Below are 55,859 nucleotides of genomic sequence, written 5' to 3' on the forward strand. Positions count from 1 at the left end.
CGATGGTGCCGATGTTGACGTGCGGCTTATTACGTTCAAACTTTTCCTTAGCCATTCTGTTAGGCGCCCTTTTGAAATAGAGGGTCGACAGCCGACCCAAGTTACCTCTGCGCGCGCGGCGTACTTGGTTTAAAGGTAAAAATCAAGCCGTTCCTGCTTGGCCAGAGTGGTTTTGGCCAAACTAGGCCTGCGACCTGCTGTTCCGTCGCGGCACAGCAGGTCAGGTTTCCCCAATTGCTCCGGCGCAATCAGCTTTCTTCAGGGGCTGCAGACGATTGCGCAGTGGCAGGATCCTTCGGGGCAAACCAGCCATGTTCTGCGTGCTGTTCAGCCATATATTCTTCGAGCGCATCAATGATGCGCAGCGACAGCCCGTCGATTTGCTCTTCCTTGGTGCGACTGTAGCCGGACCCGATGATGGCGCTTTCGCCGGTGGTGTCTTCAAAGATCTTCATCTGGTGCTCTTTGGCGAGATAGGTCTTTGTCTTCACATCATAGACAAAGACATTCACCACAGCGGCGCTTTTGGGATTGACCAGAACCGGGATGCCGCCGGTCGCCAGAAGGAACCCTTCGAGGGTGACGGCGACGTCATATTTGCCGGTACCATTGTAGCGGCCCAGGCGTGCCTCCATGGCCCGCTCAATCGGCGCGTTCCATTCCGAAGGCTCGGCGGCGCGCGACAGCGGCCATTGCAGCGCCTTGTCCGTGTAAACAAAGGAGACCCGCATATTGAAATCGCCAAGATCCTCCGGCGCTTCGTTCAGGGTCGTCTCGCCACAGGCGGTCAGCAGGACCAGCATCGCGGCCAGGAAAGCAAAAATTCGGAACATCAGGGCCTCATGCAGGTCGAAGGAATGGATCTGCCTTTGGGATAGACCAGAGCACACTCTCTGGCAAACCAGAGAGTGTCGCTGCCCGCACCAAGGTGGCGCGAGAGTCACAGATCACTTGCGGCTTTCTGCTCAAATCACTTGAACTTGTAGTTCCGCGGGAAGCCATAAGGTGGACGTTTGCCCACGCCGGCACGTTTGCCCAGCCACTGGCTGAGATCAGTTTCATGGCGGGTCTTGCCGCCACCCATTTCCCAGGAGATGCCATCATCCCAGTTGAAGGTGGTGACATCACTGAGCCCACCATCCAGCTCCAGCGAGCCCTGCTTGCCGCGCGCCATATTGTATTTCTGTAGTCGCACGCCCTTGCCACGGGTCAGCTCCGGCATTTCTTCGACCGAGAAAACCAGGAACTTGCCGTTTTCCGAGACAATCGCCACGTGATCGCCGGTAACCGGAATACAGATCTGTGCGCGGTCGTCATCCTTGACGTTCAACACCTGTTTGCCACTGCGGGTCTGCGCCACGATTTCCTTTTCGGCGCAGATAAAGCCATTCCCCGCCGAGGATGCCACCAGCAGACGGCCCTCAGGATTGTAAATGAGGATATCGACGATTTCGACCTCATTGGGCAGATCCACCATCAGGCGTAGGGGTTCGCCCATGCCACGGCCACCGGGCAGATTCGCGGCGCTGACGGTGTAGAACCGGCCATTGCTGCCAAAGACCAACAACCGGTCGGTGGTTTCAGCGTGAAAGATGAAGCGTGGCCCGTCGCCATCCTTGAACTTTAACTCACGCGCCAGATCGATATGGCCAGTCATTGCCCGGATCCAGCCCATCTGCGAGCAGACAACCGTGATCGGCTCGCGGTCGATCATCGCCTCCAGCGGCACCTCTTCGACTTCGCCAGCCTCAGCAAAGAGCGTGCGGCGCGCGCCGCCCTCGTAATCCTTGCCGAACTGCTTTTTGGTGTCGCGCAACTGATCGGTGATTTTGTTCCATTGCAGATCGTCCGACCCCAGCAGCTCCACCAGTCCCGCGCGCTCATCGCGTAGCGCATCACGTTCGCGGGTCAGCTCCATTTCCTCAAGGCGGCGCAACGATCGCAGCCGCATGTTGAGAATCGCTTCGGCCTGCACCTCGCTCAGCTCACCCGGACCCTTGGCCGGGCTGGTATAGTCCGCATCGCTAAGGGCACGCGGATGATCGAGATCCCAGTTTTCCCGCATCAGAGCGGCTTTGGGATCGTCATCGTAGCGGATGATATCGATCACCCGGTCCAGATTTAGGAAGGCGATGATGAAACCATCCAGCACCTCAAGCCGGTGGTCGATCTTAGCCATGCGGTGGCGCGAGCGGCGCTGCAACACGTCACGGCGGTGATCGAGGAAGGCGCGCAGCACTTCCTTCATCGAGCAGACCTTGGGCGTGACCCCATCGATCAGCACATTCATGTTGAGGCTGAAACGCACTTCCAGATCGGAATTGCGGAACATCATGTTCATCAGCACATCCGGGTCGACGTTCTTCGACTTCGGCTCCAGCACGATGCGGACATCTTCGGCCGATTCGTCACGGATATCCGCAAGGATCGGCACCTTCTTGGTCTGGATCAGCTCAGCGATCTTCTCGATGAGCTTGGATTTTTGCACCTGATAAGGGATCTCGGTGACCACGATCTGCCACTGGCCACGACCCAGGTCTTCGACTTCATGGGTGCTGCGCAGACGGAAAGATCCGCGCCCGGTGCGATAGGCCTTGGCGATGTTTTCGCGTGGCTCGACAATGATGCCCCCCGTCGGAAAATCCGGTCCCGGCACATATTTCAGCAGGGTGTCATCATCCGCACCCGGCGCTTTGATCAAGTGGATACAGGCATCGATCAGTTCAGCTATGTTATGCGGCGGAATATTGGTCGCCATACCAACCGCAATCCCCGTCGAGCCATTGGCAAGAATATTGGGAAAAGTCGCAGGCAGAACCGCAGGTTCCGTCAAACGGCCGTCATAGTTATCCCTGAAATCAACGGCGTCCTCAGATAGGCCGTCCAGCATCGCCTCGGCGATGAAGGTCATGCGCGCTTCTGTATAGCGCGAGGCCGCCGGGTTATCGCCGTCGATATTGCCAAAGTTGCCCTGACCATCGACCAGCGGGTAGCGCACGTTGAAATCCTGCGCCAGACGCGCCATCGCGTCATAGATCGCCGCATCACCATGGGGGTGGAAGTCACCCATGGTGTCGCCGGAAATCTTGGCAGATTTCAAAAACCCACCCGAAGAGCTGAGCCGCAGGCGACTCATGGCGTAGAGAATGCGCCGGTGCACCGGTTTCAGACCGTCGCGCGCATCGGGCAGCGCCCGGTGCATGATCGTGCTCAGCGCATAGGTCAGGTACCGCTCACCAATGGCGCGGCGCAGGGGTTCCATGATCTCGCCGTTTTGCGGCAGCGGGGCGTCGGGGTCATCTACCAAGTCGTTCATGCTTTGGTGATACTTCCCCCGCCTGCCGCGGTAAAGCGATGGTTCCGATTTATCCACCGCCATCCCTGAATTCTCCAGTATTCGGAGAAGATCGCTGCCAGACGAACGCAGCCGGAAACAGTCTGTTGCGCCCCAAAGGGGGAGAAGGCGCAGGACTCTCCCCTGTGCTTCGTGCTAATTTGAAATGTATTAACGTAACTTATCTACTATGGCGGCTCGAATTCTGCCGCAGTGGTTCAGGCCGGTGTTCCAACCTTTTAGGGTCTGCCACCACTCATTGCCGCTATTGATTTTGTTGTGGGGGGATGCGCTATGTCGCGTTTTGTAATGGTGTCCTTTGCCTTTTTGGGCTGGGGCTTTTTTGAGCTGAGTGGCGGTCTCGATTTCACACCGCTTAACCGTCCAACAGATGAGCCCCGCCAGATTGCGCAGCAAACCGCAGCTGTGCCGACAGCAGGAGCTACAAAATTCCGTCAGTCCGCGAAACAGCGTGCCGCTGCCCTGGTCGGATCCAAGGTCTTGCAAGAAGCCCCCACACCCGCTGTCATTTCGCAGCGCCCTGCCGCTGACCCCAACCACCGCCAGACCATTGCACTGGCAAAAATCGTCTCGGCGGGTGCCACATTGCAGGACAGCCGAAACGCCTTTGCCACTGGGGATGCAGTCGGCACGACAGCGCGCCCCTTGCAGCTGGACGTCATTCAAGGCGGGCTCGTCGCCCTGACCGCCAACTATGATCGTGAAACAAATACCAGCACGCAAAACACGGGGGCACAAACCGCGAGCCTCGCCGGGCTCGACACGACCGGAAACACCAATACCGGTAGCGAAGACTACCTAGATCTGCGCCAAATTCGGGCCTCCCGGGTCAATATGCGCCAGGGACCAGGCACCATCTACCCTGTGCTCGCCCGCCTGCTGGCCGGAGACGAGGTTCTGGTAATCGAGGACAGCGGCACCGGCTGGCTGCAGCTGCGCACCAAGAAAGGCAACAAGGTAGGCTGGGTTGCCGCTTCCCTCGTGGGCAAGAAACGCTCATAAACACCTGACGTGGATCCCCTATCGATCCAGTCAGGTAAGAGACATTGATGCAAAAATCCATTCTGATCACTGGCTGCTCCTCCGGGATCGGCCTGGACGCTGCACGCAGTATGCGCAATCGCGGCTGGCGGGTCTTTGCCTCCTGCCGCCAACAGCGCGATTGCGACCGGATGCGCACCGAAGGCTTTGACGCCCCGCGCATCGACTATTGCGACGCCGATAGCATCACCACGGGCCTTGCTGAAGTGCTCGCCGCGACCGGCGGCACGCTGGACGCACTTTTTAACAATGGCGCGCATGGCTTGCCTGGTGCGATTGAAGATCTTGCCACAGACGGGCTGCGCGAAATCTTTGAAACCAATGTCTTTGGCTGGCATGAACTCACCAGGCAGGTGCTGCCGGTGATGCGCGCGCAGGGACATGGCCGCATTGTGCAGAACTCGTCCATATTGGGCCTTGTCTCCTTTCCTTGGCGTGGCGCCTATGTAGCGACAAAATATGCCCTCGAAGGGCTATCGGACACACTGCGAGTCGAGTTGAGCGATACCGACATCAAGGTGGTGTTGATCGAGCCTGGGCCTGTGACCTCGAAATTTCGCGAAAATGCGATTCCCCACTTTGAACGCCATATTGACTGGGAGAATTCTGCCCTGCGCCAACGCTATGAAAACAGCCTGCTGAAGCGGCTCTATGAAAGCGCCGGGCCAGACCGGTTTGAGCTTCCCGCATCGGCGGTAACTACCAAGCTGATCCATGCCTGCGAATCGCGCCACCCCCGGCCGCGTTACTATGTGACGACCCCCACATATATCGCCGGTTTTCTGCGCCGCATCCTCACAACCCGGGCAATTGACCGCATCCTTGCACGGCTGAAATAACCAATTCCCTGTCGCCAATCAGGTCGCCAAAGGCTAGACCTGCAGCAGCAAAACGCAAAGGAAATGCGCAATGGGTGATCCGCTTTATATTCTTGCCGTTATGGCCATGGCGGCTGTCGTGGTGGTTCTGGTGCTCGGCCTTGGCGGCTTTGGCAAAGGCGGTGCCTTCAACCACAAATACGCCAACAAACTGATGCGGCTGCGGCTGCTGCTCCAGTTTCTCGCGGTGGTTCTGCTGGTCGCCTATGTCTATTTCCGCGGTCAGGGAGGTCAGTAATCCATGGTGGTCCTGAACAAGATTTACACCCGCACCGGTGACAAAGGCGATACAGCGCTTGGCAATGGCACACGGGTTGCCAAACATGATGCCCGCGTCAACGCCTATGGCCCCTCGGATGAGCTCAACGCCTTTATCGGGGTCGCCCGCTTGCAGGCCGCGGATAAAAGGGACGCCGCCCTGTCGCGCATCCAGAACGATCTTTTTGATCTGGGCGCCGACCTGTGCCGCCCCGACATGGCGCAGGACGCTGAGGCCGAATCCCCGCCACTGCGCGTGGTGCAGGCCCAGGTAGACCGGCTCGAAGCTGAAATCGATGCGATGAACAAGGACCTGTCAGCGCTGCGCAGTTTTGTCCTGCCCGGCGGCAGTGCACTGGCGGCGCATCTGCATGTCTGTCGCACTGTGGCACGGCGCGGTGAACGCCTTGCGACCGAACTAGCCAGTGTCGAAGCCATCAACCCTATTGCGGTGACCTACCTCAACCGGCTGTCCGACTGGTTCTTCGTGGCCTCGAGGGCGGCTAATGACAACGGCGCCAAAGACGTGCTCTGGGTGCCAGGCGCCAATCGCTGATAGCGCGACACGCAAGCGGGCGGCTCGCAGGCCGCTTATTGGCCGCGCACAGGCTGCAGTCACGTCACATGCTGCGTCGCAGCGTCACCCGCAGGCAAACCCCATCGACAGAGGGCCGATTCGCCCCTACCACTAACCTGCGCAGGTTTGGTCACAGCCCGCGCAGGCAGCCAGCATGGTTTCGGGTCTTTTGCAAAGGGACACCAAAGGAAATGCGAGCAGCCCTCACGAAACATTCTTGCAAGATTGTCGTGGCAAACAGCCAAACGCGACGTCTGCGAACTACAACGTGACGATTTTTCCCTGTTGTGACCCGGGCTGAGCCGGTATCAACAGCGCGAGAGCATAGAGGGCAGCCGTTCCGGCGGTGTGCCGTTTGTTAAGGAGAGAACGTAAAATGAAGGTACTTGTGCCTGTCAAACGCGTGATTGACTATAACGTGAAGGTCCGCGTCAAAGCGGACGGAAGCGGTGTCGATCTCGCCAACGTCAAAATGTCGATGAACCCCTTCGACGAAATCGCCGTGGAAGAGGCCATCCGCCTCAAGGAAGCGGGCAAGGCTGACGAAGTCGTTGCCGTTTCAATCGGCGTAAAGCAGGCCCAGGAAACGCTGCGCACCGCGCTGGCCATGGGCGCTGACCGCGCCATCCTGGTGGTTGCTGCTGATGACGTTCACACCGACATCGAACCGCTTGCCGTTGCCAAGATCCTCAAAGGCATCGTCGATGAAGAGCAGCCTGGCATCGTTCTGGCTGGCAAACAGGCGATCGACAACGACATGAACGCAACTGGTCAGATGCTGTCCGCCCTTCTGGGCTGGTCGCAGGGTACCTTTGCCTCTGAGCTGGACATCGATGGCGACACCGCCAAAGTGACCCGCGAAGTTGACGGCGGTCTGCAGACTATCAGCGTGAAGATGCCTGCCATCGTCACCGTTGATCTGCGCCTGAACGAGCCACGCTATGCGTCGCTGCCGAACATCATGAAAGCCAAGAAAAAGCCGCTGGCCGAAAAGACCGCTGCTGACTACGGCGTCGATGTCACCCCGCGTCTCGAAGTGGTGTCCACCACCGAGCCTGCGGCCCGTGCCGCCGGCATCATGGTTGGCTCTGTTGATGAGCTGGTCGAGAAACTCAAAGAAGCGGGGGCTGTGTAATGGCTGTTCTTCTCCTTGCTGAAGTCACCGACGGCGCCCTGGCGCTGGACGCAACTGCAAAGGCCGTGACCGCTGCTGGCGCTCTGGGTGACGTGACTGTTCTGGCCGCTGGTGCCTCTGCTGCTGCAGCCGGTGCCGAAGCCGCCAAGATCGCTGGCGTTGCCAAGGTCCTGGTTGCCGAAGATGCATCGCTTGGCCACCGCCTGGCGGAACCCACAGCGGCGCTGATCGCCTCGCTGGCGGGTGACTACGAGCACATCGTCGCCCCTGCGACCACCGACGCCAAGAACGTGCTGCCCCGCGTGGCCGCTCTGCTTGATGTCATGGTGATCTCGGATGTAACCGGCGTGATCGACGGCTCTACCTTTGAGCGTCCAATCTATGCGGGTAACGCAATCCAGACCGTCAAATCCTCGGACGCAAAGAAAGTCATTTCTTTCCGCACCGCGACATTTGACGCCGCTGGCGACGGTGGCTCTGCCTCAGTTGACACCATTGGTGCCGCTGAAAACCCGGGTCTGTCGGAATGGGTCGAAGACAAGGTTGCCGCATCGGATCGTCCCGAGCTGACCTCGGCTGGTGTCGTGGTTTCCGGTGGTCGTGGCGTTGGCTCCGAAGAAGACTTCAAACTGATCGAAGGCCTCGCCGACAAGCTGGGTGCCGCTGTTGGCGCCTCGCGCGCAGCGGTCGATTCGGGCTATGCCCCGAACGATTGGCAGGTTGGTCAGACCGGCAAGGTCGTGGCACCGGATCTTTATGTTGCCATCGGCATCTCGGGCGCCATTCAGCACCTGGCTGGCATGAAAGACTCCAAAGTGATCGTCGCGATCAACAAAGACGAAGAAGCACCGATCTTCCAGGTTGCTGACTTTGGTCTGGTTGCCGATCTCTTTGCCGCCGTACCTGAACTGACCGAAAAACTCGGCTAAGCAGACGGAACATCAGGGTGCAGGTCTGACCTGCGGCCTGATAAATCAAAAGTAGAAAACGGGGCGCGCTGTTTCAGCGGGCCCCGTTTTTCTTACATGGATCGCTTTCTTGGTTTGACAGCTTTCTTGATTTGGCAGCGCGCCTTGGTGGCAACAGATCGCCCAGTCTAAAAGCCGACTCCTTGGCGATACAGTCAGCTGCGTTTGGCAAACCGATGCAACGTTTCTGCCAACAGACAGCCAATGCGCTCATGCTCCCGCGGGCCCAGCATGTGCTGCGCCGCCGGGAAATCCAGCTCTCCCATGGCCATGCCTTCGAAGTCATCGACCTGCCCTGCCGTGGCGACATCGACTTCAAGCAGGCCCATGGTCTGCGATTCGAGCGATTTGACCATAGCGCGATCCACCAGAACCGGCTCATGCCCAAAGACGGCGTTCCCGACCAGATCATAGGTAATCCAGAGCATGACCACATGGCCCTGCAGGGCCTCTATCACCTGCTGCATGCGCGACAGCCAGGTTTCTTGCAGATGGTCCTGTAGGATCGCGAAACGCTCCTCTGACAGCGCCTGCAACGTAGTCAGAAGGTGCTTGTTGAAATGGAATTCGGTATAGTCCACCTCAGGGTAGAGCTGCATGAGCGCCGGATGCGCCTGCAGGAAACGGTCATTGCGCCGCGGATGTACCCGGTAATAGCGGTTGGAAATATTCTGCGCCCCCAGAAGCTGAACCACCGCCACCTCTGCCTCGCCCGCAACCTTCAGCAAGGCCTCGTCGGTCATAAAGGCATCAAGGCCCGCATTGACCCCCGCCAGGTTGACACAGGGAAACTGCAGCAAGGATTCGGTCACATCCGAAAAGGGCGTTTTGACAAAACGGCCAAACACCTCGGTACCACCAAGGAACGCGATATATGGAGTCGTTAAGTCTCGTCTGGGGCCTCGTACTGGCAGCCGTGATCCGGCATAACAGCACGTACCCCCCGAAAGCGCGCCCGCGCTTTTGAGTTCGTAGCTCATAGCTCCCACCAATTTATTCACCCAAGGATCACTTTGCGCGCCAAAGATTGCAAATTTCCTAAAGTTAAATTTCACCTAAAATTCCAAAGGCACAGCCTTGTGCCCGCCCCGAAGCAGTCGCTAAGGTCACGGCGCAGGCAAACCAGGAGCCATCGGCATGGATATCAAGAAAATTGGCGTAATTGGCGCAGGTCAGATGGGCAATGGTATCGCCCACGTCATGGCCCTTGCAGGCTATGAGGTTGTTTTAAATGACGTAAATCAGCAGGCACTTGATGCCGCCGTCAGCGCCGTTCACAAAAATCTAGCCCGTCAGGCCAGCCGCGGCAAGATCAGCGAAATCGAAGTGACAGAGGCGGTTGCCCGCATCACGCCAACGCTATCGCTGGCTGATATTGGCGCTACTGATCTGGTGATCGAGGCCGCGACTGAGCGTGAAACCGTCAAGCAGGCGATCTTTGAAGACCTGCAACCGCATCTGCAGCCACATACGATTCTCACCTCGAACACCTCTTCGATCTCGATCACCCGTCTGGCCAGCCGCACGGATCGCCCTGAACGCTTCATGGGATTTCACTTCATGAACCCGGTGCCGGTGATGCAGCTGGTCGAGTTGATCCGCGGCATTGCCACCGATGAAGAGACATTCGCCAGCTGCCGCACCGTGGTGGAACGCCTGGGCAAGACCGCCGCCAGCGCCGAAGATTTTCCTGCCTTCATCGTCAACCGGATCCTGATGCCGATGATCAACGAGGCGGTTTATACCCTGTATGAAGGGGTCGGATCGGTCAAATCCATCGACGAATCGATGAAGCTGGGCGCCAATCATCCCATGGGCCCGTTGGAACTGGCAGATTTCATCGGCCTCGACACCTGCCTTGCGATTATGAACGTGCTGCATGACGGGTTGGCTGACACCAAATACCGCCCCTGCCCGCTGCTGACCAAATATGTCGAGGCTGGCTGGCTGGGTCGCAAGACACAGCGCGGCTTCTATGACTACCGCGGTGAAGAGCCTGTACCGACCCGGTAGGCCATTCGCCACCTTGTGCCGGATCACAAATGCAAAAAGCGCCCTCTGACAGGGCGCTTTTTTTTTGCAAACCCTGGTAACTTACAGCGACTGCTCAGCTCAGTCTTTGTTCCCCAGCTTCAACGTATGTTCCCGCAACCAGGCCATGAAACCGCGTGGATCGCTGTGCAGCTGCTCCATCTGGGCCTCGCTCAGCGGCTCTCCGACCACTGGCGCCTGAGGTTTATTGCAGGACCGCACGATTTCATGCAGCAAAAGCCCCTGACGCAGGATCGGGGAGATCTTGTTGGCGATCTGATAGCTGCGAGAGTTGTTGCCGGGAAAGAAGATCGGCACCACCCGCGCGCCGGAGCGGCGGATCAGCTGGGCCGTAAAAACATTCCACTCCTGCTCGATGGCGGGGCCAAACCAGGTCTCGGATGACATCACCACGCCCGAGGGAAACAATGCCACAACGCCTCCCGCCTTCAGGTGGGTCATGGTCTTGGCGCGCATTTCAACCATCTTCTTTTGCGCATCCGGGTCATGCGGAAACGGCACCGGAATCATGAAAGAGGTCGCGGCCTCATCCAGGCCAGTCAGGACCGAGCGGGTCAGGATCCGGTAGTCCTGCCGCACCCGGCCGATCAGATCGGCAAAGATCATCCCATCCACCATCCCGTGCGGATGGTTGGCGACAATCACCACCGGGCCGTCACCAGGAATGCGTTTGATCTGCTCTTCGGGGGTCATCAGATTGATGCCCATGATATTCAGCGCCCCACGCCAGAATTTTTGGCCGCGGTATTCTGCGTTTTGGCTTTCGAATTTCTTGACCATGCGCAGGATGGTCAGCTTGCCTGTCATCCATTCGATGGCCTTGATGGTCAGCGAGGTCCAGCGATCATCAAAGGAATTGGCATAGGTCAACGTGCGTCGGTCATAGACCTCGCCATTTGCGTCCTCAGCCTCCGGCGTCAGGCCGGTATTTTGCTCATGTGCGGTATCCGCCACTGTGCCATTCCCGTCATTTCGAGGGGCCATGCGATTTAGAAACCTTCGCCGAATTTATCTGCCACCAGGGCTTCCACTGCATCAGCAAGGGCACCAGCATCCGGCCCCGAAGTCTCGACGTCAATAGTCGTTCCTTTCGAGGCTGCCAACATTAAAAGACCCATAATACTATCGCCAGAAGCCGACATCCCGTCCTTTGAGACCTCTGCCGTGGCGTCGAACCCTTCGACGACCTCCACCAATTTAGCCGAGGCTCGAGCATGAAGCCCTTTTTCATTCACGATTTTCAGTGTCTTCAAAGTCATTTAGCGCGCCTGTTCCCCTTCGGGATTAACATTTTGAGAGTTGATATACTTGCGCCCAGCTTCCATCGCCTGACGGACCGCCTCGCCAACGGCAAGATGACGGGATTTGGCCAGCTTGATCAAAAGGGGCAAATTCGCTCCGTATAAAATGCGTCGATTGACCGGAGCGCAGGCTCTGAGGCTCAGGTTCGAGGGGGAACCACCAAACAGATCCGTGACAACCACAACACCATCCCCGCTGTCGACGATGTCGGCGGCAGCGCAGATTTCGCCTTGCTTGTCTTCGCGGTCATCCTCTGGCCCGATGGCAATCGCCATCAGATTGGGCTGCGGACCCACAACATGCTCAACAGCCGCCAGATACTCTCTGGCCAGCCCGCCATGCGCCACGATCACAATACCGATCAACCCTGCCTACTCCGTGTTTTTGCTAGCTTTGCAGCTCGCGATGTCTAATTGACACCTGCTGCCCCTCTTCCGCAAGGGCTTTCGCCAGAGTTTCTGCCAGGGTGACGGATCGATGCTGCCCGCCGGTACAGCCAAAGGCGATGGAGAGATGCGATTTGCCTTCTTCGCGGTAGGCTGGCAGCAAGAACCGTGTGAGATCCAGCACCCGGTCAAAAAAGCCCTGATAACGAGGGTCGGCCTGAACATGGGTCTGCACCGCCTCGTCCCGTCCATTCAGGGGGCGCAGGGCCTCTTTCCAGTAGGGATTGGATAAAAACCGACAGTCAAACACCATATCAATACTGCGCGGCACCCCGCGCTTGTAAGAGAAGCTCTGCACGGAAAGCGCCAGCTTGCGGCCCTGTGGCGCAAACAGGTGTTCGATCTCGGCCTTCAGCTGATGCACATTCATGTCTGATGTGTCGAGCAGCAAACTAGCCCGCTCACGGATTGGGGCCATCAGGTTGAGTTCACGCTGCACCCCGACCTCGGGCGTCTCTGCCGGCGCTAGCGGATGACGACGGCGCGTTTCGGAATAGCGCCGCAACAACACATCGGGGCGCGATTCAAGATAGAGCACCGACAGGTCCGTGTTTGCTTGTGCCTCCAGCATATCAATGACATCCAGCAGTGCCGCCGGTGAAAAATCCCGGTTGCGACTGTCCAGTCCCAGCGCCATGGGGCGCGACGCACCTGCGGCCTCCACAAGCCCCGGCAAAAGTCGCAAGGGCAGGTTATCAATGGCTTCAAAACCAAGATCTTCGAGCACATTGATCGCCGTAGTGCGCCCGGCACCGGAAGGGCCGGTAACCAGAACAGTTGGTGTTATCTTCAGGTCAGGTTCAGACATCGGCGTCCAGAGCTCCGGCTTTGAGATATTGCATCAGGGCAGCTGCGAAATGAGGACTGTCCACACGGTGAAACAGCGCAAATTCATGGTCCAGAACGGTTGTGTGCATTTGAACCGGAAGCCGTTCGGTTTCAACCCTGTCCATATCCGCAACAGCACAGAGCGGCACAGGCGGCTGCAAATCAGCCCGGAGCAGACCAACATGACGCGCCTCGATCAGCGCTGGTAGCCCATCCGGTGCCCCGGCCATCACCTGCGCCTCTCGGCGCGCGTGATCCGCCTGCACCCATAGTTCCACCCGGTCATCCGCGACCAACCCGGCGCCATAGCCCATCAACTGCAAGGCAAGTCCAGATTTCCCGCTGCCAGACCGTCCGCAGATCAGCAGCCCACGCCCCGCGACCACCACACAAGAGGCATGCAGAATAACACGGGGCAAGGAATGTGTCATAAGCTCAGACGGGCAGACCCACGACAAAACGCGCACCCAGCGGTTCAGAGGTCACATCGGCCTCGGTGGGGCGAATGTTTTCGGCCCAGACCACCCCGCCATGGGCCTCTACGATCTGCTTCGAGATCGCCAGACCAAGGCCTGAGTTGTTGCCGAAGTGTTCAACCGGACGCTGGGAATAGAACCGCTTAAAGATCTTGGCCAGGGCCTGTTCGGGAATGCCGGGGCCGGTGTCTTCGACCACGATCAAGACCCGATTGTCACGTCTGCGCGCCCAGACCCGGATGGCATCGCCTTCATCGCAGAACGAAATCGCATTGGTGATCAGGTTGACAAAAACCTGCGCCAGACGGGCCTCAAGCCCTTGAATCATCACAGGTCGTTGCGGCAGGTCTGTGATGTAGTCGATATGCTTGGCGCGGGCGTCCTCACCAAGGTATTGATTGAGATTGCCCAGCATATTGAGGAGGTCGAATTCCTCTTCTTCCTCTTTGACCAATTCCGCATCCAGCCGCGAGGCATTGGAAATATCACTGACGAGCCGATCAAGACGGCGCACGTCGTGCTCGATCACCTCCATGAGTTTTTCGCGCTGATCATCGCGTTTGACCATGCGCAGGGTGCCGACGGCAGATTGCAGACTGGCCAAAGGATTTTTGATTTCATGCGCCACATCGGCGGCAAATTGTTCGTTGCTGTCAATCCGGCTATAGAGCGCCTTGACCATGCCACGCAGGGCTCGGCTCAACCGGCCGATTTCATCCGGGCGCGCCGACAGGTCCGGAATGCGAATGCGCCCGGATTGCGCCTTACGCGCATCCCTGTCACGCCCCAGTTCAGCCGCTTCGGCAAGGTCCGCCAGAGGATTAGCAATCGTCGAGGCCAGCACCAGGCTCAATCCAACAGAGACCAGAAGTGCCACGATGAACATCTGCAGCACCCGCTCGCGTTCGCTGCGGACTAAAGCATCAATTTCACCAATCGGGGAGGCTAGAGCAACGACACCAATAGCCGTTCCATTGCTCAGAATCGGTGCCACCGCCGAAAACACGGTGCCACCGCTGGTATCCGCCACCACTTCGATCTGGGCAGCATCAGTCAGGGATTTCTGCGCCAAGGCGCGCAGCTGTTCTTCAAGGGGCAGAATCTGAGCGCTGCCCGAATCCGCTGATTTGAACACCCCGCCAACCGTGGACCACAGGCTCGACAGAGCATCCGTGATCAGAGTTCGGCTTTTGGTGCCTTCATTCAACGCATTCAGCAGGTCAGAACGACCCACGCCGGTCACCTTTGCGACCAGGACACCAGAGGTATCAAAAACAAAGGCCTCTACCCCGCCGCGCAGGGTCAGCTGCGACAGTGTTTCCTCAACATCAATGCCATCCCCAGTGGTGAGACTGACCGCCCCAGCCGAGGGCAGCACCGCCTCAAAAACATCCGCAATCAGCGCAACCTCGGAAACCAGGGCACCGGCGCGCTGTTTGGTCAGGCTCTGACGGGAGGAATTGAGATAGAGAATCCCGGCAACCATGATGATCAGAGCGATCAGGTTGAAAGTGATGATTTTGCGGGTGAGGGGCGAGCCTTTCAACGAGAAGAAGCCGCGCCGCGCCCGTTTCACCTGCATTTCAGCCGCAACAGTGCGGTCTGGCGCGACCCAATCGTCACCCAGAACCACATCTCCATCACGCTGGTTTTGTCCTAGACCAGTGTCACGCATCTTTTGCAGCCCCCCTGGACCCGAATGCAGACCTTATTCCTCATTGTAGCGATAGCCGATCCCGTAAAGGGTCTCGATCGCAGCAAAATCCCCATCCGCCGAGCGCATCTTTTTGCGCAGGCGTTTGATGTGGCTGTCGATGGTCCGGTCATCCACATAGACCTGATCATCATAGGCCACATCCATCAGCTGATCGCGGCTTTTGACAAACCCGGGACGCTGCGCCAGTGCCTGCAACAGCAGGAATTCTGTCACCGTGAGCGAGACATCATTGCCCTTCCAGCTGACCGCATGACGCAGCGGATCCATGCGCAGATTGCCCCGGTCCATGACCTTGGTCTCTGGGCTGGGGGTGCCCGCCTCGTCACTGCTGATGGCTTCCTGGCGCCGCAACAACGAGCGAATCCGTTCGACCAAAAGGCGCTGTGAAAATGGCTTTTTGACATAGTCATCCGCGCCCATGCGCAGGCCCAGAACCTCGTCGATCTCATCATCCTTGGAGGTGAGAAAGATCACCGGCATCTGGGTTTTCTGACGCAGTCGCTGCAACAGATCCATCCCGTCCATGCGCGGCATTTTAATGTCGAGCACAGCCATGTCTGGCAGTTTCTTGTTAAAGGCATCCAGCGCGGCCTGCCCATCGTTGTAGGTTTCCACCTCAAACCCTTCGGCCTCGAGCGTCATTGCCACGGAGGTCAAAATGTTGCGGTCATCATCCACCAAAGCAATCTTCGACATTGGATTTGCCCCTAAATCTGCTCGGTTATAGCCTGTATTTTTTTTACCTTAATCGCTGTTTTCAACCATCGAATCAATCCCCATTGGCGAATCACGGCATTCTTTGGGCCCAATTAGGGCAAAAATGTCTTATCATTGGTTGAAGAACCGCTACCGCTGCACGGTTCCAAACAATGGTTGCGCTAAACTCCGCCTTGATGGCGCTAACTGCGCCAAACCGTCCTGTTCAGTCATGGAAACGTCATGTTAAGACCCGCCTAACCGGTGTCGCTACCGGCACTTCTGCCCCGATTTGCCTTGGGGCGCAGCTTTTAATGTATGCGGCGCGCATCGCCGCCACAGGAGAGAGAACACATGGCATCTGGACGGGTTAACCCGAATTTCCGCCTCGAGGATCAAGGTATCGAGGGTCTGGGCAATGTCCATTACAACCTCATGGAGCCTGCTCTTGTTGAGGCAGCTCTGAAGCGCGACGAAGGCACCCTGGGCAATGGCGGCGCTTTCCTCGTCACCACCGGCAAGTTCACCGGCCGCTCCCCCAAAGATAAACACGTGGTCAAATCCGACAGCGTGAAAGACACCATCTGGTGGGAAAACAACGCCGAGATGTCGCCCGAGGGTTTCGACAATCTTTATGTCGATATGCTGGAGCACATGAAGGGTGGCGACTACCACGTACAGGATCTGGTTGGTGGCGCTGACCCCAAGCATTCGATCAACGTACGCATGGTCACCGAACTTGCTTGGCACGGGCTGTTCATCCGCACCATGTTGCGTCGCCCCGAACGCGAAGATCTGAATGATTTTGTGGCTGACTTCACTGTCATCAACTGCCCCAGCTTCCAGGCCGATCCCAAGCGTCATGATTGCCGGTCGGAAACCGTCATCGCGATGAACTTTGATCGCAAGATGATCCTGATCGGTGGCACCGAATATGCTGGTGAGAACAAGAAATCGGTCTTTACCCTGCTGAACTACTTGCTGCCCGAAAAAGGCATCATGCCGATGCACTGCTCGGCCAACCACGCCAAGGGCAATCCCGTCGACACCGCCGTGTTCTTTGGCCTCTCTGGCACCGGTAAAACCACCCTGTCGGCTGATCCCGACCGTGTGCTGATCGGCGACGATGAACACGGCTGGGCCGACAACGGCACCTTCAACTTTGAAGGCGGCTGCTACGCCAAGACCATCAGCCTCAACCCCGAGGCAGAGCCTGAAATCTACGCAACCACCTCGAAATTCGGCACCGTGATCGAAAACATGGTCTTTGACGAAGAGACCAAAGAGCTGGATTTCGAGGACGACAGCCTGACGGCCAACATGCGTTGCGCCTATCCGCTGCACTATATCTCCAACGCCTCTGACACCGCGATTGGTGGCCACCCCAAGAACATCATCATGCTGACATGTGATGCCTTTGGTGTGCTGCCTCCCATCGCCCGTCTGACCCCGGCGCAGGCGATGTACCACTTCCTGTCTGGTTTCACCTCCAAGGTGGCCGGCACAGAGCGTGGCGTGACCGAGCCCGAGCCGACATTTTCGACCTGCTTTGGCGCGCCTTTCATGCCACGTCGCCCCGAAGTCTACGGCAACCTGCTGCGCGACAAGATCGCCCAGCATGGCGCAACCTGCTGGTTGGTCAACACCGGCTGGACCGGTGGGGCCTACGGCGTTGGCTCGCGCATGCCGATCCGCGCCACCCGCGCCCTGCTGACGGCAGCGCTCGAAGGCTCGCTGGCTGAGGCAGAGTTCCGCAAGGACAGCAACTTTGGCTTTGATGTGCCCGTCTCGGTTCCTGGCGTTGCCGAAGTGCTGCTGGACCCGCGCCGCACCTGGGACGACCAAGCCGCCTATGACAAGCAGGCCGCCAAACTGGTCGAGATGTTCTCCAACAACTTCCAGCAGTATCTGCCCTACATCGACGAAGACGTAAAAGCCGCCGCAATCGGCTAAGGCTTCCACTTTGTCAGAAACAGAAAACCCGGCCACTGGCCGGGTTTTTTATTGGGCAGCGGTCGGTGATTTGTGCCTTCAGATCCGTCCAGCCACCATATCACGCACCTTGACGGCATAACGGTCTGTCATACCTGAAACAAAATCCGCAAGGCTGTGCATTGCAGTGTATTCATCGGTAATGCCGCGCAGATCCAGATCCACCGCCCGCACCAGTTTAGCCCAATAGCCATGCTGCTCCAGGAAGGTTTCGACCTCCCAGTCACAGGCCCGCAGATCCCGATACAGCCCGTGAAAATGGTCCAGCACCGCAAAGATCACCTGACGCCCGGCGATCTCCAGTTCTGTCTTGCGCTGCGCCGTGAAAATCCGCGCGTTGGAGATCTCCTTCATCTGGTCAAAGGCAGCAGCCTTCGAGGACACCTCCATTAACCCGTCGTTAAAATCACCTGCCATGATCGCATCATAATTTTCCATGAAGGCCCCGACTGCGGCCTCAATCGCCTGATGAATGGCACCAGCGCGACGCATCGACACGATTTCACGGACCGTCATCATGGGATCATCGGCTCGGTTGGGCTTGCCTGCGATCTCTTCCAGGCAGTCGATCACCTGCTGGCTGCTGAGATCGCCCACCGTGGCGGCATCCTCCAGATCCAGGATCCGGTAGCAAATGTCATCCGCAGCCTCGACCAGAAAGGCTAGCGGGTGGCGGCGCCAGCATTTTGCTGCACCCGCCCCGACAGCCCGCAGCCCCAGCGCCTCGGCTACTTCGGCAAACAGGGTCGCCTCAGAGCCGAACACGCCGAATTTCTTCAGCCCCACATAGCCCGGCTCAGCCAGCTGACGCGCCTCGGCGGTACAGGGGTATTTCATAAAGGCTCCCAGCGTGGCGTAGGACAGCCGCATGCCGCCTTCGCGTCGCGCCATCTCCAGTCGGGCAGCAATGCGAAAGCCTTGGGCGTTACCTTCGAATTCTTCAAACTCGGCCTGTTGCGCCTTGGGGATCGCGCCAGCCACACCGGTACTGCTTTGAAACTGCGCGGCAAACCACTGGCCGATGCTGTCTTCGCCGGAATGGCCAAAGGGTGGGTTGCCGATATCATGCACAAGGCACGCGGCCTGAATGGTGCCGGCCACCACATCTCGTTGCGCCTGCGTGATATATCCGGCATCCAGCATCGCCTGCCCTGCCAATACCCCCAATGACCGCCCCGCGCTGGCGGTTTCAAGGCTGTGGATCATCCGGTGATGCACATGGTCGTGTTCATAAAGCGGATGCACCTGGGTTTTCTGCGCCAGACGGCGGAAGGGTTCAGAAAACAGAATCCGGTCATAGTCCTGCAGATAGGCGGGCCGCCCTGGAGCCTCAGGAAAGTCTGGCCGACACAGCCGCCCCGGGTTCAACAACCTGTCCCATTGCATCACCATCATCTGTGCTCCTGTGCCTGTGCTTTGTGGTTCGACCTGTCGAATTCAGCTGCGCTTTAACGGGAGCCAGCGACGAAATGCAAATACTTCGCCACGCGTCTCACCGATGCGTCACCAATACGTCAGCCCGGCGCAATCCCCGAAGGTTCCAACTTGTGCTCAGGTTCCACATGGATATTCACCTGCGCCTCTGGCAGCTCTGCCTGGATCGCGTCTTCGATATGGTCGCAGATCGCATGCGAAGCCTGCACCGTCATCGTCCCCTCCACCACCATGTGGAATTCGACAAACAGCGCCACCCCGGCACGACGGGTCTTGAGCCCATGCACCTGCAGTGCCCCTTCGGCCGCTCGGTGCAAAATCTCTTCAATCTTGGCGCGCTCTTCCGGCGGAGCAGCGGAATCCATCAGCCCATTCACCGATGAAACCACAACAGCGTAGCCTTCGCGCAGGATATTCAGGGCCACCAGCAGCGCCAAAAGCGGGTCCAGGATAACCCACCCGGTTATCAGCGCCAGGATCAGCCCACCCAGCACCCCGACCGAAGTCCAGACATCGCTCATCAAATGACGCCCACCCGCAGTCAAAGCCGGAGAATTGAGCGCACCACCGCGCTTGATCAACACCCGCGCCCACAACAGGTTCAACGCCAAAGCAAGGGCATTCACCCAGAGCCCCGCCTGCCCCCAATCGGCGGTCGAGCGGAGGTTCGCAAGCGCATGAATGGATTGTTCGACGATCAACAGCGCGGCGATGATGATCATGATACCTTCGACCACCGCCGAGAAATACTCCGCCTTGTGGTGCCCGAAGGGGTGTCCCGCATCCGCTGGTCGTTTGGCATAGTGCACGGCCATCCAGGCCATCACCGCGCCACCCACATTGACCAGGGATTCCAGCGCATCCGACAGCAAGGCGACCGAACTTGTCAGCCACCAGGCCGCCAGTTTCAGCCCCAGCACCACCAGCGCAATCAGGATCGATCCGAGGGCAAGTCGCTCTGCATTCATTCCGCTTGTCTCCCCACACCAATGGCCCATCCCAATATCCTGATCCAGGCCTCACCTGTACTCAATTCGCGCGCTTTGCCCCGGATTAGAGCCCGCTTAGTGCCAGGCTACCCCCCAAAACTGACCTATAGCATCAAGCCGCGGCGCAGCAGATTCACTCCGGCCAGCAAAAGCACAATAAGCGTTGCGCGCTTAAAAACCGATTGATCAATTCGGTCGTGCAATTTGCCGCCAATCCACATCCCAATCACCGCAGGCAGAACCAGAGCGATCGAAAACGGCAGTGTCTCTGCTCGCACCACACCTGATCCCACATGTGCCACCAGCAAAGCGACCGCTCCCATGCCGTAGATTACGCCTTGCACTCGGATCTGTTCGCTCTTTTCCGTGCCGAGCGCGGTCAGATAGGCCACCGTTGGCGGCCCCCACACACCTGACACTCCACCAATCAGCCCGGCAAAAGCCCCGACCAGTATCTCTGTGCGGGGGGTCGGTTTGGCAAGCGTCAGTGCCACTCCGAATAGCTGCAACAGCACGAACACCGTCACCGGAATTCCGATCACCAGGAACATCACCTGCTGCGGCAGCACCCGGACCATCTGGGCACTGGCCAACAAAAACACCAATCCAGCCAGCAGAAAGATCCTGAACCGTTTCAACGAGGCAAAGGCGGCCCCCGCCCCTTGCCGCAGGGCCTGCATCCAATTGGTTACCAGCGTGGGCAGAATCAGTCCCGCCAGCGCCAGTTCGGGTGAAATGAACAGGCTCAACCCTGACACAAGGATCATCGGCAGCGCAAAACCGACCATGCCCTTGACCGTGCCGGCAAGCAGCGCAACCGCAAAGGCAATGGATAGATCAGTGGGGGAGATCAGGCTGAAAAACTGGCTCATACCCCTGCTCTATCACTGCAGTCAGGCAGATTGAACCGACCGCATCAGAAGAATTCCGTCACGCAACATTTTATCACATTGCCGCAGTGCGGCGTATTTTTGTTGCGCTGCACCTGCAAAGTGATTTACCACCAAGCGACGGAATAAGGACGTGATTCATGGCTCATGACGGACAGGACCTGCAAATGAAACCGATTGTGCTCCCCGAACTGCTGACGCTGACTGCCGCAGCACTTGCCCCGCTGGACGCCACGCTGGAGGCCGCCCGTGATGCGGTACGCACGCTGGTTAGCCAAGAGGGCCGGGTGTCGGGTCAGCTGATCGAAGCAAACCAGACGGCGGCCCATGGGCTGTCCTGGCTGGCAACCTATGTCTACAGCCTGCGCCAGATGCAGCAATGGGCCGATAAACTGAGCAGTGACGGCGGCTTCAACGAGATGGAGCAATTGATTCACCAGATCGCCTTTGGCGAATATCTGGCTCAGGTGCAGGGCGGCATTCAGATGAACCAAGGTGAAATCCTGCGCCTGCAGGATCTTGGCCTTGGACAGGACACTGTCGATGCGCTGCGCACCCCGGCCGTGACCACTCTGATGGCCGAGGGCAACACACAGGCCGCGCGCAGCCGACTGGCCGAGCTGATGCAGGAACAGGCAGGCGCCACCATGTTCGGTGCCTCCGGTCTAGAGGATGAGCTGGAAATGATTCGCGACCAGTTCCGCCGCTACGCGGTTGAGAAGGTCGAACCCCACGCCCATGACTGGCACCTGAAGGATGAGCTGATCCCGATGGAGGTCATCGAGGAGCTGGCAGAGTTGGGCGTCTTTGGCCTGACCATTCCAGAAGAGTTCGGCGGCTTTGGCCTGTCCAAAGCCTCGATGGTTGTGGTCTCCGAAGAACTGTCACGCGGCTATATCGGTGTTGGCTCGCTGGCTACACGGTCCGAGATCGCCGCCGAGCTGATCCTTTGCGGAGGCACCGACGACCAGAAGGCGCAGTGGTTGCCCAAAATTTCCAGCGCCGAAATCCTGCCAACGGCCGTCTTTACCGAGCCGAATACCGGATCTGACCTGGGATCCCTGCGCACTCGTGCAGTCAAAGACGACAATGGCGACTACGCGGTGACCGGCAATAAGACCTGGATCACCCACGCGGCGCGCACCCATGTCATGACCCTGCTGGCACGAACCGACCCCGAAACCAGCGACCATCGTGGTCTGTCGATGTTCCTGGCGGAAAAGACCCCCGGCACCGATGCCGAGCCTTTCCCGACGCCCGGCATGACCGGCGGCGAGATCGAAGTTCTGGGCTATCGCGGCATGAAGGAATACGAGCTGGGTTTTGACGGCTTTGCCGTGAAGAAAGAAAACCTGCTGGGCGGCGAAGAAGGCAAGGGCTTTAAACAGCTGATGGAGACCTTCGAGAGCGCGCGTATCCAAACTGCAGCGCGTGCCATTGGTGTGGCGCAATCGGCCCTGGATATTGCCATGCAATACGCTCAGGACCGCAAGCAGTTCGGCAAAAGCCTGATCAATTTCCCCCGTGTGTCGGGCAAGCTGGCAATGATGGCGGTTGAGATCATGGTGGCGCGTCAGCTCACCTATTTCTCGGCCTGGGAAAAGGACCACGGACACCGTTGCGATCTTGAAGCCGGTATGGCCAAGCTGCTGGGCGCACGCGTTGCCTGGGCCGCTGCCGACAACGGCTTGCAGATCCACGGTGGCAACGGCTTTGCGCTGGAATACAAGATCAGCCGTGTGCTTTGCGATGCGCGAATCCTCAATATCTTTGAAGGTGCCGCCGAGATCCAGGCGCAGGTGATCGCCCGTCGTCTGCTGGCCTGATGTCAATCTGATCCGAAAGGTCCGATTGTAAAAAACCGAAAAAACTCGAACAGCCCGGCCTTCTGGTCGGGCTTTTGCTTTTAGGGCCGACTAAGGTTTGACGGCCGCGGCGCCTTGGTCGCCAAATAGCCACTTGATCGCCATCTTCTCTCCGCCTGTCTTGTTAAAATTCGAAGGGTTCCAGATCCGGTATTTCTTCCGCCCTCTAGCCCCGATAGATTTGTCCCATGTTTCAGCTTATTTCCAGAACTCTGCTCACCTGTATCGCCCTGCTATCGCTGGCCGGATGCGGTGAAACCGTCACCCGCGGCAGCAGCTCGCCGGTGCTGGTGATGGGTGATTCCCTGATGGCCTGGAATGGTGGCTCCAACCGGGCCATTTCCGACGTGATGGAGCGCGAGCTGAAGCAGGAGGTGGTGGACCGTTCGGTCTCTTCGGCCCGCATCGTTTACAACCTGCCCCTGACCGGCGCGGCAGGGTTGAGCATTCCCAAACAATACCGCGCAGGCGACTGGGACTGGGTTGTCGTCAATGGCGGCGGCAACGACCTTTGGCTCGGTTGCGGCTGCTTTGCCTGCAAACGCAAGATGAACCGTTTGGTCGCGCAGGATGGCAGCTACGGGGCAATCCCCGATCTAGTGGCAAAGCTGCGTTCCACTGGTGCCCGTGTGATCTATACCGGCTATCTGCGCAGCCCCGGCACAGGATCACCAATTGAATACTGCAAAGACGAAGGTCAGGAGCTGGACCGCCGCATCGCCCGCATGGCGAAGCAGGACGATGGCGTCTTTTTCCTGTCTCTGGCGGATCTGGTGCCCAATGGTGACCGGTCCTACCATGCGCTGGATATGATCCACCCCTCGGTCAAGGGCAGTGCTGCCATCGCCAGCCGCATCACCGGTCTGATGCGCCAGAACAGCGCCAAGCCGCACGCGACGAATTAGCCTCGCATGCGTCTTTTGCTGCCTCTTTTCCTTGCTGTTCCTCTGATGTCGGGCTGCAGCGGTGATGAAAGCCTTAGCGCCTATGGCGGCGCCGGAGAAAGCTGGACCTTGAAAGAGCTGAACCAGACAGCCTTTGAGACACCGGCAACACTGAACCTGACCACCCCCGGAGAGATCAGCGGTCAGGCCCCGTGCAACAGTTACCGCGCTCAGCAAACTGCGCCTTATCCCTGGTTCGAGGTCAAAGCCCTCGTCACCACCCGCAAGGCCTGCCCGGTGCTGGAGCAGGAAAGGGCCTATCTCAGCGCGCTTCAGTCCATGTCAGAGGCCGAGATCGCCGGGGATGTACTGATCCTGCGTAATGACAGCGGTCAGGAAATGATCTTTACCAGATAGCCCCGTCTATGCGCTGGGATTGTCATTTCCGCCGGGATCAAAGCCTGCGCGCAAAGGCATCCAAGAACCGACCACGCGCTTCGGGCAATGGGCGGTTGCCAAGGCTTGGTGCCAATCTCGCCTCCAGAAAATGCCCGGTAGTCCGCAGCCCCGCAGCAACCTCATGATCAGGTGCGTCGCCCTGCCCCAGCATAACTGGTGGCAAGGGCAACAAGCGTGCGACCCATTGCCCGGCCTCTTGCCTAGATACCGCCCGTCCGGTCTTTGGCGAGACATAGGCAAGTTCCTCGTTGCGACCCGACACGGCACAGGCGCTGAGGTCGAGGCCAAAGCCCAGCTCCTCTAGCAGTGCCATTTCCCAGCGCAGATAGGCCAACGGCCAGACTTCCTCTTCTGCAAGCAGATCCAGCAATTGTTCGGAGCGTTTATAAAGCGCGGGGTGAGGCTCGCGCTCTGGCAGGCAAAACCCCAAAAGGGCTGTCACCGCATTCAGCCCTGCCAGCGCCAGACGCCCTGAGAGCGCTGCGGCGGCACGACTGCGCAACGGCTCTGCCTTATAGCTGCCCAAATGATCTTCGAGCCGGGCACGCCACAGCAAATCCAACTGGGCTCCGGGTTGCAGCACCGGGGCTTTCTTGCGACTGGCACCACCATGCACGATGCCCGCGTGGCGCCCGTGGCCTTCGGTGAAGACATCAATAATCGCAGCGCCTTCGCCATGGCGCCGCCGTGTCAGCAGGATGCCGTGATCACGCCACTCCAAAGCTTCGCTCTCCTGATCGCATGGGTTCCCGTTGCAAATACCAGACCTCAAGCGGGTCAAAACAGCAAGCGCGCGGTTCGCGCAGGACGGACCCAAGCGCGCGGGCTTGTCAGACTATTCCAGGCCCGGTTCATCCAGCAAGTGACGGCCTTCACGGTCCTCGACCTCAATCACCCAGAGATCGGGGTCAAACTCCTGTTGGCGTCGGATAGCCGCATCAACATCGGCCTCAACACCGCTGGCATGCTCAACCCATTTGCGCGCGCCACTCATCAGATCATACGAACGGTGAAAGCTCTGCGCCTGTCCGTTCAGAGTGTTGAGCTTGACCAGAACCGCACCGGCCGTGTCATCGCCATGGGCAGTGACAAAGGCCGGGATGTCCTGAAAGCGCAGACGGGCAAGATAGGCATCAACCCAGAACCGGGCGGTAAGTCGGGTCATTCAGGCCTCTGTCGTGATCTGGTCCGTAGGTTACGGATTTGTGGGATACCGAAGGAGCCTCCGGCAGCAATATTTCTGGAAAGATGAAACGGCGTTACGTGCCTGCTGGAAAGGCCGGAGAACCAGGCAAGCATCAGTTTCCGTCTTTGAAGTCCAAGCCCATTTCGGAGTAGCGCTCGGACTCTTCGAGCCAGTTGGGGCGGACTTTGACCTGCAAAAACAGATGCACCTTACGACCCAAAAATTCGCTAAGCTCTTCGCGTGCTGCCTGCGAAACGGCTTTGATAGTTTCGCCCCGTTTGCCCAGAACAATGCCCTTGTGACCGTCCCGCACCACATAGATGACCTGGTCGATCTTAGCTGAACCGTCCTTGCGCTCTTCCCAGTTTTCGGTTTCCACCGTCATCTGGTAGGGCAGTTCCTGATGCAGCCGCAGGGTCAGCTTTTCGCGGGTCATTTCAGCCGCGATCATCCGCATTGGCAGATCAGAGATCTGGTCTTCGGGGTAGAACCACGGACCTTCGGGCAGCTCGGTCGCCAGCCAGAGGCGCAGCGCATCCACCCCATGCCCCCGTTCAGCCGAGATCAGGAAGGTCTCAGCAAAATCATAGCGGTCATTCAGGTCTTTGGTCAGACCAAGCAAGGTCTCGGATTGGACCCGGTCGATCTTATTGATCACCAGCGCCACTTTACGCCCCTTGCCGAGCTCAGCGAGCCCTTCAAGGATACGTTCAACACCTTCAGTGACGCCACGGGTGGCCTCGATCAGCAGCATCACCACATCCGCATCGGCTGCACCACCCCAGGCGGCCGCGACCATGGCGCGATCCAGCCTGCGACGAGGTTGAAACAGGCCTGGCGTGTCGACAAAAACGATCTGGCTCTCGCCCTCCATCACGATCCCGCGCACACGGGTGCGCGTGGTCTGAACCTTGTGGGTGACGATCGAGACCTTGGCCCCAACCATACGGTTCAACAGAGTGGATTTACCCGCGTTGGGCTCTCCGATCAGGGCGACGAAGCCGGCGCGTGTTGTCATGTTTCTTGCTCCAAACGTGCCAAGAGCGCCTTGGCTGCGGCCTGTTCTGCGAGGCGTTTTGAGCCTGCAGCGGCGCGTTCTTCAGTGCCGTCTTCCAGCCGTACGGCAATGGTAAAGACGGGTTGATGGTCAGGGCCCTCGCGGGCGACCTGTACATAATCAGGCGGGGTCTGGCGGCGGGCTTGTACGTATTCCTGCAGGGCCGTTTTGGGATCGCGGGCGTCGTCTTCGACCTGAAAGATCCGTTGCCCCCAAAGTCGCAGGATCATCGCCTGAGCAACCTCAAAGCCCGCATCTTTATAGACCGCAGCAATCACCGCTTCCATTCCATCGCCCAGCAGGGCCAACTTGCGCCGCCCGCCTGACATCATTTCGGAACGGCCCAGTTTGAGTACCCCCCCAAGATCAATCTCGCGGGCGACGTCGGCGCAGGCCTCTTTGCGCACCAGCGCATTGAAGCGCGGCGCCAGCTGGCCTTCGCTCGCGATCTTGTCATGTTCCAGCAGGGCAGTTGCCATGACCAATCCTAGCACACGATCGCCCAGAAACTCCAAACGCTGGTTGTCTTTGCGATTGGGGGACGAGACCGATGGGTGGGTCAAAGCGCGCACCAATAGTTCAGGCCGGGTAAATCTATGCCCGATCCGCTCTTCAAAAATGCGCATTTCCTTAGAGAGTTTCACTCGATCCCCTTGAAGTAACGATCAGAACGCCAGGTCCAGAAGAACAGCATCGACCGGCCCGCAGAGGAGAACATGATGCGGTCAGCCCGACCGATCAGGTTCTCCAGCGGCACAAAGCCAACCCCACCGGCAGATTGCGGCAGGCGGCTGTCGCTGGAGTTGTCACGGTTGTCACCCATGAAAAAGAAATGACCCGCAGGGACCTGGTAGACACCCGTGTGATCCATGCTTTGGTTAGCGATATTGAGGATCACGTGCTCATTGCCACCGGGAAGCGTTTCGATCTGGCGGGATTTCAGGCAAGAGCCGCCCTGGCCGACTGGCGCGTTTTCGCAGCGCGGGTAAGACCCCTGTGGCCCTTGACGGTCCATCAGCTCTTCGAAATTACCTGCATCTTTCAGGCCAACAGCCGCGCCATTGATGAACAACACACCATTTTTCACCTGGATTTTGTCACCCGGCAGACCGATCAGCCGCTTGATGAAATCGGTGCCCGTGACAGGATGTCGAAAAACCACGACATCACCGCGCTCCGGGTCAGATCCCAGCAGCCGTGTGTTGTCGCCATCAAGGAAGCCGCAGATGTCTTTTGAATCGATATCAACCCCCACGGATGCGATGCGCACGCTGGGACAGGAGGCATAGGAATAGCCATAGGCCATCTTGTTCACAAAGAGGAAATCACCAATCAATAGTGTTTCCTTCATGGACCCAGACGGGATCCAGAAGGGTTGAAAAAACAGGGTCCGGAAGACCCCTGCGATCAGCAAGGCATAAACAATGGTTTTTACCGTTTCGAGGATCGATTGTCCGGCGGTGGCTTTTGCCGTCATCAGGCTCTCCGGGTTTTAAAAATAAAGGGACCGGCGCTACATGAGGGCGCAAGGGGCGCGAGTCAAGCTATCCTGCCGGTTTCCCCCTCTTCAGGCGAAATTGGGCGTGCTTCGATCATGACAAAAGCCTGCGCCCAGGGGTGATCATCCGTCAAAGTTACGTGAATGATGGCTTCATGGCCCGGCGGCGTCATCTTGGCCAGCCGGTCCGCCGCCCAGCCAGTGACATGCATCACGGGTTGGCCCGTTCGCAGATTGCTGACGGCCATGTCTTTCCAGGCGATACCCATGCGCAGGCCTGTTCCCAGGGCTTTGGAGCAGGCTTCCTTGGCGGCCCAGCGTTTGGCATAGGTCCCCGCCACATCGCGACGCCGCTCCGCCTTGCGCTGTTCGGTTTTGGTGAAAACACGGTTGCGGAAGCGATCTCCGAACCGGTCCAGGGTGCCCTGGATGCGCTCGATATTGGCGAGATCGGTTCCGATGCCAAGGATCATTTACCAGCAGCCGCTTTGGCGCGTGCTTTGAGTTGACTGTTGAGGCCAAGACGGAGAAAGGCCGCATTGCAGACATAGGTCACCAGCGCGATCAGGGAGAGAACCAAGGCCCAACCAGATAAGCCAATTGTGGTGATAATTCGTATCTCTGTCTCACCGCCGAAAACGACTACGAACAGAACACTTGCCGCAAAGGCCACAGCGACACCACAAACAGTCATCGGAATGGCCGCCTTCCAGGCAGCCCCCCAGCCCAACGGTTGCTGTTGAGTACCTGCTTGCCGCTGTCCCTCGACCATTGCAGCCATCATTGCCGGTAGCAGCGTTGAGAGGCTGGCAGGTATGGTAATCCCCGCAAGAGCCAGTAGCGTCGTGACCAGCATCAACACAACAACCGTCGTCACATAGATCAAGGCATAGCGTTTTAGATTGATAGTCATGGGCGCGCGGCGTCCATCAGGCGGCGCATTTCCTGGATCGCAGGTGTCAGGCCGCTAAAGATCGCTTCTCCAATCAGGAAATGCCCGATGTTCAACTCCTTGACCTCGGGCAGACCCGCGATGGGCTGGACACAATCAAAAGTCAGACCATGGCCTGCGTGCACCTCCAGCCCCAGGGAATGGGCAAACGTTGCCATCTCCCGCAGGGCTTCGAATTCGCGGTCGCGCTCTTCAAAACGGCCCTCGGCATGGAAATCGCAATAGGCACCGGTATGCAGCTCGATCACCTCGGCGCCGATCCGGTTCGCCGCCTCGATCTGGCGCTGGTCGGCGGCGATAAAAATCGACACCCGGCAGCCCGCATCGCGCAATGGTGCAATGTAATGCGCCAGCTTGTTTTCTTCGCGCGCCACTTCCAGCCCGCCCTCAGTCGTGCGCTCTTCCCGCTTTTCCGGCACGATGCAAACCGCATGCGGCTTGTGACGCAGGGCGATTTTCTGCATCTCTTCGGTGGCGGCCATTTCAAAATTCAGCGGCACAGTCAAAGCATTCATCAGCCCTTCGATATCGGCGTCGACGATGTGACGGCGATCTTCGCGCAGATGCGCGGTGATGCCATCGGCGCCGGCCTCTTGCGCCAGAACGGCAGCGCGCACCGGATCCGGGTAGGCGCCCCCACGGGCATTGCGCACGGTGGCAACGTGATCGATATTTACACCCAACCGCAAAGCGTTCTGAGCCATGTCATCTGTCCTGGTATCTGAAACTGTTGGGCTGAGACTAGACAGCGCCACGCCAAGGGCAACCCCCTGCGGGGCTCTGCCGTGCTATTTTACCTTGCGCACCCGCGGCAGCGAGAGCTTCGGCTTAGCTTTCAGCTCAGGCGTGATCACCTGCACACCTGCAGCTTCCATCTCCGCACGTTTCCTGATCGCTTCAAACTTGGCCTTGATCCGGCTACGACGGTGCTGCTGATAGGCACGGATCACCGGGAGGCTGATCATATAGCAAATTGTCGCCGTGATGACGCCCGGCACGACACCACCAACCAGATAGGGAAAGAAAACCTCATCATAGAACAGGTGGAGCCCATCCCAATCGGCTGGCTGGTCGCGGAACAAAGCAAAAAGATTGTCTTTGAGGTCTTTGCCGGCATCGATGAACTTGCCGATCAATGACGTATCCACGTCTTCGTCAAATTCGGTGCCCAGCATCCAGTGACCCGTCTGCAGCGCCGCAACGCCAATCGGCACATAGGTCAGCGGATTGCCAAAGAATGTCCCGCTGAGGGCGGCCAGAATATTGCCGTTGATCAGCCGCGCGATCAGGGCGGCAACGACAAAATGCATGGCATAAAACGGCGTGAAGGTGGTGAAGACCCCCGCCCAAACCCCGCGCGCGATACGTTCAGGCGAATCAGGCAGGCGACGTACGCGGTGTTTTACGTAATGAAATGCGCGCGCCCAGCCCCCACGGGGCCAGACGAAATCCGCAACCGCTCTGTGGAGCGGGCGTCTATCCCGGCGCCTGAATACCAAAGCCCTGCGTCCTTCCTATTTCCAACCGAGCTATCCCGAAATCGAGCGTGTCTCCGGCTTCTCCCGGAACCGCGCAACCTCTGCCACATCACTCTCGGCTTCCAATGTCAGCATCAGCGAATGCAGCTGTTCCACATCCCTCAGCTCTACATTGACCATAAGCCGGTAAAAGTCTGGTTTCCGATCGACAAATTCCAGGTCCGAGATATTGGCCTTTTTCTCGCCAATCAATGTGCAAATACGTCCCAGTACACCTGCGTCATTGCCAATGGTCAGCCCCAGCGTCACGCCATAGGCCGCCTGATGCATGCCGCTGTGCCAATGCACATCCACCCAGCGCTCTGGCTGGCTTTCAAATTCGCTGAGGCGGTCGCAATCGGCGGCATGCACCACAACTCCGCGGCCACGGTAGGTGATACCAATGATGCGTTCTCCAGGCAGCGGCTGGCAGCAGGGCGCACGCTCAAAACTTTGCCCGGCCTCAAGGCCGATCACCGCGCGACGCGGAGAAATGACATCGCCTTCTTGCGAGGTGAGTTCAGGATAAACCGCCTGCACAACATCATGCGCAGTAATTTCAGCAGCGCCAAGACGCGCCAGAAGTTCATTCACAGTACCTACCCGCAGGGCGCGGGCAGCGGTTTCCAGAACCTTGTCGGTCGCCTTGCGGTCGACATGCTCAAAGGCGGAGCGCGCAAGTTCATGCCCCAGTTTGACAAAACGTTCGCGATCAACCGCCCGCAGCGCACGCCGAATAGCGGTGCGCGCCTTGCCGGTAGTGGCGATATCGAGCCAGCTCACCTGTGGCGTCTGACCCTCGGCGGTGATGACTTCGACCGACTGACCATTGCGGATCCGTGTCCACAGCGGCACCCGGATGCCGTCAATCTTGGCACCGACGCAAGCGTGACCGATTCGGGTGTGAATGGCATAGGCAAAATCAATTGGCGTCGCGCCCTTGGGCAGCTTGGTGACATCGCCCTTTGGTGTGAAGCAAAAGACCTGGTCAGAATACATCTCCAGTTTGACCGCCTCGAGGAATTCATCGTGGTCCTCCTCGGCGTCAAACTGTTCCGTCAGCGAGGCGATCCATTTCGCCGGATCCACCGCAAAGGGGTTTTCGCTGCGTACACCATCGCGGTAGGACCAATGCGCCGCAACGCCGGTTTCGGCAACATCGTGCATTTGACGGGTACGGATCTGCACCTCGACCCTCTTGCCATCGCGTCCCGACACCGTGGTGTGGATCGACCGGTAGCCGTTGGATTTTGGCTGGCTGATGTAGTCCTTGAACCGCCCCGGAACCGCGCGCCAGCGCTGATGGATGGCGCCGAGTGCGCGGTAGCTATCTTCTTCGCACTGGGTAATGACGCGAAAGCCGTAGATGTCTGAGAGCCGCGAAAACCCCTGATCCTTGGCCTGCATTTTGCGCCAGATCGAATAGGGCTTTTTTGCCCGACCAAAGACCTCGGCCTCGATACCGGCTTTTTCCAGCTCAATGCGCATATCACCAGTGATGCGATGGATCACATCGCCGGTCTCGCGTTGCAGGGTGACAAAGCGGCGGATGATCGACTGGCGGCCTTCGGGGTTCAGCACCTTGAAGGCTAGGTCTTCCAGCTCTTCGCGCATCCATTGCATCCCCATGCGCCCGGCAAGTGGCGCATAGATATCCATGGTTTCGCGGGCTTTTTGCGCCTGTTTATCCGGGCGCATCGCCTTGATCGTGCGCATATTGTGCAGCCGGTCAGCGAGTTTGACCAGAATGACCCGCAGGTCCTTGGACATCGCCATGAACAGCTTGCGGAAATTCTCGGCCTGTTTGGTCTCACGGCTCGACAGCTGAAGATTGGTCAGCTTGGTGACGCCATCGACCAGCTCGGCCACTTCGACACCAAACCGCGTCGCAACCTCCTCGTAAGAGGCTTTGGTGTCTTCGATTGTGTCGTGCAAAAGGGCAGTGATGATGGTTGCATCATCCAACCGTTGCTCTGTCAGGATCGCGGCGACGGCAACGGGGTGGGTAAAATAGGGCTCGCCCGAGTGACGAAACTGCCCCTCGTGCATCGCTTCGCCATAGGCAAAGGCGTCGGCGATTTTATCGGCGTTGGTCTTTGGGTTGTAGTTGCGGACCAGAGCAATCAGGTCTTCTGGTGAAATCATATCCGGTCCGCAGCCTCAGAACGGGTAGTGCCGGTGTCAGCCCTGCCCCTGGGCCTCCATCAGTGCGCGCAGCAGTTTTTCTTCCGACATGTCGTCGTCTGCGGGCTTGTCGTTTTCGGCGCCCATCAGCAGAGCCATCGAATCTTCTTCGGGCTCATCGACTTCGATCTGGCTCTGATTGTTTTCGATCAGACGCTCACGCAGATCATCAGCGCTTTGGGTTTCTTCGGCGATCTCGCGCAGCGACACGACAGGGTTCTTGTCGTTGTCACGCTCAACGGTCAGCTCAGCTCCAGCGGCGATTTCGCGGGCGCGATGGGCGGCCAGCATCACCAGCTCAAAGCGGTTCGGAACTTTGTCTACGCAGTCTTCAACCGTCACGCGGGCCATAGGCGACTCTCCAAAATCAATGTGGGTCCGGAAGGGCGACTTTTACGCCCAAATCTTTTTATTGACAAGCGCAGAAAGCACCCCGTGGCAGTCATTCGACCGGCAATACCGCTTCCAGCTCGCTTTTTGGCAATGCATCGCGCAATTCCAAGATGGTTTTCCCCAAAACCGGGTGCCGCCAATCGGGGCAGATGTCACAAAGCGGAACCAGAACAAAAGCGCGGTCCTGCAGGCGCGGGTGCGGAAGAATCAGCTCTTTCGGCGCCTCCTTCATCTGCTGCTCCACTGCCAGGTCGTACCAATACATGTAGCCTGCGTTATCAGGCAGAACCTGATCACCGACAGCAATCAGGTCGAGATCAAGGGTCCGCATCCCCCAACGCTGCTCGCGCAGACGTGAAAACTGCTGCTCAATGCCATGCAGATGCTGCAATAAATCGGATGGAGAAAGCGTGGTTTCAACCGTCATGGCCGCATTCACATAGTCGGGCCCGGCTCCCACCGGAAAACAAGGGGTTTGAAAAAGTCGCGAAACTTGGCATAGTTCACCCAATAGGAGAGTGAGTTCTTTGATTGCAGCCAGAAGGATGTCGCGCGGCAACATTTCGCCCAGCGGCAGGTTAGCGCCCAGCGCTATAATCGCTTTTGTTCGTAAAATGGTCACTTTTGACCTCATTTAGGAAAACCCGTACACTTGAAGCAGGTGCCAAAGTACTTACAATATGTCCACCCGTTTCGCCGCACCACATTCACTCACGGATCATTTGGCGAATTCGGATTTACCGGAAGGACACTTTAGATGTTTTACAAAGACGAACGGCTTGCGCTGTTCATTGACGGTTCAAATCTCTATGCCGCTGCCAAGGCGCTGGGGTTTGATATCGACTACAAGCTTTTGCGGCAGGAATTTATGCGCCGCGGTAAGCTGCTGCGTGCCTTTTATTATACGGCCCTGCTGGAAAACGACGAATACTCCCCCATCCGCCCCCTGGTGGATTGGCTGAACTACAATGGTTTCACCATGGTAACCAAGCCCGCCAAGGAATACACCGACAGCATGGGCCGCCGTAAAGTCAAAGGCAATATGGATATCGAACTCGCAGTCGATGCTATGGAACTGGCCCCACGCGTGGATCATATTGTGCTGTTTTCAGGGGATGGCGATTTCCGCCCACTGATTGCCAGCCTGCAGCGTCAGGGTGTTCGGGTCTCTGTCGTCTCGACCATTAGCAGTCAACCGCCAATGATCTCAGATGAGTTGCGCCGTCAGGCCGATAACTTCATCGAACTGGAAGAGCTGAAGGATGTGATCGGACGTCCACCACGCGAACATCCCGTCGACACCCGCCCTGTCACGGCCGTTCAAGGCTGAGAACTCGGCAACTGCTAGACCATCAGGTTTTCGGTGCACACAGACTGAGCCTGCAACGTCAGCAGGTAAAGTCAGAACGAACCTGAAAAGGCTGTCAGTGATTTCTTGTGCGAGATTTTCTGTCAGGCTCTCGAGCGCCCACTCATACGCCCGAGGTCACCTGGCAGAGCTTGCCCGGCTGCGTTCACCGGCCCAAGTTCACTGGCCTAAGTTCACTGGCCCCGACCTTAGGGTCAACTTTTCCTGTACCTCTGATTCAGGCGCCTCTCACTCGGGGCGCCTGCTCTTCACTTAGTAGGTACGCCCCGGCTCACCTCCGAGACAACGCCTAACTAGCCTGCAGCCGAGGCCCCACGTTTTTGGACAAGATCCGGGATGTGCTGTCGCAACGCTTGCTCCAGGGCCGCGATGGTCACCGGCTTTGAGACATAGCCATCCATACCTTCGGCATGGCAGCGATCCGCTTCCCCCTCCAACGTTTTTTTTTTTCAAGCAGAAGACGGCATACGAGATAGTCCTTGGTCGGCTTCAGCCTGGCGAATGGCCCGGGTCAGTTCGAACCCATCCATGACCGGCATTTGGCAGTCCGTCAGGATCACTTCATAGTTGCCGCTCCGCCAGGCCTCGAGGCATTCGGCCCCATCGCGTACAATCGTCACTTCACAGCCCAATAGAGCCAGCTGACGCTCGATCACCGCGCGATTGATCTCGTTGTCTTCGGCCACCAAAACGCGTTTTGACACCTGATCAATCGCAGCGACCTCTTTCACGGCTTCTTGCCCAGACCCGATTTTCGCACCCCGCCCTCCCAAACTGGCCAGCGCTTCCCAGAACTCGCTGGGCAGGATGGGTACGGCCTGAACTGAGATGCACCTGTCAGTCACACAGCCGGACACACCCCGGGCACCAATATCATAGTCAAGTTCCAGAACATTGAGGTGGGGCGCTTCAGCTGCCAACTGTTCCCGGAACCAGATTTCGCGACGATCCCCGCGATCCATAGCCGAAAGAACAAAGACCACATCCCGGCCGGCCTGACGTGCCAGAGACATGAACTCATCCCGGTTAGAAACCCATTTAAGGTCGCAATCTGCCGCCATAACATAGCTTGGCCAGGTACAGCATTCCCCCGACTGGGGCATCAGTGCGACCACTTTAGTTCCCGCAAGTTTTGGCACCTTGATCGGCCCTGACGGATCCACAATGGGCAGACGCACAGAAAACAGCGAGCCCTCACCAACGGTGCTCTCGACAGAAATGTCACCACCCATTGTGGTCACCAGCTGCCGAACGATCGTCAACCCCAGCCCATTGCCCTGAATCATCCGCTTGGTCACCACGCCGGATCGTTCAAACGGCGAAAAAATGACTTCCTGCACGTCTTTTTCGATACCAATACCATTGTCCTGCACCAAAAACTCGACCCAGCCCGGCTCATTCATATGAACCCGAAGACTGACACGGCCAGGGTCTTCATTTGGCATCGGCTCGGAAAATTTGATGGCATTCCCCAGCAGATTTAGCAGAATTTGCCGCAACCGGCCCGCATCGCCAGTCATCGTATCAGGCAAATCGGGCTGCACTGACAGGGCAAGACTCACCTGAAGCTGGCTTGCATGTGGTCGCAGCGTGGCCAAGGCGCTCTCGATTACTGAAAGCGGCCGCATCGGGGCCTGTACTAGCTCCATCTTGCCCGCTTCGATCTTTGACACATCCAGAATATCGTCAATGATCCACAAAAGTGAGGTGGAAGATTCGCGGATTGTATGCAGGATACGGCGCTGCTCCGGCGTGAGCTCGGTGTTTTCCAGGATTTCGACCATGCCGATCACCCCATTCATCGGGGTCCGGATTTCATGGCTCATGGCGGCGAGGAATTCGCTTTTGGCTCGATTTGCCTTTTGTTCATCCTGATGCGCCCGAACCAGATCATCGCTGTAGTTGTCGGCCAGTTGGCCAAAGGCCATGGTTTCAAAGATGATAATCGCAAAGGTGGTCAAAAGCACACCACCGGACAGATAGGCCTGTCCGAATTCCATGCCCAGTATTGGTGGGCCAAAGAAGTCATGGCCCAGGTATCGATACATCAGCCAGCTCAGCAGAATGCTGGCAAGCAAGGCAAGAATCACTGACCTTTCTCGTCGCATGGAAAAGGTCATGAACGGCCCCCCGAGAAGGGCCGCAAACAGCAGTTCCACATTGCTGGCGGGATGGATCGTAAACACTGCGCCGATCACTGACATCAAGCCGGTACCGAACCATGTCAGCCGCGCCACCATTTTGTATTTGGTCCGGATCAGGAAACTGGCCGTGGTGGAACCAACGACAGCAATGGAGGCAATCGCCACCACCACAGGTTCTTGGAATGAAACACCAAAAATGATCCAGAAGATCCCAAGGAGAACCACAAGATTGGAGGTGGTGCGTACCGTTCGGAACCGCCGATCCATCAGGGCGGTATGTTGCTGCAACACGACGCGTTCCTGCTTTTCGGACGCGGCCTGTTCACTGTGAACCTTTGCTTCAGACACGTGACCTCCTAAAAAACTTTTGCGACCTCTAAATACGGGCCGCCGTGCCACTCAACGAAAACGAGATCCGCACAGCCTAACACCGTGCGAACCACGACCCTCTGCCATGACGCAAAACGCGCGCAACAACCTCAAGGTGTCGAGAGAATGCGCACAACGGGTTAACATTCCCTGTTTTGCCGACATATTTCAGCGGCCCGCTAGGAAATATTCGAAGTACCCGGAAACCTACTCTGCACTCGGGGCCATTCTGGCCTCAGATCCTGGGCAACCATGATCGTATTTGCAGTGCCGCCCTACGTCGCAGTCTGGACCTTGAACCAGGAAAGCCTTAGATCTTCACGCAAGGAGACGCCCGCTATGACCAAACCTGCCCTGACCCTATATCTGGCCGCACCGCGTGGCTTTTGCGCCGGTGTTGATCGCGCTATCAAGATCGTCGAGCTGGCGCTGGAGAAATGGGGGGCACCGGTCTATGTGCGCCACGAAATCGTGCACAATAAATATGTGGTGGACGGGCTGCGCGACAAAGGCGCCATCTTTGTCGAAGAGCTGGACGAATGCCCCGAAGACCGCCCGGTGATCTTTTCCGCCCATGGTGTGCCGAAATCGGTGCCTGCCGCCGCAGAGGCCCGTCAGATGGTCTATGTCGATGCCACCTGCCCGCTGGTCAGCAAGGTCCATATCGAAGCCCAGCGTCACGCGGAAAACGGCCTCCAGATGATCATGATCGGCCACAAGGGACATCCCGAAACCGTCGGCACCATGGGCCAACTACCCGAAGGCGAAGTCATCCTGGTGGAAACCCCCGAGGATGTCGCCCATGTCACCGTGCGCGACCCAGCCCAGCTGGCCTATGTCACCCAGACGACCCTGTCGGTGGATGACACCAAAGGGATAGTAGCAGCCCTCGAGGCCCGCTTTCCCGCCATAGTCGGCCCGCACAAGGAAGACATCTGCTATGCCACCACCAACCGCCAGGAAGCGGTCAAGGCAGTCGCCCCGAAATCGGATGCGATGCTGGTGGTGGGGGCACCCAACTCCTCCAACTCGCGTCGGCTGGTAGAGGTCGGCTCCAAAGCAGGCTGTAAATACGCGCAATTGGTGCAGCGTGCCGAAAACATCGACTGGCGCGCCCTCGACGGTATTTCGAGCATTGCCATTACCGCGGGGGCTTCGGCACCAGAACTGCTGGTGAACGAGGTGATCGACGCCTTTCGCGCCCGCTATGAAGTCACCGTCGAAGTGGTTGAAACCGCTGTCGAGCGGGTCGAGTTCAAAGTGCCGCGCGTGCTGCGTCAAGCAGCGCAATAGTCATCAATCCACTGTCCAGTCTCTCAGAGATCTGCACTGAAATTGGCTGGAAACTGACTGTTTACCGCCGCCCTCCTTCCCCCTAGGCTGAGCAAAATCAAGCTCTCGATCCATAGGCGGAAGGCGCGACCCATGATAACTCTGCAGTTCCTGATCACGGCTATCGTGGTGGTTTTAGCCCCCGGCACCGGGGTTCTTTACACTCTGGCGCTGGGTCTTGGTCAGGGCAGTCGCGCCGCTGTCTGGGCCGCCTTGGGCTGCACCTTCGGGATCCTGCCGCATCTGATGGCGGCCACCCTTGGGCTGGCCGCCCTGTTGCACAGTTCTGCATTGCTGTTTCAGATCGTCAAAACCCTCGGGGTTCTCTATCTGCTCTACCTCGCTTGGCAGGCGCTCCGGTCCGGTGGCGCTTTGGCGGTGTCTTCTCAGACTAGATCCCAGTCGCCGTGGCGCATTGCCCAACGAGGCGCGCTAATCAATATTCTCAATCCAAAACTATCCGTGTTTTTCCTGGCCCTGTTGCCGCCTTTCCTGTCAGGTAATCCGGAAACCGCAACGCTTGAGATGGCCTCCCTTGGCGGTGTCTTCATGGCGCTGACCTTTGGCGTCTTTGTGCTCTACGGTTTTTTTGCAGCGCAGGCCCGTCAGTTTGTGCTGGGCTCCGAGACGGTTTTGAAATGGCTCAATCGCGGCTTTGCCAGTATCTTTGCCGCCCTTGCTGCCCGACTGGCTGTTGAACGCGCCTAGCGTTTGCGCAGCTGTGCACCCCCTCTTTCCCCGACTTTCCCCCTGACGAGCAAGGCCCCCGAATGAGCGACGCCGAAACCCTTCGCATCTATGATGCCCATGCCGCAGATTATGCGCAAAAGAACCAAAGCTATCTCAGCAATGATCCCCGGCTGCTGGAATTCATCACCGCTTGTCCCGCAGGCGGGCGGGTTCTGGATCTTGGGTGCGGCCCCGGCACCTCGGCCGCAGTTATGGCCAAGGCAGGTCTTTTGGCGGAGGCGACCGATGCTTCTGCCGAAATGGTTGCTCTGGCAAATCAGCAGACAGGTGTCGCAGCACGGCTGGCGCAGTTCGAAGACCTGAAGGCGCGATTCATCTATGATGGCATCTGGGCCAATTTCTGCCTGCTGCACGCCCCGCGCAGCGCCTTTTCCAGCCATCTTGCCGCGATAAAACAGGCACTCAAACCCGGTGGTGCCTTTTACATTGCGCTCAAGACCGGTAAAGGCGAGGCCCGCGACACATTGGGGCGGCTGTATACCTACTACGAGGAAGATGAATTGAACGACCTGCTCGCGCGCGAAGGCTTTACCGTGCTGAACTCTACCCATGGTAGCAGCGAAGGCCTGGATGGCCAGATTGCCCCCTGGATCTCGGTGGCGACACATGCCTGATCTCTATGCCTACACCGATGGCGCCTGCTCCGGCAATCCCGGCCCCGGCGGCTGGGGTGCCCTGCTGCAGGCCATGGATGGCGACACCGTGGTCAAGGAAAAGGAGTTGCAGGGCGGCGAGGCCAATACCACCAACAACCGGATGGAACTGCTGGCGGCAATCAACGCACTGGAAAGCCTCGCCCGTCCCTCTGCCCTGACCGTCGTCACCGATAGCAACTACGTCAAGAACGGCATTACCGGCTGGATTCACGGCTGGAAAAAGAACGGCTGGAAAAACGCCGCGAAAAAGCCCGTCAAGAATGCCGAACTTTGGCAGCGCCTGGACGAAGCCCAGCGCCGCCATCAGGTCACCTGGGAATGGGTCAAGGGCCACGCAGGCCATCCTGAAAACGAACGCGCGGATGAGCTGGCCCGGGCCGGCATGGCCCCGTTCAAGAAAGGTCAGTCAAAGGCATGAGGGTCCGATACAGATCCGAGGGCATTCAGGCATGACCTTTCTCACCCTGCTCGACTATGCCTCGGTTCTGGTCTTTGCGCTGACAGGTGCATTGGTCGCCAGTCGGGCTCAGCTGGATATCGTCGGCTTTGCCTTCGTGTCCTGCCTCACGGCAGTTGGCGGTGGCACGGTGCGCGATCTTCTGCTCAATCGGGACGAGGTCTTTTGGGTCGCTGACCCCAATTCGGTCCTGCTGGCCGCAGGGGCTGCCGTTGTGGTGTTCTTCACCGCACATCTAGTTGAAAGTCGGCTGCGCTGGGTGATCTGGCTCGATAGTTTTGCACTGGCGATTGCGGTTTCAGCGGGCACAGGCGCTGCCATGGCGCTCGATAAACCGGCGGTTATTGTGGTGCTGATGGGGATGGCGACCGGCAGTCTTGGCGGATTGATGCGTGACGTGGTGGTCGGTGAAGTGCCTCTGGTGTTGAAACAAGGTGAGCTCTACATCACCTGCGCTATGAGTGGCGCGATCTCGGCTGTTGCCGCCGTCTCTATTGGTGTGCCTACAGGGTTAGCACTGATCCTTTGTGCCGGGGTCTGCTGGGTATTGCGGGCAGGCTCCATCGCATTTGGCTGGCATCTGCCAGTCTACAAAAGTCGCCCGCCACGCAGTTGACCGCCGCTGGCCTGCGGCCTTGCCCCCCTACTGAACAGAAGTCGTGGTCAGCGTTTGATATAGGTCTGCCACAGCCAGATCAGCGCCAGCGCGCCAAGAACCGCACCGACCAGCCCCGCCATCATGCCCATCACCGCAAGCAACGTGCGCAAGACCAGCCCGCCAATCAGCGCGCCTGCGATGCCGATCACCACAGTGGTGATGATATCCGCCTCGATGCGCATCAGACGCGTCGCCAGAAACCCTGCGGCTGCACCAATAATGATCAGAAATACAATGTTCATGAAGATCTCCGCTAACGTCGCCAATGAAACGGCACGATGACCAGCGCGCCGATTGACGACACGATAGCATTCAGCCCCGGCGCGCCAAAGCCCACCCCAAACATGATGCGGACAAAATAAAACAGAAAGGCACCGCCAACACAGATAATGATCGAAGGCAGATAGCCATTATGGGTGAAGCCGCTCTTTTCAGAGGCGTAGCCAGTTATCCCGGCGATCACCACGGTGCCCATCAGGGTCAGAAACATCCCGGCTCTCCTGCTACAGCTGTTGCCCAGTCGCGAGCGGGAACCCCCGCACAAAGATCTCACGATCCTGCGCGCCTTTGCCTGCGCGTTGCAAGCGCAACAGCTCCACCGCCCCCGTGCCGCAGGCAACAACCAGGCGGTCGCCATCCAGCACCTGCCCCGGATTGCCCTGCCCAGAGTCCCCGCCGGTGGCCAGACGTGAGGCCAGTAGTTTCACCCGCTGACCGTCAATTTCGACCCAGGCACCGGGAAAGGGTGACAGGCCCCGGATCTTGCGATCCACCTCCTCGGCCGTCTTGGCCCAGTCGATCTGCGCCTCGCCCTTGTCAATTTTGGCGGCATAGGTCACCCCCTCTTCGGGCTGCGGACCCGGCGCCAGCCCGTCGAGATGGCGCAGGGCGGTGACAATCAGCGAGGCACCCATTTCTGACAGGCGGTCATGCAGCGCACTGGTGGTTTCTTCCTCGCCAATGGGCGTGGCTTCGCGCAGCAGTACCGGGCCGGTGTCCAGCCCTGCCTCCATCTGCATGATGCAAATGCCAGTCTGCTCATCGCCCGCCATGATGGCGCGATGGATCGGGGCGGCCCCACGCCAGCGCGGCAGAAGGCTTGCGTGAATATTCAAACAGCCTTTGGCAGGGGCATCCAGAACTGCCTGCGGCAGGATCAGCCCATAGGCGACAACCACGGCGACATCTGCACCAAGTGCTGCAAACTCCACCTGTTCCGCCGCGCCTTTCAGCGACACCGGGTGACGCACCTCCAACCCCAGTTCCAACGCTCGGGCGTGTACGGGTGTCGGGCGATCTTTCTTGCCGCGGCCTGCCGGACGCGGCGGCTGGCAATAGACCGCTGCAATCTCGTGGCCCGCTGTCACCAGCGCATCCAGTACCGGCACCGAGAAGTCCGGCGTTCCCATGAAGATGACGCGCATAGTGTGTCTCCCAGCCTTAGCCGTTCAGTTTCTTGGATTTCTTGATCAGCATATCGCGCTTCACCTTGCTCAAGTGGTCAAAATAGAGCTTGCCGTTCAAGTGGTCGATCTGGTGCTGTACGCTTGTGGCCTCGATACCAACAAAATCACGCTCGGTGATCTCCCCGGTCTCATCCATGTAGCGCACGGTGACCGCACGCGGGCGTTTGATCTTGGCCGAAACACCAGGCAGGTTCGGGCTGGCCTCTTCGTGTTCGCGCAGCTGAGTCGAGGCATGCAGCACTTCGGGGTTGGCCATGCGCACAGCGCGACCGCGCTCTTTGGAGCCATCCACCACCGCGAGACGGAGCATCACGCCAATCTGATTGGCGCCAAGGCCCACACCGGGCATTGCCTCCATCGTATCGATCATATCGGTCCAGATCTGGCGAATCTCGTCGGTGATTTCGCTCACCTCAGCGGCAGCAGTGCGCAGGCGTTTGTCGGGCCAGGGCAGACAGATACGTGCAGTCATGGGGCAGTCTCCTGAAAACGGGCGAATTCGGCCTCGGCGCGGGCGCGGTCTGCCGCTGCCAGCCGGTCAAAGGTCACAAGGCCTTCGAGATGGTCATATTCATGCTGGATACAGCGGGCGGCAAAACCGTCAAACTCCCCCTGCTGTTGTGCGCCATGCTGGTCTTGCCAGCGCAGCTCCACAGTCGAAGGGCGCAGCACCGGGGTCACAACGCCGGGGATCGAAAGACAACCCTCGTCGCCGAGTTCTTCTACCGGGCCAAAGGACAGTATTTCGGGATTGATCATCGCCAGAGGCTTTCCCGCCCCCTCCTTCCAGGTGGCGTCCATCACGAAAAGGCGTTTCAACACCCCAACCTGCGGCGCCGCCAGCCCCCGTCCGGGGGCGGCATACATGGTTTCAAACATATCGGCGATCAGCGCACTCAGGTCCTCCTCCCCGACCGGGGCACAGGGTGTGGACAGCGCGGCCTCGGGCCAGTGCAGGATCGGCAGCAGCGCCATACCCGTCAGCCCCGCGCCCGCTCACGTTTGAGCTTTTGCATCTTGCGGGTGATCATCTGACGTTTCAGTGGCTTGAGGTAGTCGATAAACAGCTTGCCATCGAGATGGTCTATCTCGTGCTGAACACAGGTGGCCCAAAGCCCATCAAAGGTCTCGCGCTGCGGGTTGCCATCGCGATCCATCCATTCGACCTCGACATCCCTTGGGCGGGTGACTTCGGCGTATTGGTCCGGGATCGACAGGCAGCCTTCCTCGTAGACGTTGGTTTCGTCCGAGGTGGCGATGATTTCGGGGTTGAACATAACCAGCGGCCTGCCAGCTGTGCCTTCTTCCTTTTCGCAATCCAGCACGATCAGACGGTCCAGAATACCGATCTGGGGTGCCGCCAGGCCAATACCGGGCGCCGTATACATGGTTTCCAGCATGTCATCGGCCAATACGCGCAGCTCATCAGAGACATCGGCAAGCGGCGCACAGGCCTTTTTCAGGCGGGGATCGGGATGGATCAGGATCGGGTGTTTCATGGGCCTGATTTAGGACATTGCCCCTGCCACTGCAACGCCCCCGTGACATCGCGTCCCGCGCGTGGCTTTCCGGTCTGTTTTCGCCCAGGAACTCCGCGACCTCACGCGCAGTTGAACACCCCGTTACGGATCCTCTTGCACATGGCGCAATTCCCGCTAGCTTCGCTGGCAAACAAGCGGAGTTTTCCTTATGGATTTTGACAGCATCATCGACCGTCGCGGCACCCACAGCGTGAAATGGGACAATATGGAGGGCCTCTATGGCGTCTCGCCGGATGATGGGTTGTCAATGTGGGTGGCCGACATGGATTTCGCCGTGCCCCCGGCTGTCAGCAACAAAATGCGCGAGATGGCGGATCATGGCATCTATGGCTATGTCAATTGTGACACGCCCTACAAGGATGCGATCCGCTGGTGGATGCAGAACCGCCATGGCTGGCAGGTCGAGGCGGATGCGATTTTCACCACCACAGGCCTCGTGAATGGTGTCGGCATGTGTCTCGACACCTTTACCCAGCCCGGCGATGGCATTGTGCTGTTCACACCAGTCTATCATGCCTTTGCTAAGGTCATTAACAATGCCGGGCGCGATGTCGTCGAATGCGAGATGATCAATCGTGACGGTCGTTACGAGATGGACATGGCGGCCTATGACGCGCAGATGACCGGCAAGGAAAAGATGGTCATCCTCTGTTCGCCGCATAACCCTGGTGGGCGGGTCTGGACCCAGGACGAATTGCAGGCGGTGGCCGATTTTGCTAGACGCCATGACCTGGTCCTGCTGTCGGATGAGATCCACCATGATCTGGTATTTGATGGAGCGACGCATATTGCGATGCAGAACGCCGTGCCTGAGATCACCGACCGGCTGTTGATGCTCACCGCGCCGTCCAAGACCTTCAACTTTGCAGGGCTGCACACAGGTCAGGTGATCATTCCTGACCCGCATCTGCGCGAGCAGTTCCGCCGCCGCATGCTGGCGCTGGCACTGTCACCCAACTCAGCGGGGCAGCTGGCTACTGCAGCGGCCTATTCCCCGGAAGGGGCCGAATGGGCCGACGCGCTGGTCAGCTATATTGACGGCAACCGTCAGGCTTTTGACGCGGCGATCGCCGATATTCCCGGTCTAAATTCGATGAAACTGCAGGCGACCTACCTGTCTTGGGTCGATTTCTCCGGCACCGGTATGAGCCGCGAGGAATTCACCAACCGTGTGGAACAGGGCGCAGGTATTGCGGCCAACCACGGCACCACCTTTGGCACCGGCGGCGAAAGCTTTTTGCGGTTCAACATGGGCACTCAGCGCAGTCGTATCATCGAAGCAGGCGAGCGTCTGGCCAAGGCATTTGAAGATCTGCAATAGCGCATGCTCAAGCGCCTTTTCAAACTGGTTGCACTCTGTCTAATTGCAGCCCTTGGCTGGGGAATATGGCAGAGCTACGGCCCCCAGCCCGCCCCACCTGATCTGGCGGCTGCCGCGGATCGGGTGGATCGCATCCTGATCGAGAAATCCGCCCGCCGCCTGACCGCAAGCCGACAAGGGGAAACGGTATTGGAGTACAATATCGCGCTTGGCTTTGAACCACGCGGGGACAAATTTCAGGAGGGCGACGGCAAAACCCCGGAAGGGCTGTTCAAAGTCAACCGGCGCAATGAGCAAAGCAGCTACCACCTGTCGCTTGGCCTGGACTACCCTCATGCAGAGCACAAAACACTTGCCGCCGCGGCCGGTGTCAGTCCAGGCGGCGATATCTTCATCCATGGGCAGCCCAATACCCTGGGCGGGGTTCTCATCCTGCCCGGCGACTGGACCGCAGGCTGCATCGCCATCAGCGATGCAGAGATGGACGTGCTCTGGGAATTGGTCGAGCTGGGAACCGTGGTGGAAATCAGACCCTAAAGCTGGGCATCTGGTGCAAAAGGCCAGGCATCAAAGACGACCCTCGGCACCGTCATTACCCAGCAGGCCAACCGGCGCATCCGGCGCGCGGTAGAAATCAAGCGGGGCCGTTTCGGCGGCAGGTGTGGCGCGCTTGAACTCATAGCGCATCTCGCCGCCTTCGGCCTCGGAGGCGACGATCAGACACTGCGACAGGTGCCGCGCCCCATCGTAAAGATCTACCAGACCACGCAGTTGCGGCGCAGTCTCCTCTTCGACAGAAAACCCGGTTTTCCAAGTCCGCAGAACCCGGAAAAACTCCCCATCCGCAGCCACCCGCAGGCGGCTTTTCTTTTTCAGGCCGGAAACACGCGCGGCATCCAGGGCCTCTTGAACAGCTTTTGGCACATAGGTGGTCATGGCAGTGGCCTTTTTTGGCAAACGAGTGCGCGAAGAGATTCGCATCCAGGCATGACCTTGCGGCCACCTCCTAAAGGTGACCGACAAATAGATAAAATCAAGTGAACATTTTGAAACAGGCTGCGACCAAATGGAGAGGGCACCAGCTTGTGATGTGCACCCGCGCAGAGCGGCTGCGCGGCGGCGGGGGTAGGACCGGCGACCGGCGCCGCCTAGCTTGTTTTTCAGCCAAAACGACAGCGTAAGGAGCAAAGTGAGATGGGACTACTGGTTGATGGGATCTGGCAAGATCAGTGGTATGATACCAAATCCACCGGCGGCGCCTTCAAGCGCTCCGAAGCACAGTTTCGCAACTGGCTGACAGCAGACGGCAGCCCCGGCCCTACAGGGCGCGGTGGCTTTGCAGCCGAAAGTGGGCGCTACCATCTTTATGTTTCGCTGGCCTGTCCCTGGGCGCATCGCACGCTGATCTTTCGCAAGCTGAAGAATCTCGAAGATCATATCTCTGTCTCTGTGGTGCATCCCGATATGCTGGACCATGGTTGGACCTTTGAAAAAGACGACCATGGCGCTACCGGCGATCACCTTTTTGACAGCGTCTTTGCCCATCAGATCTATACCCGCGCCGACCCGAACTATACGGGCCGTGTCACCGTGCCTATTCTCTGGGACAAACAGGGCGAGACCATCGTCTCCAATGAAAGCGCCGATATTATCCGGATGTTCAACTCCGCTTTTGACGGGTTAACCGGCAACACCCTGGATTTTTGGCCGGAAGAGCTGCGTGAACCCATCGAGGCCGTCAATGCGCGCATCTATGACACCGTTAACAATGGCGTCTACAAATGCGGCTTTGCCACCAGCCAGGCCGCCTATGACGCAGCAGTTGCCCCACTTTTTGAATCCCTTGACTGGCTGGAAGATTTGCTGTCGCAGCATCGCTACCTGCTGGGCGACCGCCTAACCGAGGCCGACTGGCGGCTTTTCACCACGTTGGCCCGGTTTGATCCGGTCTATCACCTACACTTTAAATGCAACTTTAAGCGGATCGCGGACTACCCTAACCTCTGGGCCTATTGCCGTGAGCTGTACCAGCATCCCGGCGTTTCCGAGACCGTCGGCATGCAGCATATCGTCCGCCACTATCACTACAGCCACGCGACGATTAACCCCAACCGGATCATACCCGTGAACCCGGACATCAACTGGCAGGAGGCGCACCGGCGCGACTAGGTATCGCCCACAAACTGCCGCTGCGGCGCCTGTTAACAATTTGCCCCCATAGATTGTGAAGCATACTTGCCTTATACGCTCCACTGTTCCATACGCAAAGGATACAGGGCGCAACGCGCAGTAAGTGTCAGCAGGTCAGGGCCAGCTCATGTCGGCAAGAGTTTCAGATTACCCAGTCGAAACCGGGGCCACGGTGCGGGATCATGGCGGCAATCTGAGCGCCGCCATCCAGCGCTATGGCGGCAGTCGCTGCAATTGGATTGATCTGTCGACCGGGATCAACCCGCGGCCCTACCCACTGCCGGATTTCACGCCGAATGATTGGACTGCGCTGCCCGATAGTGCCGCCTTTGATGATCTGCAGATTGCCGCAAGGCAGTTCTGGAACATTCCCGATCAGGCGGCTGTGCTGCCAGCGCCGGGTGCTTCGGCGCTGATTGCCCAGGTGCCGGGCCTCGCCGCCCCGCGCTGGGTCAAGATCGAGACACCAACCTACAACGAACATGCCGCTGCCTTTGCCAACCACGGCTGGGCCATCGCCGAAGGAGAGCCCGCCGAAGCCCGCGTCGCCGTACACCCCAACAATCCGGATGGCCGCCTGTGGCGGGCAGAAGAGCTGGTCGCGCCGCTTACCGTGATCGACGAAAGCTTCTGCGATGTCTGCCCGGACCAAAGCCATATCAATCTGGCCACTCGTCCCGGCACCATCATCCTGAAGAGCTTTGGCAAATTCTGGGGTCTTGCTGGCCTGCGGCTGGGCTTTGCCATTGGCGATCCCGCATTGATACAACAGCTGGCCAATTTGCAGGGGCCCTGGGCCGTATCCGGCCCTGCCCTGAAGACCGGTATTCAGGCCTTGCAGGACCATGAATGGGCCGACGCAACCCGGCAGTCGCTGGCACAGGACACCAAACGCCTTGATCAACTGGCCGCTGCCCGTGGCGCCCGTCTGGTCGGCGGCAGTGATCTGTTCCGGCTCTATGAGGTTAGCGATGCCGCAGCCTGGCAGGACCGGCTGGCCCACGCCCATATCTGGAGCCGTATCTTCCCCTATTCCGAAAACTTTCTGCGTCTTGGCCTGCCACCGGAAAACGGCTGGGAGCGGCTGGAGGCAACGCTATGAATCTGGCCTGGGTCCTCGTCTTTGCACTGCTGCTCGATGCTCTTCTGGGTGAGCCGGACTGGCTATGGGCGCGCGTAACACACCCGGCAGTGCTCATGGGCAAAGTGGTGTCCTGGTTGGATAAACGGCTGAACCAAGGCACCGGCAAGCGTGTCAAAGGGTCTTTGGCTATTTTTGCGTTGGTTCTTGTAGGGCTGGCGGCCGGTTGGGTCTTGTCGCTCTTTGGCCCCATTGTCGAATGTCTGGTCGCGGCGGTGTTGCTGGCGCAACGTTCGCTGGTCGAGCATTTGCGCGCTGTCGCGACGGGTCTGGCGCGCGGCCTGCAGGACGGGCGACGTGCTGTGGCAATGATTGTCAGCCGTGACACCGAGACAATGACTGGTCCGCAGGTGGCACGATCGGCCATCGAAAGCGGCTCCGAGAATATGTCGGATGGGGTGATCGCACCTGCGTTTTGGTTTCTGGTCGCAGGGCTGCCGGGAATTATCGCCTACAAGCTGATCAATACCGGTGACAGTATGATCGGCTATCGCAATGATCGGTATGAGGATTTCGGCTGGGCCACTGCCCGGCTGGACGATCTGGTCAACCTGATCCCCGCCCGACTGACCGGCCTGCTGGTGGCGCTGGCCGGGGGCTGTCTGCGTGACTGGCCCGCCATTCGCCGCGATGCCCGCCTGCACCGCTCGCCGAATGCCGGTTGGCCAGAGGCTGCCATGGCGCGGGCGCTTGGCCTGTCACTGGCAGGGCCCCGATCCTACGATGGCGAGATGCGCGAGTTTCCCTGGGTCAATGCGGCTGGCACCAAAAGCATAACCGGCCCGGCAATTCTGCGCTGCACCGAGGTGCTCTGGCAGGCCTGGGCACTTGGGCTGGTGCTAGTGGTTGCTTTTGCACTCATCTTTTAGCACATACAGGGACAAGCCACCTGAATAGGACTGTCCCCATGCGCATATTGCCCCTTGCCCTCATTGCCTGTTTGATGCCGGTTGCCGGATTTTCTCAGTGCGGCGGCAAATTCACGAGCTTTGTGCAGTCTCTCAAACAGGAGGCGGTGACAGCGGGCTATGACACCGCCACCGTCAATGGATTTTTCAAAGGCGCGCGGCAGGACCCTAAGGTGCTGAAAGCAGACCGCGCCCAAGGCGTGTTCCAGAAACCCTTCATCGAGTTCTCCCGCCGCCTGATTTCGCAAAGCCGCATCGACCGTGGCCGCGCAATGGCCAAAAAATACGACAGCACCTTCCGCCGTATCGAGGCCACCTATGGCATCAATCGCGGCGTGCTTCTGGCCTTTTGGGCCTTTGAGACCGACTACGGCAGCTTTCAGGGGGATTTCAACACCCGCAACGCGCTGATCACCCTGGCCCATGATTGCCGCCGCCCCGAACTGTTCCGACCACAGATTTTTGCAGCACTTGAACTGTATAAGCGGGGCAATTTCGACCCTGCCCGCACCACCGGAGCCTGGGCCGGGGAAATCGGCATGGTGCAGATGTTGCCGCGCGATATTCTTGACAATGGCGTCGATGCTGATGGCGATGGCCATGTCAGCCTCAAGACCTCAGCCCCGGATGCGCTGATGTCAGGCGGCAAGATGCTGTCTCATCTGGGCTGGCAGGCGGGGCAACCCTGGCTGCAGGAAGTGACGATCCCCAAAGGTTTGGATCTGTCCCAAACCGGCACCGGCAGCAAGCTTGCGGCCAAGGAATGGCAGCGCCTTGGTGTGCGCGCCAAGGATGGCGCATTGGCGGCGCCTGGCTTGCAGGCATCCCTTCTGCTGCCGCAGGGACACAAGGGGCCGGCCTTTCTCGCCTACCCCAATTTCGACGTCTATTTCGAATGGAACCAAAGCTTTACCTACGTGCTGACCGCTGCCTATTTTGCCAACCGCCTGGAAAGCGGCGCAATCTATGACGCAGGATCGCCAGATCAGGGGCTGACCAGTTCACAGATGAAACAGCTGCAGAAAAAACTTCAAGCGCGCGGCCATGATGTTGGCAAGGTGGATGGTATTCTCGGGGCCAAGACCCGTCAGGCCATCCAGAGCGAACAGCAGCGTCTGGGTCTGCCGGCAGATGCCTGGCCGACCCCGGCCCTGCTAAAACGGCTCTGACCCCTGCCCTGCAATGCCCGGGACAAGCTGCTATCGGACCGGGTAGCGCTCTCCATCGGATGTAATCAAGACGATGCGTGCACCGCTGTGAACATAGAGATCACAGCGCGCCAGGCCATTGGCATAGTCCACACAGACCGATCCATCCGCTGCGATGTGGTAGCTCCCCCAGGCAGTGCCGCCACCATTGGCGACAGAATAGGTGTAGGCATAGGCCCCGCCCAGGGCGAAATGGGCCTCGCCATCGTCATAAAACACAAACGACTGTCCCGGCAGCTCCGCCAGTTCACTGTGATCGAACGGGACATCGCCGGGGCGAAGCGGCCAATTAGTGTCCCTGCCAGCGTCCCTGTCAGCTGCCAAAGCCGCCGACGACAGTATGAAATTGGCGAGACAACAAAAAAGGGGCATGAGAGATTTCATGCCCCGATCCTAGACCGAATTGACCAGCCTGGCTGTCACAACTGAGTGACCCAGGCCAAGTCCAGCCTGTCGTCTTATTTACCAGTCGATGAGGTCTTCAAATTCGCTCATCGAGCGTGACCAGAGGCTGACCATGGCTGCGAAATCATCCGCGCTCACCCCGTCATCTCCTAGGTAGATGTCCATTTCGATTCGCGCAGAGCCACTGTCAGAGACATAAGCCCGAGCGTAGCGGTTTTCAGCGTTCCAGGTGTTGATCTTGGACAGGCGCACGCTGCCATCGGTTTTGTAGCCAGAAAAGAACTGAACCGCGTCGCAGTTTCTGTTGTCATCGCAGCCATAGTAATAGACCGAGAATTCATTGCCGTAATAGGTGACGTCCAGTTTCGGATCCCCGACGTTGTCCACCGTCGCGTCAACTTCCGCACCTTCGTTCTGAAAATAGCGTTCCAGGCTGCTAGCACTTTTTGCCACGACATTCTGCGCCTGGGCCACTACCGGGCTGGTAACAAGCAAGGCTGCAACTGCAATGTGTTTTGTGAATTTCATATGTTCCTCCAATCAATTTTGGTATCGCGGGCCAAATTTTGGCTATCTCAGTACAGGCCTTCAGCCTCGTTGTGCAAGCGGCCGTTTTTTTCTTCATGCCCCCTGAAGTACGAGCCAAGGGGTGTGTTTCATTTGTAAATCTTGCGTGATTTTGGCCTAGGCGACAAGGGCCTCTGCCTTCTTCAGATCGACTGATACCAGCTGGCTAACCCCTTTTTCCTGCATCGTTACCCCAAAGAGGCGATCCATCCGCGCCATGGTCACCGCATGGTGAGTGATGATCAGGAAACGCGTGTCGGTCTGGCGGCACATCTCGTCCAGCAGATCGCAGAACCGGGTCACATTGGCATCATCCAGCGGCGCGTCCACCTCGTCGAGCACACAGATCGGCGCCGGGTTGGACAAAAACACAGCAAAGATCAGCGCCATGGCGGTCAGGGTCTGTTCGCCGCCTGAAAGCAACGACAGCGTCGAGAGTTTCTTCCCCGGAGGCTGACACATGATCTCTAGCCCCGCATCAAGCGGGTCGTCGCTTTCGACCATCACCAGATTGGCCTCGCCGCCGCCGAACAGATGGGTGAACAGATTGGCAAAGCTGGCGTTCACCTCCTCAAAGGCCGTCAACAGCCGCTCGCGCCCTTCGCGGTTGAGGCTGGCAATGCCACTGCGCAGGGTCTTGATCGCTTCTTCCAGATCGGATTTTTCCGAAACCAATTCATCATGCTCAGTCTGGATCTCGCGGGCATCTTCCTCGGCGCGCAGGTTCACTGCACCCAGGGCATCGCGCTGGCGTTTATGGCGGTTGACTTCGGCCTCCAGCTCTTCGGCACCGGGCATGTCTTCGGGCATCACATCAAGCTGCGCCAGCAGCGCCTGTGGCGTGCAGTCCTGGTCTTCGCTGATCCGTTCTGCCGCATGAGTCACAGTTTCGCGTGCCGCCTCGCACAGCGCTTCTGAACGCGCCCGCGCCTCGCGCCCTTCCGATGCCAGACGTTCAGCATCGCGCTCGGTCTGCACCATCTCACGCAGGGCGGTTTCAGCCGTGATCAAAGCCTCGGAGGCGCCCGTTTTACGCGCTTCGGATTCTTCGATCGCTTCGTTCAGTTCTTCGCGTTTTTCAGCGATCTCGGCTGGCACGGCATGGGCATCTTCCAGCTCCTCCTGCGAGGCTTCGCGCCGTTCGGCCAGCTCGGCGATGCGGCGTTCTGCCGTCTCCAACCGGTGCCGCCAGCCGGACAGTTCTTTGGTCACTTGCTGTGCGCGTTTGGTACGTGCTTCGCCCTCGCGGCGCAGCTCATCATGGCTGGAACGATGCGTCAGCATGGTGATGCGCGCCGCCTCGACGTTCTGTTTGATATCTTCGACAGCGGCACGCGCCGCATCCAGATCGCCAAGATCTGCCTGTGCAGTTTCCGCCTCTTTCAGCTGCAGGCGGGCATTCATCGCGTCTTCGCTGTGGCGGGCCACCGCAATGCCAAGTGTTTCCAACTTGCCCTCGGCAAGATTGCGCTCCGCCTCAGATCGGCTCAGCGCACGGGCGGCATCTGCAACGCGCTGGTCTGCGACCCGGCGCGCCTGACGCGCGTTCTGATCCGCCTGTGTCACCTCTTCGAGGCGACGCATCAGCAACTCATGCGCCGACCGCATCCCGTCGGCCTTGGCCGTCAGTCGCTCCAGCTCCTGCTTAAGAGCCTCCAACCGGTTCAACTGTTCCAGTCGCAAGGCGGCTGCACTCGGCGCGTCTTCAGCCCAGGCGCGGTAGCCATCCCAGCGCCAGATGTCCCCTTCGAGCGTGACCAAACGCTGCCCCGGCTGCAGATCCGCCTGTAGAGCGCGGGCCGTGTCGCTGTCGACCAAACCGATCTGCCCAATACGTCGCGCCAGCGCATCTGGTCCAGAAACATGTTTAGCCAGCGGCTCCACCCCATCAGGCAGCGGGACATCACGACTGTATGCAGGCAAGCTAACCCAGCCAGTCGGGCCATCCACCGCAGCCAGGGGCGCGCGCAGATCATCCGCCAGCGCCGCCCCAAGGGCCTTTTCATAACCCGGCGCCACGCTCAGCTCGTCAAGGATCTGTCCGCTTTCGGCAGTGTCGCGTTCCAGCAGTTTGGCCAGTGCCGTGGCCTCAGCCCGGATGGCACCCAGCTCGCCCTCAGCCTCTGAGCGATGCGCGCGGGCGGTGGATTCCAAAGACTGCGTTTCCGTGCGGACCTCATCTGCTGCAGCCAGAGCCTCTTCGGCCATCTCGACGGCTTCGCGGGCCTCTTCTTCGGCCACATAGGCGGTCTCATAGGTCTCACCTGCGACGTCCAGCGCTTCGGCAGCCTGATCCTGCGCGGCCTGCGCAGTGGCCCCTTCGGTTTCGGCGCGCGCCAGCGTCCGGCCACAATCCTCCACCAAACGCTGTGCCGACTGATAGCGTGCCGACAGCCGGGCGACATCTTCGTTCAGCTGGGTCAGGTGATCTTCGCGGCTTTCCAGGATCTTGGCGGCTTCTCGCGCCAGTTCCGCAGCCTCGGACAGGCGGTCCTCATGGCCATCGCTGGCCTTGGCCAGTTCCTTTTGCTCCCAGTCGAGCCGTTCAATCGTGTCGCCCGCGTCCCGGTTCAGGCCACCCTCACGGTCAATGTCATTGCCCAATTGCTGGATCCGGCTGACCAGACGTTCGATCGCCTGCCGTGCCTGCGCTTCCTGATCGCCAAGTGAATCGCGTTGCACCACAAGGCGCTGCAACACAGCCGCCGCGATAGCCTGCTCTTCGCGCAGGGGCGGCAGACCTTCTTCGGCTGCAGCGCGTTTGGCAGCAGCCGCACGCGACAGGGCCTCGCCCTTGGCAGCCTGTGTAACGCGGATGGTCAAATCCTGTTCGGCGCTAAGACGGGCATCATCCGCCTCGCGCCAGCGACGATATAGCAACATTCCTTCGGCCAGACGTAGCTTTTCGCCAATATCGCGATAGCGCTGCGCCTGCCGGGCCTGACGTGCCAGCTGCCCTAGCTGGCCGCCCAGCTGTTCCACCACATCATCAACCCGCAGCAGGTTCTGTTCGGTATTCTTCAGCTTCAGCTCAGCCTCGTGACGTCGCTGATACAGTCCTGAAATGCCAGCCGCTTCTTCGAGAATGCGGCGGCGGGCCTTGGGCTTGGCGTTGATCAGTTCCGAAATCTGCCCCTGCCGCACCAGGGCCGGCGAATGCGCCCCGGTTGACGCATCGGCAAACAGCATCTGCACATCGCGCGCACGCACGTCCTTGCCATTGGATTTATAGGCGCTGCCGGCATCCCGCGTGATGCGACGCACAATTTCAAGCTGATCCGCCTCGTTAAAACCAGAAGGCGCCAAGCGATCGGAATTATCGATCAGCAGGTTAACCTCTGCAAAGTTACGCGCTGAACGCGAGGAGGTACCGGCAAAGATCACATCCTCCATGCCGCCGCCGCGCATTGCCTTGGCACGGGTTTCTCCCATCACCCAGCGCAGTGCCTCCAGCAGGTTGGACTTGCCGCAGCCATTGGGCCCGACCACACCTGTCAGCCCGTCACCGATGATCAGATCGGTCGGGTCGACAAAGCTTTTGAAGCCATTGAGCCTGAGTTTGGAAAAGCGCAAGATCGTCCCTGAGTGATTCTTTTGAAGGAAGAGTGCAGCAGGTTCCGCGATCTGGAGTCAACGCTGCAACCTGCTAATGCCAGCGAGACGCCGCAAGAAGGCCACTATATCTTGTAGATACCCTGTGCATTCAATCGGTTTCGGAAGAACAGTCCAGAATTCCCGTCATCACCGCCTGATCGCCAAGTACCCCCATCACCTGGCAACCACTCGCCGCCTGCATTGCCCGCGCTGCCCTAGCCCGCAACAGACCAAGACGTGGGGCATATTGCGGATTGATGCGGGTCGCTTCGGCGAGGTTGCCACGCAGACGCACGTCAAAGCTACTGCCCTCAACCGTGACCCGCACTGCGGGCTGACCGCTGAAATGCGATATCTGGGCGCTGCAGCATCCCAGAAGCAGGGGCAGGCAGATCAAACAACGGTGCATGGTAGCACGAGCTTCGCGCAACCAAAGGGCGAATACCAGAAAAACCTACGATAATAAGTCGCGCCACTCTTAACCTTCGCGCAGCAAGATCCCCAACCTGCGGATGCCTTCCCGGATTTCTGCCTCCGGCAGCACCGAAAAGCTGAGCCGCAGAGTATTGGCATTTCCCCCTTCGGCATAAAACGCCTGCCCTGGCACAAAGGCGATGTTCTGACTTTCCAGCGCCCGTGCCAAAAGCTCCGCGCCATCCTGCCCATATGGAAGGGTGAGCCAAACAAACATGCCACCCTCTGGCCGGGTCCAGTTGACACCTGCTGGCATGAAATCCTGCAGGGCCTGCAACAT

Annotated in this window: 61 protein-coding genes (1 of these 61 running past the window's edge); 23 read left to right on the plus strand and 38 right to left on the minus strand. The window is 58.8% G+C overall.

The window, feature by feature from the left end:
• Positions 1–248: 248 nt before the first annotated feature.
• Together PH5382_RS03725 and PH5382_RS03730 are read right to left on the minus strand one after the other, a co-directional pair.
• Positions 249–833 (minus strand): hypothetical protein, encoded by a 585-nt coding sequence (locus tag PH5382_RS03725; protein WP_058333024.1) that lies wholly within the window; start codon positions 831–833, stop codon positions 249–251.
• Between the two features lie 137 nt (positions 834–970).
• A complete protein-coding gene (locus PH5382_RS03730; RefSeq protein WP_058333317.1) occupies positions 971–3,316 on the minus strand; it encodes a DNA topoisomerase IV subunit A in 2,346 nt (781 codons plus the stop codon).
• 312 nt (positions 3,317–3,628) lie between these two features.
• Here PH5382_RS03730 and PH5382_RS03735 point away from each other — a divergent pair, with 312 nt between their 5' ends.
• The 6 genes from PH5382_RS03735 (at position 3,629) to PH5382_RS03760 (ending at position 8,173) form a co-directional block, all read left to right on the plus strand.
• Complete coding sequence (locus tag PH5382_RS03735) at positions 3,629–4,357, plus strand: SH3 domain-containing protein (protein ID WP_058333025.1); 729 nt, start codon at positions 3,629–3,631, stop codon at positions 4,355–4,357.
• 47 nt (positions 4,358–4,404) lie between these two features.
• Complete coding sequence (locus PH5382_RS03740) at positions 4,405–5,235, plus strand: SDR family NAD(P)-dependent oxidoreductase (RefSeq protein WP_058333026.1); 831 nt, start codon at positions 4,405–4,407, stop codon at positions 5,233–5,235.
• A gap of 70 nt (positions 5,236–5,305) precedes the next feature.
• Positions 5,306–5,512: a twin transmembrane helix small protein gene (locus PH5382_RS03745; RefSeq protein ID WP_058333027.1), complete on the plus strand. Its 207-nt coding sequence runs from the start codon at positions 5,306–5,308 to the stop codon at positions 5,510–5,512.
• A 3-nt stretch (positions 5,513–5,515) separates the two neighbouring features.
• Positions 5,516–6,088, plus strand: a complete 573-nt coding sequence (locus PH5382_RS03750; protein WP_058333028.1) for a cob(I)yrinic acid a,c-diamide adenosyltransferase — start codon at positions 5,516–5,518, stop codon at positions 6,086–6,088.
• 397 nt (positions 6,089–6,485) lie between these two features.
• Positions 6,486–7,244, plus strand: coding sequence for an electron transfer flavoprotein subunit beta/FixA family protein (locus tag PH5382_RS03755; RefSeq protein WP_058333029.1), 759 nt, complete (start codon positions 6,486–6,488; stop codon positions 7,242–7,244).
• The gene (locus PH5382_RS03760) at positions 7,244–8,173 is read left to right on the plus strand and encodes an electron transfer flavoprotein subunit alpha/FixB family protein (protein ID WP_058333030.1); all 930 of its coding nucleotides are present in this window, start codon (positions 7,244–7,246) and stop codon (positions 8,171–8,173) included. Before PH5382_RS03755 ends, PH5382_RS03760 begins: the two co-directional genes overlap by 1 nt.
• A 194-nt stretch (positions 8,174–8,367) precedes the next feature.
• Here PH5382_RS03760 and PH5382_RS03765 read toward each other — a convergent pair whose 3' ends face one another.
• Positions 8,368–9,192 carry a DUF6473 family protein gene (locus tag PH5382_RS03765; RefSeq protein WP_058333031.1) on the minus strand — a complete coding sequence of 275 codons (825 nt, stop codon included), beginning with the start codon at positions 9,190–9,192 and terminating at the stop codon, positions 8,368–8,370.
• Positions 9,193–9,349: 157 nt separating this feature from the next.
• On the opposite strand from PH5382_RS03765, the gene PH5382_RS03770 reads away from it, so the two are divergent.
• Positions 9,350–10,225: a 3-hydroxybutyryl-CoA dehydrogenase gene (locus PH5382_RS03770; protein ID WP_058333032.1), complete on the plus strand. Its 876-nt coding sequence runs from the start codon at positions 9,350–9,352 to the stop codon at positions 10,223–10,225.
• 99 nt (positions 10,226–10,324) lie between these two features.
• Here PH5382_RS03770 and PH5382_RS03775 read toward each other — a convergent pair whose 3' ends face one another.
• From PH5382_RS03775 to PH5382_RS03805, 7 genes are read right to left on the minus strand one after another with little or no spacing between them, the layout of a single operon-like run.
• Positions 10,325–11,218 (minus strand): lysophospholipid acyltransferase family protein, encoded by an 894-nt coding sequence (locus PH5382_RS03775; protein WP_197409998.1) that lies wholly within the window; start codon positions 11,216–11,218, stop codon positions 10,325–10,327.
• Between the two features lie 35 nt (positions 11,219–11,253).
• A complete protein-coding gene (locus PH5382_RS03780) occupies positions 11,254–11,523 on the minus strand; it encodes an HPr family phosphocarrier protein (RefSeq protein ID WP_058333034.1) in 270 nt (89 codons plus the stop codon).
• Positions 11,524–11,931, minus strand: coding sequence for a PTS sugar transporter subunit IIA (locus PH5382_RS03785; protein WP_058333035.1), 408 nt, complete (start codon positions 11,929–11,931; stop codon positions 11,524–11,526).
• 22 nt (positions 11,932–11,953) lie between these two features.
• Positions 11,954–12,820 (minus strand): RNase adapter RapZ, encoded by an 867-nt coding sequence (gene rapZ, locus PH5382_RS03790; protein ID WP_058333036.1) that lies wholly within the window; start codon positions 12,818–12,820, stop codon positions 11,954–11,956.
• Complete coding sequence (locus PH5382_RS03795; RefSeq protein WP_058333037.1) at positions 12,813–13,271, minus strand: HPr kinase/phosphorylase; 459 nt, start codon at positions 13,269–13,271, stop codon at positions 12,813–12,815. The genes rapZ and PH5382_RS03795 overlap by 8 nt, the downstream gene beginning before the upstream one ends.
• 4 nt (positions 13,272–13,275) lie before the next feature.
• A complete protein-coding gene (locus PH5382_RS03800; RefSeq protein ID WP_058333038.1) occupies positions 13,276–14,991 on the minus strand; it encodes a sensor histidine kinase in 1,716 nt (571 codons plus the stop codon).
• A gap of 33 nt (positions 14,992–15,024) precedes the next feature.
• Positions 15,025–15,729 carry a response regulator transcription factor gene (locus tag PH5382_RS03805; protein ID WP_058333039.1) on the minus strand — a complete coding sequence of 235 codons (705 nt, stop codon included), beginning with the start codon at positions 15,727–15,729 and terminating at the stop codon, positions 15,025–15,027.
• 354 nt (positions 15,730–16,083) lie between these two features.
• Here PH5382_RS03805 and PH5382_RS03810 point away from each other — a divergent pair, with 354 nt between their 5' ends.
• Positions 16,084–17,682, plus strand: coding sequence for a phosphoenolpyruvate carboxykinase (locus tag PH5382_RS03810; RefSeq protein ID WP_058333040.1), 1,599 nt, complete (start codon positions 16,084–16,086; stop codon positions 17,680–17,682).
• A gap of 78 nt (positions 17,683–17,760) precedes the next feature.
• Here PH5382_RS03810 and dgt read toward each other — a convergent pair whose 3' ends face one another.
• The 3 genes from dgt to PH5382_RS03825 all read right to left on the minus strand — a co-directional run bounded on the left by dgt (position 17,761) and on the right by PH5382_RS03825 (position 21,016).
• Positions 17,761–19,107, minus strand: coding sequence for a dGTP triphosphohydrolase (dgt, locus tag PH5382_RS03815; protein ID WP_058333318.1), 1,347 nt, complete (start codon positions 19,105–19,107; stop codon positions 17,761–17,763).
• Positions 19,108–19,235: 128 nt separating this feature from the next.
• A complete protein-coding gene (locus tag PH5382_RS03820) occupies positions 19,236–20,123 on the minus strand; it encodes a cation diffusion facilitator family transporter (protein WP_058333041.1) in 888 nt (295 codons plus the stop codon).
• Positions 20,124–20,248: 125 nt separating this feature from the next.
• Complete coding sequence (locus PH5382_RS03825) at positions 20,249–21,016, minus strand: sulfite exporter TauE/SafE family protein (RefSeq protein ID WP_058333042.1); 768 nt, start codon at positions 21,014–21,016, stop codon at positions 20,249–20,251.
• A gap of 158 nt (positions 21,017–21,174) precedes the next feature.
• Here PH5382_RS03825 and PH5382_RS03830 point away from each other — a divergent pair, with 158 nt between their 5' ends.
• The 3 genes from PH5382_RS03830 (at position 21,175) to PH5382_RS03840 (ending at position 24,200) form a co-directional block, all read left to right on the plus strand.
• A complete protein-coding gene (locus PH5382_RS03830; protein WP_058333043.1) occupies positions 21,175–22,860 on the plus strand; it encodes an acyl-CoA dehydrogenase family protein in 1,686 nt (561 codons plus the stop codon).
• Positions 22,861–23,087: 227 nt separating this feature from the next.
• Positions 23,088–23,804 (plus strand): SGNH/GDSL hydrolase family protein, encoded by a 717-nt coding sequence (locus PH5382_RS03835; protein WP_058333044.1) that lies wholly within the window; start codon positions 23,088–23,090, stop codon positions 23,802–23,804.
• A gap of 45 nt (positions 23,805–23,849) precedes the next feature.
• Positions 23,850–24,200 carry an META domain-containing protein gene (locus PH5382_RS03840; RefSeq protein ID WP_231751787.1) on the plus strand — a complete coding sequence of 117 codons (351 nt, stop codon included), beginning with the start codon at positions 23,850–23,852 and terminating at the stop codon, positions 24,198–24,200.
• 37 nt (positions 24,201–24,237) lie between these two features.
• On the opposite strand, the gene recO is transcribed toward PH5382_RS03840, so the two are convergent.
• The 12 genes from recO to folK all read right to left on the minus strand — a co-directional run bounded on the left by recO (position 24,238) and on the right by folK (position 33,663).
• On the minus strand, positions 24,238–24,963 hold the full coding sequence (recO, locus tag PH5382_RS03845) for a DNA repair protein RecO (RefSeq protein ID WP_058333046.1): 726 nt from the start codon (positions 24,961–24,963) through the stop codon (positions 24,238–24,240).
• Positions 24,964–25,077: 114 nt separating this feature from the next.
• Positions 25,078–25,407 carry a DUF1491 family protein gene (locus PH5382_RS03850; RefSeq protein ID WP_058333047.1) on the minus strand — a complete coding sequence of 110 codons (330 nt, stop codon included), beginning with the start codon at positions 25,405–25,407 and terminating at the stop codon, positions 25,078–25,080.
• A gap of 133 nt (positions 25,408–25,540) precedes the next feature.
• Positions 25,541–26,446, minus strand: coding sequence for a GTPase Era (gene era / locus PH5382_RS03855; RefSeq protein WP_058333048.1), 906 nt, complete (start codon positions 26,444–26,446; stop codon positions 25,541–25,543).
• Positions 26,443–27,129 carry a ribonuclease III gene (gene rnc, locus PH5382_RS03860; RefSeq protein WP_058333049.1) on the minus strand — a complete coding sequence of 229 codons (687 nt, stop codon included), beginning with the start codon at positions 27,127–27,129 and terminating at the stop codon, positions 26,443–26,445. The genes era and rnc overlap by 4 nt, the downstream gene beginning before the upstream one ends.
• Positions 27,126–27,962: a signal peptidase I gene (lepB, locus tag PH5382_RS03865; protein ID WP_058333050.1), complete on the minus strand. Its 837-nt coding sequence runs from the start codon at positions 27,960–27,962 to the stop codon at positions 27,126–27,128. Before lepB ends, rnc begins: the two co-directional genes overlap by 4 nt.
• A 62-nt stretch (positions 27,963–28,024) precedes the next feature.
• A complete protein-coding gene (gene acpS, locus PH5382_RS03870) occupies positions 28,025–28,456 on the minus strand; it encodes a holo-ACP synthase (protein WP_058333051.1) in 432 nt (143 codons plus the stop codon).
• On the minus strand, positions 28,453–28,896 hold the full coding sequence (locus PH5382_RS03875; RefSeq protein ID WP_058333052.1) for an ABZJ_00895 family protein: 444 nt from the start codon (positions 28,894–28,896) through the stop codon (positions 28,453–28,455). The genes acpS and PH5382_RS03875 overlap by 4 nt, the downstream gene beginning before the upstream one ends.
• Positions 28,893–29,639: a pyridoxine 5'-phosphate synthase gene (locus tag PH5382_RS03880; protein WP_058333053.1), complete on the minus strand. Its 747-nt coding sequence runs from the start codon at positions 29,637–29,639 to the stop codon at positions 28,893–28,895. The genes PH5382_RS03875 and PH5382_RS03880 overlap by 4 nt, the downstream gene beginning before the upstream one ends.
• Before the next feature lie 84 nt (positions 29,640–29,723).
• On the minus strand, positions 29,724–30,434 hold the full coding sequence (locus PH5382_RS03885; protein ID WP_058333054.1) for a DUF2062 domain-containing protein: 711 nt from the start codon (positions 30,432–30,434) through the stop codon (positions 29,724–29,726).
• A gap of 30 nt (positions 30,435–30,464) precedes the next feature.
• Complete coding sequence (locus PH5382_RS03890; protein ID WP_058333055.1) at positions 30,465–32,597, minus strand: RelA/SpoT family protein; 2,133 nt, start codon at positions 32,595–32,597, stop codon at positions 30,465–30,467.
• Positions 32,598–32,633: 36 nt separating this feature from the next.
• Positions 32,634–32,987, minus strand: coding sequence for a DNA-directed RNA polymerase subunit omega (rpoZ, locus tag PH5382_RS03895; protein ID WP_058333056.1), 354 nt, complete (start codon positions 32,985–32,987; stop codon positions 32,634–32,636).
• Between the two features lie 91 nt (positions 32,988–33,078).
• A complete protein-coding gene (folK, locus tag PH5382_RS03900; protein WP_197409991.1) occupies positions 33,079–33,663 on the minus strand; it encodes a 2-amino-4-hydroxy-6-hydroxymethyldihydropteridine diphosphokinase in 585 nt (194 codons plus the stop codon).
• A gap of 123 nt (positions 33,664–33,786) precedes the next feature.
• Here folK and PH5382_RS03905 point away from each other — a divergent pair, with 123 nt between their 5' ends.
• On the plus strand, positions 33,787–34,359 hold the full coding sequence (locus PH5382_RS03905) for a LabA-like NYN domain-containing protein (RefSeq protein ID WP_058333058.1): 573 nt from the start codon (positions 33,787–33,789) through the stop codon (positions 34,357–34,359).
• A 332-nt stretch (positions 34,360–34,691) separates the two neighbouring features.
• On the opposite strand, the gene PH5382_RS19690 is transcribed toward PH5382_RS03905, so the two are convergent.
• A complete protein-coding gene (locus PH5382_RS19690; protein WP_156414831.1) occupies positions 34,692–34,835 on the minus strand; it encodes a response regulator in 144 nt (47 codons plus the stop codon).
• A 2,415-nt stretch (positions 34,836–37,250) separates the two neighbouring features.
• Between PH5382_RS19690 and ispH the strand changes: the two genes are divergently transcribed.
• From ispH to PH5382_RS03935, 5 genes are all read left to right on the plus strand, one after another.
• On the plus strand, positions 37,251–38,204 hold the full coding sequence (gene ispH / locus PH5382_RS03915; protein WP_058333060.1) for a 4-hydroxy-3-methylbut-2-enyl diphosphate reductase: 954 nt from the start codon (positions 37,251–37,253) through the stop codon (positions 38,202–38,204).
• 132 nt (positions 38,205–38,336) lie between these two features.
• A complete protein-coding gene (locus tag PH5382_RS03920) occupies positions 38,337–38,951 on the plus strand; it encodes a LysE family translocator (protein ID WP_058333061.1) in 615 nt (204 codons plus the stop codon).
• Positions 38,952–39,013: 62 nt separating this feature from the next.
• Positions 39,014–39,607 (plus strand): class I SAM-dependent DNA methyltransferase, encoded by a 594-nt coding sequence (locus tag PH5382_RS03925; protein ID WP_058333062.1) that lies wholly within the window; start codon positions 39,014–39,016, stop codon positions 39,605–39,607.
• Positions 39,600–40,067, plus strand: coding sequence for a ribonuclease HI (rnhA, locus tag PH5382_RS03930; protein ID WP_058333063.1), 468 nt, complete (start codon positions 39,600–39,602; stop codon positions 40,065–40,067). The genes PH5382_RS03925 and rnhA overlap by 8 nt, the downstream gene beginning before the upstream one ends.
• A gap of 31 nt (positions 40,068–40,098) precedes the next feature.
• On the plus strand, positions 40,099–40,722 hold the full coding sequence (locus PH5382_RS03935; RefSeq protein WP_058333064.1) for a trimeric intracellular cation channel family protein: 624 nt from the start codon (positions 40,099–40,101) through the stop codon (positions 40,720–40,722).
• A 47-nt stretch (positions 40,723–40,769) separates the two neighbouring features.
• On the opposite strand, the gene PH5382_RS03940 is transcribed toward PH5382_RS03935, so the two are convergent.
• The 6 genes from PH5382_RS03940 to def (PH5382_RS03965) are packed head-to-tail and all read right to left on the minus strand — an operon-like array spanning position 40,770 to position 43,729.
• Positions 40,770–41,006, minus strand: coding sequence for a GlsB/YeaQ/YmgE family stress response membrane protein (locus PH5382_RS03940; RefSeq protein ID WP_058333065.1), 237 nt, complete (start codon positions 41,004–41,006; stop codon positions 40,770–40,772).
• A gap of 11 nt (positions 41,007–41,017) precedes the next feature.
• Positions 41,018–41,254 (minus strand): hypothetical protein, encoded by a 237-nt coding sequence (locus PH5382_RS03945; protein ID WP_058333066.1) that lies wholly within the window; start codon positions 41,252–41,254, stop codon positions 41,018–41,020.
• Between the two features lie 13 nt (positions 41,255–41,267).
• On the minus strand, positions 41,268–42,188 hold the full coding sequence (gene fmt, locus PH5382_RS03950; protein ID WP_058333067.1) for a methionyl-tRNA formyltransferase: 921 nt from the start codon (positions 42,186–42,188) through the stop codon (positions 41,268–41,270).
• A gap of 16 nt (positions 42,189–42,204) precedes the next feature.
• Positions 42,205–42,702 (minus strand): peptide deformylase, encoded by a 498-nt coding sequence (gene def, locus PH5382_RS03955; RefSeq protein WP_058333068.1) that lies wholly within the window; start codon positions 42,700–42,702, stop codon positions 42,205–42,207.
• Complete coding sequence (def, locus tag PH5382_RS03960) at positions 42,699–43,205, minus strand: peptide deformylase (protein ID WP_058333069.1); 507 nt, start codon at positions 43,203–43,205, stop codon at positions 42,699–42,701. Before def (PH5382_RS03960) ends, def (PH5382_RS03955) begins: the two co-directional genes overlap by 4 nt.
• A gap of 5 nt (positions 43,206–43,210) precedes the next feature.
• The gene (def, locus tag PH5382_RS03965) at positions 43,211–43,729 is read right to left on the minus strand and encodes a peptide deformylase (protein WP_058333070.1); all 519 of its coding nucleotides are present in this window, start codon (positions 43,727–43,729) and stop codon (positions 43,211–43,213) included.
• Positions 43,730–43,919: 190 nt separating this feature from the next.
• Between def (PH5382_RS03965) and PH5382_RS03970 the strand changes: the two genes are divergently transcribed.
• Positions 43,920–45,092 (plus strand): MalY/PatB family protein, encoded by a 1,173-nt coding sequence (locus PH5382_RS03970; RefSeq protein WP_058333071.1) that lies wholly within the window; start codon positions 43,920–43,922, stop codon positions 45,090–45,092.
• Positions 45,093–45,095: 3 nt separating this feature from the next.
• Complete coding sequence (locus PH5382_RS03975; protein ID WP_058333072.1) at positions 45,096–45,629, plus strand: L,D-transpeptidase family protein; 534 nt, start codon at positions 45,096–45,098, stop codon at positions 45,627–45,629.
• A gap of 30 nt (positions 45,630–45,659) precedes the next feature.
• On the opposite strand, the gene PH5382_RS03980 is transcribed toward PH5382_RS03975, so the two are convergent.
• Positions 45,660–46,028, minus strand: a complete 369-nt coding sequence (locus PH5382_RS03980) for a hypothetical protein (protein ID WP_058333319.1) — start codon at positions 46,026–46,028, stop codon at positions 45,660–45,662.
• Between the two features lie 258 nt (positions 46,029–46,286).
• Between PH5382_RS03980 and PH5382_RS03985 the strand changes: the two genes are divergently transcribed.
• From PH5382_RS03985 to PH5382_RS04000, 4 genes are all read left to right on the plus strand, one after another.
• On the plus strand, positions 46,287–47,261 hold the full coding sequence (locus tag PH5382_RS03985; protein WP_058333073.1) for a glutathione S-transferase family protein: 975 nt from the start codon (positions 46,287–46,289) through the stop codon (positions 47,259–47,261).
• A gap of 148 nt (positions 47,262–47,409) precedes the next feature.
• Positions 47,410–48,384, plus strand: a complete 975-nt coding sequence (locus PH5382_RS03990) for a threonine-phosphate decarboxylase (protein WP_058333074.1) — start codon at positions 47,410–47,412, stop codon at positions 48,382–48,384.
• Complete coding sequence (gene cbiB / locus PH5382_RS03995) at positions 48,381–49,292, plus strand: adenosylcobinamide-phosphate synthase CbiB (RefSeq protein ID WP_058333075.1); 912 nt, start codon at positions 48,381–48,383, stop codon at positions 49,290–49,292. The genes PH5382_RS03990 and cbiB overlap by 4 nt, the downstream gene beginning before the upstream one ends.
• A 38-nt stretch (positions 49,293–49,330) precedes the next feature.
• Positions 49,331–50,500: a lytic murein transglycosylase gene (locus PH5382_RS04000; RefSeq protein WP_058333076.1), complete on the plus strand. Its 1,170-nt coding sequence runs from the start codon at positions 49,331–49,333 to the stop codon at positions 50,498–50,500.
• Between the two features lie 30 nt (positions 50,501–50,530).
• On the opposite strand, the gene PH5382_RS20335 is transcribed toward PH5382_RS04000, so the two are convergent.
• From PH5382_RS20335 to PH5382_RS04025, 5 genes are all read right to left on the minus strand, one after another.
• Complete coding sequence (locus tag PH5382_RS20335) at positions 50,531–50,758, minus strand: hypothetical protein (RefSeq protein ID WP_306341241.1); 228 nt, start codon at positions 50,756–50,758, stop codon at positions 50,531–50,533.
• 243 nt (positions 50,759–51,001) lie between these two features.
• The gene (locus tag PH5382_RS04010; RefSeq protein ID WP_058333078.1) at positions 51,002–51,472 is read right to left on the minus strand and encodes a YbjN domain-containing protein; all 471 of its coding nucleotides are present in this window, start codon (positions 51,470–51,472) and stop codon (positions 51,002–51,004) included.
• A gap of 156 nt (positions 51,473–51,628) precedes the next feature.
• Positions 51,629–55,084, minus strand: a complete 3,456-nt coding sequence (locus PH5382_RS04015) for a chromosome segregation SMC family protein (protein WP_058333079.1) — start codon at positions 55,082–55,084, stop codon at positions 51,629–51,631.
• A gap of 130 nt (positions 55,085–55,214) precedes the next feature.
• Positions 55,215–55,514, minus strand: a complete 300-nt coding sequence (locus tag PH5382_RS04020) for a hypothetical protein (RefSeq protein ID WP_058333080.1) — start codon at positions 55,512–55,514, stop codon at positions 55,215–55,217.
• Between the two features lie 69 nt (positions 55,515–55,583).
• A protein-coding gene (locus PH5382_RS04025; protein WP_058333081.1) for an aminotransferase-like domain-containing protein crosses the window boundary here: on the minus strand, positions 55,584–55,859 show its end. 933 nt of this gene lie beyond the right edge of the window; the window shows 276 of its 1,209 coding nt (coding positions 934–1,209); its start codon lies beyond the right edge, outside the window — the gene reads right to left on this strand; it ends in the stop codon at positions 55,584–55,586.

Source organism: Phaeobacter sp. CECT 5382 (assembly GCF_001457775.1).
Lineage (GTDB): Bacteria > Pseudomonadota > Alphaproteobacteria > Rhodobacterales > Rhodobacteraceae > Pseudophaeobacter.

Coding starts and splice junctions, on each gene's coding strand:
- PH5382_RS03725 (WP_058333024.1), bottom strand. CDS start 833: ATGTTCCGAATTTTTGCTTTCCTGGCCGCGATGCTGGTCCTGCTGACC.
- PH5382_RS03730 (WP_058333317.1), bottom strand. CDS start 3,316: ATGAACGACTTGGTAGATGACCCCGACGCCCCGCTGCCGCAAAACGGC.
- PH5382_RS03735 (WP_058333025.1), top strand. CDS start 3,629: ATGTCGCGTTTTGTAATGGTGTCCTTTGCCTTTTTGGGCTGGGGCTTT.
- PH5382_RS03740 (WP_058333026.1), top strand. CDS start 4,405: ATGCAAAAATCCATTCTGATCACTGGCTGCTCCTCCGGGATCGGCCTG.
- PH5382_RS03745 (WP_058333027.1), top strand. CDS start 5,306: ATGGGTGATCCGCTTTATATTCTTGCCGTTATGGCCATGGCGGCTGTC.
- PH5382_RS03750 (WP_058333028.1), top strand. CDS start 5,516: ATGGTGGTCCTGAACAAGATTTACACCCGCACCGGTGACAAAGGCGAT.
- PH5382_RS03755 (WP_058333029.1), top strand. CDS start 6,486: ATGAAGGTACTTGTGCCTGTCAAACGCGTGATTGACTATAACGTGAAG.
- PH5382_RS03760 (WP_058333030.1), top strand. CDS start 7,244: ATGGCTGTTCTTCTCCTTGCTGAAGTCACCGACGGCGCCCTGGCGCTG.
- PH5382_RS03765 (WP_058333031.1), bottom strand. CDS start 9,192: ATGAGCTACGAACTCAAAAGCGCGGGCGCGCTTTCGGGGGGTACGTGC.
- PH5382_RS03770 (WP_058333032.1), top strand. CDS start 9,350: ATGGATATCAAGAAAATTGGCGTAATTGGCGCAGGTCAGATGGGCAAT.
- PH5382_RS03780 (WP_058333034.1), bottom strand. CDS start 11,523: ATGACTTTGAAGACACTGAAAATCGTGAATGAAAAAGGGCTTCATGCT.
- rapZ (WP_058333036.1), bottom strand. CDS start 12,820: ATGTCTGAACCTGACCTGAAGATAACACCAACTGTTCTGGTTACCGGC.
- PH5382_RS03795 (WP_058333037.1), bottom strand. CDS start 13,271: ATGACACATTCCTTGCCCCGTGTTATTCTGCATGCCTCTTGTGTGGTG.
- PH5382_RS03800 (WP_058333038.1), bottom strand. CDS start 14,991: ATGCGTGACACTGGTCTAGGACAAAACCAGCGTGATGGAGATGTGGTT.
- PH5382_RS03805 (WP_058333039.1), bottom strand. CDS start 15,729: ATGTCGAAGATTGCTTTGGTGGATGATGACCGCAACATTTTGACCTCC.
- PH5382_RS03810 (WP_058333040.1), top strand. CDS start 16,084: ATGGCATCTGGACGGGTTAACCCGAATTTCCGCCTCGAGGATCAAGGT.
- dgt (WP_058333318.1), bottom strand. CDS start 19,107: ATGCAATGGGACAGGTTGTTGAACCCGGGGCGGCTGTGTCGGCCAGAC.
- PH5382_RS03820 (WP_058333041.1), bottom strand. CDS start 20,123: ATGAATGCAGAGCGACTTGCCCTCGGATCGATCCTGATTGCGCTGGTG.
- PH5382_RS03825 (WP_058333042.1), bottom strand. CDS start 21,016: ATGAGCCAGTTTTTCAGCCTGATCTCCCCCACTGATCTATCCATTGCC.
- PH5382_RS03830 (WP_058333043.1), top strand. CDS start 21,175: ATGGCTCATGACGGACAGGACCTGCAAATGAAACCGATTGTGCTCCCC.
- PH5382_RS03835 (WP_058333044.1), top strand. CDS start 23,088: ATGTTTCAGCTTATTTCCAGAACTCTGCTCACCTGTATCGCCCTGCTA.
- PH5382_RS03840 (WP_231751787.1), top strand. CDS start 23,850: ATGTCGGGCTGCAGCGGTGATGAAAGCCTTAGCGCCTATGGCGGCGCC.
- PH5382_RS03850 (WP_058333047.1), bottom strand. CDS start 25,407: ATGACCCGACTTACCGCCCGGTTCTGGGTTGATGCCTATCTTGCCCGT.
- era (WP_058333048.1), bottom strand. CDS start 26,446: ATGACAACACGCGCCGGCTTCGTCGCCCTGATCGGAGAGCCCAACGCG.
- lepB (WP_058333050.1), bottom strand. CDS start 27,962: ATGACGGCAAAAGCCACCGCCGGACAATCGATCCTCGAAACGGTAAAA.
- acpS (WP_058333051.1), bottom strand. CDS start 28,456: ATGATCCTTGGCATCGGAACCGATCTCGCCAATATCGAGCGCATCCAG.
- PH5382_RS03875 (WP_058333052.1), bottom strand. CDS start 28,896: ATGACTATCAATCTAAAACGCTATGCCTTGATCTATGTGACGACGGTT.
- PH5382_RS03880 (WP_058333053.1), bottom strand. CDS start 29,639: ATGGCTCAGAACGCTTTGCGGTTGGGTGTAAATATCGATCACGTTGCC.
- PH5382_RS03890 (WP_058333055.1), bottom strand. CDS start 32,597: ATGATTTCACCAGAAGACCTGATTGCTCTGGTCCGCAACTACAACCCA.
- rpoZ (WP_058333056.1), bottom strand. CDS start 32,987: ATGGCCCGCGTGACGGTTGAAGACTGCGTAGACAAAGTTCCGAACCGC.
- folK (WP_197409991.1), bottom strand. CDS start 33,663: ATGAGGTCAAAAGTGACCATTTTACGAACAAAAGCGATTATAGCGCTG.
- PH5382_RS03905 (WP_058333058.1), top strand. CDS start 33,787: ATGTTTTACAAAGACGAACGGCTTGCGCTGTTCATTGACGGTTCAAAT.
- ispH (WP_058333060.1), top strand. CDS start 37,251: ATGACCAAACCTGCCCTGACCCTATATCTGGCCGCACCGCGTGGCTTT.
- PH5382_RS03920 (WP_058333061.1), top strand. CDS start 38,337: ATGATAACTCTGCAGTTCCTGATCACGGCTATCGTGGTGGTTTTAGCC.
- PH5382_RS03925 (WP_058333062.1), top strand. CDS start 39,014: ATGAGCGACGCCGAAACCCTTCGCATCTATGATGCCCATGCCGCAGAT.
- rnhA (WP_058333063.1), top strand. CDS start 39,600: ATGCCTGATCTCTATGCCTACACCGATGGCGCCTGCTCCGGCAATCCC.
- PH5382_RS03935 (WP_058333064.1), top strand. CDS start 40,099: ATGACCTTTCTCACCCTGCTCGACTATGCCTCGGTTCTGGTCTTTGCG.
- PH5382_RS03940 (WP_058333065.1), bottom strand. CDS start 41,006: ATGAACATTGTATTTCTGATCATTATTGGTGCAGCCGCAGGGTTTCTG.
- PH5382_RS03945 (WP_058333066.1), bottom strand. CDS start 41,254: ATGTTTCTGACCCTGATGGGCACCGTGGTGATCGCCGGGATAACTGGC.
- fmt (WP_058333067.1), bottom strand. CDS start 42,188: ATGCGCGTCATCTTCATGGGAACGCCGGACTTCTCGGTGCCGGTACTG.
- def (WP_058333068.1), bottom strand. CDS start 42,702: ATGACTGCACGTATCTGTCTGCCCTGGCCCGACAAACGCCTGCGCACT.
- def (WP_058333069.1), bottom strand. CDS start 43,205: ATGGCGCTGCTGCCGATCCTGCACTGGCCCGAGGCCGCGCTGTCCACA.
- def (WP_058333070.1), bottom strand. CDS start 43,729: ATGAAACACCCGATCCTGATCCATCCCGATCCCCGCCTGAAAAAGGCC.
- PH5382_RS03970 (WP_058333071.1), top strand. CDS start 43,920: ATGGATTTTGACAGCATCATCGACCGTCGCGGCACCCACAGCGTGAAA.
- PH5382_RS03975 (WP_058333072.1), top strand. CDS start 45,096: ATGCTCAAGCGCCTTTTCAAACTGGTTGCACTCTGTCTAATTGCAGCC.
- PH5382_RS03980 (WP_058333319.1), bottom strand. CDS start 46,028: ATGACCACCTATGTGCCAAAAGCTGTTCAAGAGGCCCTGGATGCCGCG.
- PH5382_RS03985 (WP_058333073.1), top strand. CDS start 46,287: ATGGGACTACTGGTTGATGGGATCTGGCAAGATCAGTGGTATGATACC.
- PH5382_RS03990 (WP_058333074.1), top strand. CDS start 47,410: ATGTCGGCAAGAGTTTCAGATTACCCAGTCGAAACCGGGGCCACGGTG.
- cbiB (WP_058333075.1), top strand. CDS start 48,381: ATGAATCTGGCCTGGGTCCTCGTCTTTGCACTGCTGCTCGATGCTCTT.
- PH5382_RS04000 (WP_058333076.1), top strand. CDS start 49,331: ATGCGCATATTGCCCCTTGCCCTCATTGCCTGTTTGATGCCGGTTGCC.
- PH5382_RS04010 (WP_058333078.1), bottom strand. CDS start 51,472: ATGAAATTCACAAAACACATTGCAGTTGCAGCCTTGCTTGTTACCAGC.
- PH5382_RS04020 (WP_058333080.1), bottom strand. CDS start 55,514: ATGCACCGTTGTTTGATCTGCCTGCCCCTGCTTCTGGGATGCTGCAGC.